We start from the raw sequence: 57,671 nt of genomic DNA, 5'->3' as shown, positions 1-57,671 counted from the left end.
AAGCCATGCTGCGCAACGTCATCCATGCCGTCGGGCGAAGGGCCGCCCGGGTGATCGGACGGAACGGTTTCTTCCGCCAGCAACTCGTCATCGAGCGGCTCTGCCGGCGCTTCGCGCCGCGGCAGGCGGCCCTTTTCGATCAGGCGCTGGATGCGGCTGAAGACTTCCGTGCGGCCAAACGGCTTCTTCATGAAGTCGTCGGCACCGATGCGCTGGCCGTAGAACTCCTCGGTGGCCTTGAGATTGCCGCTGATCATGATGACCGGCACCTGTGCGGTGCGCGGATCGCGGCGCAGCGCGCGCAGCGCGGCGAAGCCGCTCATGCCCGGCAGCACGATGTCCAGGAAGATGAGTTCGGGGACGCAGGTATTGAGCGATTCAAGCGCCGCCTCGCCGCTGTCCGTCGAATAGGTTTCGTAGCGGGCCTGGGTCAGCATGCGGCCGAGCACGGCCACGACCGTCGCCGAGTCGTCGACGATCAGGATGCGCAGACCTTCGCGGGCGTCGACACGGGCTTCCTGTCGCCGTTCCGTCGGCTCCTTGGTCTCGCTCTTGAACAGGTTCCGGAATAGCCCAAAGCCGCGCACACGACCTCCTCTTTCGCGATTTGCGATCTGGCTGCGGCAAGTGTGCGCCCTATGCCCTTTTCGATCAACCTGTTGCCGTCGGTCGTGGCGGCCCGCGATCCGGTCGGATACCCGTTGTTCGCGGCTGGCCGAGGGCTTTCAAGCCGTCGCGATCGGAGTTCCGCGCTAAGGTGGAAACCGGTTTCCAGTACAGGGAGAAGGTGTGGTGAACCTGCAAGCAGTTGTCCGGACAGTGAAAAGCAGCGGGGCGCGAACGTCTCCGGCACCGTCCGCATGGCGGACCGGCGCCGGGCGCTTCGGTCTGGCCGTGTGCCTGGCCCTCGGCGCCGGCGTAGCCCTCGCCGCCGAACAGGCGCGCGCGCCGATCACGGCTGAATCGATGTGGGAGCTCAAGCGTCTCGCCTCGCCGGCGGTTTCGCCTGATGGCCAACACGCTGTCGTGGCCGTCACCAGCAACGACCGCAGGAAGGACACCACGCAGACGCAGCTGTGGCTTTTCGACACCCGGAGCGGGGAATCCCGGCCGCTGACCGGTTCGGACACCAGCAGCAGCAACCCGGTGTGGTCGCCGGACGGCAGCCGCATCCTGTTCCAGTCCAGGCGCGGAGACGACAGCGTGGCACAGCTGTACGTGATCGCCCTGGCCGGCGGCGAGGCGCAGCGCATCACCTCGGTGCCGACGGGCGTCGGCAACGCTGCATGGTTCCCGGATGGCCGCCAGATCGCCTTCGTGTCCCGTGTCTGGACCGACCTGGACAGCTGGGACGACCAGGACAAGCGCATGAAGGAACGCCGTGAGTCCAAGGTCAGCGCCCGCGCCTGGGACAGGGCGCCGATCCGTTACTGGTCCACCTGGCTGGACGACCGTGAAGCGCACATCTTCCGTGTGGCCGCCGAGGGCGGCGACCCGGTCGCCATCACCCGCGGTCGCGGTGTGAAGCTGATGGGCGAGGGCAGCTTCGACATTTCTCCCGATGGCCGCGAGATCGCGCTGACTGTCGACACCGATGACACCGGTGTCGCCGGCAACGCCGATATTTTCGTCCTGGACGTGGACGGCACCGGACCGGCGCGCAACATCACCGCAGCCAATCCGGCCAGCGACATGTCGCCCAGCTACAGTCCCGACGGACGCTGGCTGGCGTATTCTCGGCAGCAGGAAAGGGGCTTCTACGGCGACCGCCAGCGGCTGGTGCTGCGCGACCGCAGGGACGGTTCCGAAAAGGTCATCACCGAGACCTTCGACCGCTCGGTCAGCTCACCGCGATGGGTCGGTGATGGCCGCAGCGCCGTCGTCGCCGTCGATGACGCCGGCACCGTCCGCCTGCACCGCATCGAGATCCCCTCTGGCCGGATCACTGCGATCACCGGCAGCACCAGCTTCGGTTCGCCCTCGGTGTCGCGCGATGGCCGCACGCTGGTCGCCCTCAACGAGAGCTTCGTGCAGCCGCCGACGCTGGTCCGCGTCGATCCACGTTCCGGCGCCGCCACGCCGCTGTCGCGGTTCAATGACGCGCTGCTGGCGCGCATGGATCTCGGCAGCTACGAGAGCGTGACCTACACTGGCGCGAACGGTGATCCGATCCAGATGTGGGTGAACTATCCGCCTGGGTTCGATCGCAGCCGCAAGTACCCGCTGTTCCTGCTGATCCACGGCGGCCCGCACAACGGCATCACCGACGGCTTCCACTGGCGCTGGAACGCACAGGTTTTTTCCGGCTGGGGCTATGTCACCGCGTGGCACAACTTCCACGGGTCGAGCGGCTTCGGCAATGCCTTCACCGATTCGATCAACCCGGACCAGGCGGATCTTCCCTACCAGGACACCATCGCCGCCGCCGAGTGGTTCAAGGCGCAGCCGTGGATCGATGGCGACCGCCTGGCCGCCGGCGGCGGCAGCTACGGCGGCTACCTGACCTCGATCGTGCTCGGCCGCGAACATCCGTTCAAGGCGCTGATCGCGCATGCGGCGGTGTTCAACTGGTTCACGCAGGTGGCTGCCGACTACGGCGCCAGCCGTGGCCGCTTCGGCGAGTTCTGGGAACATCCGGAACGCTTCCAGGCCAACTCGCCACACTTCGGCGCCGGCAACTTCAATACGCCGACGCTGGTGATCCATGGCGAGCAGGACTTCCGGGTGCCGGTCAACCACGGCATCGAGCTGTTCAACATCCTGCAGAACCGGGGCGTGCGCAGCCGCCTGGTGTACTACCCGGACGAGAACCACTGGGTGCTGAAGCAGAACAACTCGATACGCTGGTACGAGGAAGTCCAGAAGTGGCTGGCCGAGTTCATCGGCAAGCCTTCCTGAGGCGTAACGGCACCGCGGGCCAGGTGCCGCCAATGGCACCCGGCCTGCTGTCGACATGGCGAGGCGGCGCCGGCCTCGGACCACCTGCGGCAAGGGGCTCTGCCTCCGTGACAGTAGGCGGCATTCGTAACCGGTCCGGGGCCGGCGGGTCTGCCCTCAATCCACGTGGCGATGACGGCGTTGAGGGGCTGGCACGCCGAGGGTGGACGCCACCGTCGCGCCCACCACCCGGCCGCCGATCCACGCCGTCGCCTGGCAGAGCCACGTCGGGGGCCGCGTGGCGCGGCTTCCGTTCTTGTCAGGCGGCCGGTGCTGCCGGGTGGTTACCGTCCCTGTCCCGGATCGCTTCCGTGCCCGGGACGGCTGCGTCCGTTTCCTCGTTCACACCAGAAACAGCGAGTTCGCGTGACAGCGGTCCGTCAACGGCGCCGGGCAGTTCCGCCAGCTCGCGCGCCAGGCGACCGGCCATGACTTCATCGCCCAAGGCGCGGGCCAGACGCAGGCGTTGCAACCGCGCCGGCACGAAGTCCGCATTCCATTTCTCCACCTGTGCCAGAAGCGCCTCGGCGCCGTCGTAATCGCGCTGGTCGATCAGCGCCGCGGCCAGGCGTGTCTGCATCCAGGCCCGGCGGTGCGGCTCATCGGTGGGGGCCAGTGCACGTATCGCTTCGCGCCAGTGTCCGATGGCGCCGGCATCATCGCCCGCCTGCCGCAACAGCCGGGCGATGGCGTCGCCGGTGTAGGCGGCGCTGACCGGATCGGAGAGCCCAGCCAGGACATCGGCCAGACGCGCCGCCTGTTCCTGCGCGGCGGCAGCACTGGTCGCCTCGCCCAGTGCCAGCAGCAGCCCGCGCTGCATGCGCAACTGCTCGCGGCCGCCGTCGGCGGGCAGATCTTGCAGCAGCGCGAGGGCGGCATCGGCCTGGCCAAGCTCCAGCAGCGCCAACGCCTGCAGCTGGCCGGCGCGGGCCTCGTAGGGGCCGTGGCCGAGCTCGCGGTAGCGGTCACGCGCTGCCGCCGCCCACTGCGCGGCCCGGGTCGCGTCCAGGTCATCCAGCGCGCGCCGGGCTTCCGCCAGCTGGACTCCGGCCAGTCCGGCCGTGTCTTCCTGGGCTTCGGCGCGCTGCCGGGCTTCTGCCAGCGTCTGTGCCGCCTGGGTGACCATGCCCAGTTCCAGTTCCAGTTCGGCCTGCTGGGTCAGGCTCAGCACCAGCATGGAGCCGATTCCCAGACGACGCTGCAGGCCGACGGCGCGCATCTGGTCGCGCCAGGCATCGGTGGTACGGCCGCGCTGCTTGGCCAGCACGGCGGTGTTGGTGTACACGGCCGATTCGCCGACCAGATCATGCGCACGACGGAAGCGGACCAGTGCCTGGCCATAGAGCTCCTCGGCCCGGTCGAAGTCGCCACGGTTCTCGGCCAGGATGCCCAGGTTGCCCAGCACCGAGGCCATGCCATGGTCATGGCCGATGCGCTGGTAGACGGCGGCCGCCTGCTGGAACAGCGTGTCGGCCTCCTGCAGGTCGCCCGCCCGCCAGGCCATGATGCCCAGGCTGGTCAAGGCGTGTGCGCCGAGCCGGGGGTCGCCATTGACGCCCAGGTCACGCACCTCTTCCAGCAGCGGCCGGGCACGCTCGGCCTGCCCCATGCCCAGGTAGGCCTGGGCCAGCTCGTAGCGCGCCCACAGCAGGCCGGGATCCTGGCTGAGGGCGGACTGGAACAGCGCCGCCGCGGCTGCGGAGTCGCCGCCGAGCAGTGCCTGCAGGCCACGCGCCATGGCCTGGTTGGCGAATTCGTCCACGGACAGGACAGATGGCGGGAGCACCTCCGGCCAGGTCCGTCCCAGCGTGCGCCCCAGCTCGCGTCCCAGGCCGGTCACCATGGCCACCATGCTGCCGGGGCCCGGATCCAGCTCGGTGCGATGCAGGTCGCGGTCGATGAGCACTGCATGGGTGCTCCAGTGGTCGCCGCGTCGCCGGATGTCGGTGCGCAGCAGGTAGTCCACGCCCATCGTCTGGTGCAGGACCTCGAGGATGCGTGCGTCGTCGTCGGGTTGCACACCGTTCGCGTCCAGCAGCCGCTTCACGTTCTCGGCGGGAACAAGGTTCACGGACCCGGGCAGGTCAAGGGCGCGGGTAACCAGCCGCAGCGTGCCCTCCTGCCCCTCTTCCACCGCCTGCGCACTGGGCAGCACGGCAATGATGGCGGTGGGACCGGCGCCCGTGCCGCGAGTGAAGAGCCAGATCGCGGCCAGCGCCAGCAGGGCCAGCAGCGCATGGGCGGCGGCGGGCCTCGGCATGCGCCTTGATCCGGCGTGCCCGCTTGCCGGTGCACCCGAACGGTGCCGGGACAGGGCCTCCGTTGCAGCGTCGGGCGACGGGGCGGCAGTCCGCACCGGTGCGACGAAACGGTAGCCGTAACCATGAACGGTGGCGATCACCGACTGCTGCTGGCCGTCGTCACCGACGGCGCGCCGCGCCTTCATGATCGCTTGCGAGAACACCGAGTCACTCACCACCAGGCCAGGCCACACGGCGGCCTGCAACGCGTCCTTCGACAGTGCCTCCTCCGGGCGCGAGGCCAGGAATACCAGCAGCTCGAAGACCTTGGGCTCCAGGGCGACCACCTGGCCACTCCGGCGCAGCTCGCGGCGCCGCCGGTCCAGCTCGCAGTCGCCGAACGCCAGGGTCGAGGCCTCGTCGAATGCGCGTTCGGGTGCTGTCGTGTCGCTGCTCATGTCGGTAGGGCTGCACGTCTCCCGGATGACAAGGCGGGTCCGCGCCGCGTTGCCGGCGGGCGCCATCGGGCGGCGCGGAGGGTGGCGGGGAGCCAGCAGGCGACCGCGCGCCCTGGCCGGATGGTATCGGCATGCGCCGGGGCAGGCCAGCCGCGAACCGGCTCCGGCGTCCGCCGCGGACGACCGGATCTTCCGTCAATCCGCTGTCCCGAAAGGAAAAATCATCCAACCGTCAGCACATGGTGAGGCTTTGGTGAGGACAGCGATGGTGACCAGGCGCACGCTTCGGGCGGCCTGGTCGCGGCTGCAGCGTCCCCAACCCGTCAACGCCATCCGCGGCCAGCAGGACCCACCGCACACCTGCCTGGAGTGACCCTGAACATGAAAACCCAGACTGCCGCCCGTCCATCCCATGAGACGTCAGCCACCCGCACGCGCCGGTGGCTCACGGCACTGTCTTCCCTCCTGTTGCTGCCGGCGCTGGCCGTGGCGGCACCGGCTGGCGGCTGCCCGAGGCAGGCACAGGCGCCGGAAGGCACGCCGATCCGGATGGAAATCTGCGCTGGAAATGCCCAGCAGGCCGTGGTGGGCCAGCCGTTCGAACAGGCGCTGGTCGTGCGCCTGACCGATGCCGTGCTGCCCACACACGGCCCGGCGGGCACCTCGCTGGTGGGTGTGCCGATCCAGTTCCAGGTTATCCCTGGCCGCAATGGCGCCGGAGCCACGCCGGCGCTGGTGGAGGTGGCAACCGATGGCGATGGCATCGCCGCTGTCTCCTTGCAGGCCAACAGCGTGCCCGGCCCCTTCACCGTCCGCGCGCAGGCCCGGGGGAAGGGGTTTGCAAATGCCAACGCGGCGTTCTCGCTGCAGAACCTGCCGGGGGGCTCCTCGCCGCAACCGGCGAAGCCCGTGCCGGCGCTCTCATTGTCCAGCCTGGTGCTTCTGGTTCTGGGGCTGCTCCTGCTGCTGCCGTACGTGGCCCCGCGGCCCTGACCGTTGCCTTATCCGCCGTCACCGGATTGCGGTGGCCATCCATCTGGAGGAAAAACATGTCCATACATCCTGTCATCGGCCTGGTCCTGCGTCTGGCCTGCGTCTGCCTGCTGCTGGGCGGCACGCAGGTCCGCGCGCAGGCACCGGCACCGTTTCCGCTGCCCGACCTGGACCTGCGCACCAATGGCCAGGTGCACGCCATGCTCCTGCAGCCCGACCTGCGCCTGATCATCGCTGGCAGTTTTACCCAGGTGAATGGCGTGGAGCGCCACAACATCGCGCGCCTGTTGCCGTCCGGCCTGCTCGACCCGGGCTGGAATCCCGACCTGCCGGGCGAGGGTATCTACGCCCTGGCGCGCGACAGCGAGGGTCGCATTTACGCCGGTGGCAGCTTCAGCGGCACGGGTAACCCTGTACGCATGAACCTGGTACGCATCGTCGGCAGTGGCGTCGTTGACAGCAGTTGGGCGCCGCAGCCGGACGGTCCGGTTCACGCCCTGGCCGTGGAGTCCGGCGAAAACCCGCGCGTGTATGCCGGCGGCACCTTCCAGGAAATCGGTGGCCTGGCCCAGCGCTACCTGGCCCGGCTGGACGGCACGACCGCCCAGACCGACCTGTTCTGGCCGGCCGCAGGTACAGACGGCCCGGTCTACGCCCTGCTCTTCGCCCAGGACGACACATCCATCTTCATCGGCGGCCGCTTCAGCACCATGGCCGCCCATCAACGGCGTTTCCTGGCCAGGGTGGATCTCAACACCGGGATCACCCGCGGCTGGAACGCCCACATCGACATTGCCGGTATTGATCCAATGGCAGTGCCTGGCGTCTATGCGCTGGCGCAGTCAGGCAGCTCCCTGCTGGTAGGCGGCGCTTTCCGCCAGATGGACGGTCTGTCCCGCCGGGGCCTGGGAAGCGTGGGCACGGGCGACACTGCGGTGGTCAGTTCCTGGGCGCCACAACTGGTGGGCGAGTTCGATACCGAGCCGGAAGTGAGGGCCCTGGGCGTCGACAGTAATGGTGGCGTCATCGTGGCCGGCCAGTTCGCCAGCGTCGCATCGACAACCCGAAACAACATCGCGCGGGTTTTCCTGGGCAGTTCCGCCGTGGATCTGCAATGGGATGCCGGACTGGATGGGGCAGTCCATGCCGTGGAGCCGGTGGCCGGTACGTCCGTCGTCTTCATCGGCGGCCGCTTCGAGAACGCGAACGGCCAACTGCGCATGGGCCATGCGGCCCTCAACCATGTCGGCCAACCGCTGGACCGGGTGGCGAACCTGGGCGGTGACGCCGGCCAGGTGTACGCCCTGGCACGGCACGCCGATGGCGGCGTGGTCGCCGGTGGCGAATTCAATCTGGTCAACGGGCAACACGGGCGCCGCAACATTCTCAAGCTTCTGCCCAACGGCAATCTCGATCTGGCCTGGTCGCCGCGCTTCAACCGGCCGGTGCTGGCGCTGGCAGCCGCTGCCGATGGCGCCGTGTTCGCGGGCGGCGCGTTCAATCGGGCCAACGACCTCATGCGCATGCGCCTGGCGCGCATCACGGCTTCCGGTGGCATCGATCCGACGTGGAACCAGGGCGCCTGGGGCGGCAGCATCAGTCCCAGCCAGGTCAACGCCCTGGCCCTGGCACACAATGGCGCGCTCTATGTGGGTGGACACTTCACCGGAATCGGGCCGTCCATGATCATCGGCAATGTGCCGCGCAACAGCCTGGCCCGACTCTCCACGACAGGGGTGGGCACCGCGGACAGCTGGGCGCCTGCGGTCAACGAGGGTAGCGCTGCCGCCGGAACCGTTCGCAGCATTGCGGTGTCCGCGGACGGGGAGTGGGTCTTCGTGGGCGGTCTGTTCACCAGTGTGGCCGGCCAGAACCGCAGCAACATCGCCAAGATCAGCAGTACGGGCGTGCTGGACGGATGGCATCCCGCGGCCAACGGCGAGGTCCGGGCGCTGCAGCTTACCGGCACCAGCTCCATCCATGTCGGTGGCTTCTTCCAGTCGATCGGTGGCCAGAACCGCTCCTACCTGGCGCGGCTGAGTACGAACGTGGAGGTCGTCAGCAACTGGAATCCCGCCCCCAACAATCCTGTGCTCGCCCTTGCACGGACCAGCGACGGTGCGGTGTTTGCCGCCGGACTGTTCACCCAGATGGGCGGGCAGCCGCGTGCAGGGCTGGCCCGGCTGCTGGCCAGCATCATCGACCCGGTCGACATGAACTGGAATGCCGGCGTGACCGGGATCCCGTACGCCCTCCTGGCCGGCACCGGCGATCTCCATGTCGGCGGTTACTACTTCGAGGTGGGCGGACAGCCCCGCCTCGGCCTGGCACGCCTGCCTGCGCCCCTCGCTGACCGCATCTTCTCGGACGGCTTCGATCCGTACATCTGATCGACCAGGGGGTCCGGTGGGTGCCACCGCACCGACCGGACCACGCCTGCCGCGGCAGCCTGGGGATCAGTTGGCCAGAATCAGCTTCACGCCGAAGTAGCCGACCAGCAGCAGGACCATGCCGGCCAGCGTCAGCCAGGCGGCGCGGCGGCCTCGCAGGCCGAAGCGCCAGCGGGCGACAAGCAGTACGCCAAACACCACCCAGGCGGCGACAGTGAGCACGGTCTTGTGCACCAGATGCTGGGCCAGCATGTCCTCGACGAACAGCACGCCGGTCACCAGGCTCAGTCCGAGCAGGATGAAGCCGACCCCGATGAGCTGGAACAGCAGTGCCTCGGTCAGGGTCAGTGGCAAGGCGTGCAGGAAAGGCAGCGGACGATGGTTGCGGAGGGCGTGTTCCTGCACCGCCATCAGGATGGCGACCAGGCTGGCGACGCTGAGCGTCGAATAGGCGAGCAGCGAGATGATGCCGTGCAGGCCGATCTGCCAGCTTTCCGGCGCCGTCGCGGTGGCCGCCGGCGCGAGCAGCAGGGCGGCCAGGCAGCAGGCGGCCGCGATCGGATACACCAGTACGCCGACCGGATCCAGCGAACTGCGGCGTCCGGCCAGGCTGAAGACCAGCGCCATGCCGAGGCCGACCAGCGACAGCGCATTGCCGAAATTCAACACCAGGCCGTGGTGTACACGGATGCCAATGGCGACACCGGCGGCATGGGCAAGGACTGCCAGCATGGCGAAGGCGATGACGGGCGCGCGGCCGATGCGGGCGCCACCCTGGCGAAGACGCAGCGCCGTGACTGAGGCGGCCGCGAGGTAAAGGAACGCGGCCACGGCAAGGATGATCGACATGCGCGCAGTCTCGCAGATCGTGTCCAGCGCGAAAACCTCTGCAGGCAAGGGACGGGCGTTTGACGCGAGCCGCGACCGGGGCGATACGGGCGGGCGGCATGGTCGGCACGGGACTCAGCGGGCACGAGACCAGGCCGGCGATATTCTGCAGACGATCTGGACTGGACAGGCCCATGGTGTTCGAGCCTCGGTGCAAGGCACGTTGCCGGCGTCCGGTCCGTTCTCCCCCGGGCGGGCAGCTGGACGGGTAGGGCGCCAAGGTCCGCAACCGGGCCGCGCCTTGTCGGTGCGCGCCGGACGGACCGGGGCCACTGCAGGCAACCCCATCCGGAACGGTGTCTCTTCGCCCGGCTCGACCGCGTGACGCCTCCTCCGCGACAGCGACGACGACGGTCGCAGTCAACCCGTTGGCGCTGGAACCTGCGCAACCGTAGTCAGCGGCGAAAACCGGACGCGCGGACATGGCGCCCGGCAGCCCGACAGGTGCTGGCGGTGACGGTTCGGGTCAACACACCCGTTCCTCCCGGCAGCGTGCGCGCGGCCATGCAGAGGGAAGGCGTACCCGCGCAAGCTGCGTCGGGAGCTGTGCGGATTCCGCCGAGCTGGCGGCTGACTCCCGGAGCGCCCGGGTTCGGGGCCGCGATGCACCGCGGCCGGTGAGCAGGGGTCGTGCTGGACGTCAGCGCGTTTCGCTGACGTCGTCGTGGCCCCACGGCGTCGGCGGCGTCGCTACCGGCGCCGTCAGGTCGAACTCGACCTGGAACAGGCGGCCGCCCGGCCGGGACAGCTCGTAGAGGAAACGCCGGCCGGTGTCGATCTCCATCGCCCAGGTGTTGGTGACCGACGCATTCAGGCCTTCGCGTTCGAAGGTCGCGACCGATTCGGCATCGACCGGGAATTCCTGGCGCAGCGGCGAGCCTTCGCCGGTGGTGTCGCCGCCATACATGGTGACGGCGTCCACGCTGCCATCCTCGTGGCGGTGGTCGTGCTTGAGGCGCAGCCCCGATACGGTGCGCGTGAGCACCCAGGTACGGCTGTGGTCATCGCCGACGTGGAAGGGAATCCTCACTTCGCGTTCGTCGCATTCGCGCACGTGCATCACCAGTGGCTTGCCGTCGAACGGGTCGTCGCCCTGCGCCGGCTCGTTGGCGACGATGCGACCGGCGAAGGCCTGGCCGCAGTGGCTGGCGATCCGCGCCAGGAAGGCATCGGCCGGTGCGGTCGCGGCAGCCGGCGCGGCGGACGGCGGCGGCACCGGTGCCGGCGCCTGGGCGGCGGTTTCGGAAGCGGTGGCAGCCGGTTCCGGCGCGTCGCCGGGTCGGTCGCACCCGGCCAGGGCGGCCGAGAAGGCGAGGAAAAACAGGGTAGGGGTGCGTGCGTTCATGGCCCAACCCTAACCGCCGGTTCCCGTCCAGACAAGGCGCGCCCCGATGCCGCTGGCGGCGCTCGCCTATAATCGGGGTTTCGCCACGGCGCCTTTGTCCGGCGCGCGGCCCCTGTCTTTCCGGAGCCATCCATGTTTCAGTCCCTGACCGAACGTCTCGGCCACACGCTCGACCGCCTGCGCGGCAAGGCCCGCCTGTCCGAGGAAAACATCCGCGAGGCGCTGCGTGAAGTGCGCATCGCGCTGCTCGAGGGTGACGTCGCCCTGCCGGTGGTGCAGGCCTTCATCCAGCGCGTGAAGGTACGCGCCGTCGGCCAGGACGTGCTCAAGAGCCTGACGCCGGGCCAGGCGCTGGTGCGCGTGGTGCGCGACGAACTGGTTGCCGTGATGGGCGGTGCCGGCGCGCAGCCGCTGAACCTCAATGCGCCGTCGCCGGTGGTGATCCTGATGGCCGGCCTGCAGGGCGCGGGCAAGACGACCACGGTCGCCAAGCTGGCACGCACGCTGAAGGAACGCCACAAGAAGAAGGTCATGGTGGTATCGGCCGACGTCTATCGTCCGGCGGCCATCGCCCAGCTGGAAACGCTGGCCGGCCAGGTCGGCGCGCTGTTCCATCCATCCAGTGGCGAGCAGAAGCCGGTGGACATCGTCAACGGCGCCATCGACGCCGCGCGCAAGAGCTTCGCCGACGTCCTCATCGTCGATACCGCCGGTCGCCTTGCGGTGGACGAGGCGATGATGGCCGAGATCAAGGCCCTGCACGCCGCCGTCAAGCCGACCGAGACGCTGTTCGTGGTCGATGCCATGACCGGCCAGGACGCCGCGACCACTGCGAAGGCCTTCGCCGAGGCCCTGCCGCTGACCGGCGTCGTGCTGACCAAGGCGGACGGTGACGCCCGCGGTGGTGCCGCGCTGAGCGTCCGCTATGTCACCGGCCGGCCGATCAAGTTCATCGGACTTGGCGAGAAGACCGACGCGCTCGAACCGTTCCACCCGGACCGCATCGCCGGGCGCATCCTCGGCATGGGCGACGTGCTCAGCCTGGTCGAGGAGGTCGAGCGCAAGGTCGACAAGGACAAGGCGACGAAGCTGGCCGAGAAGATGGCCACGGGCAAGCGCTTCACGCTGAAGGACTTCCGCGACCAGCTCGAGCAGATGACCAACATGGGCGGTCTGGGCGGCCTGATCGACAAGCTGCCAGGCATGGGCGGCATGTCGGAGCAGATCAAGAGCAAGGTCAACGACAAGGAGATCAAGCGCATGATCGCCATCATCGACTCGATGACCAAAAAGGAGCGCCGTCATCCCGACCTGCTCAACGGCAGCCGCCGCGCGCGCGTCGCGCGCGGTTCCGGCACGCAGCCGGCCGACGTCAACCGCCTGCTGAAGCAGTACCAGCAGATGGAAAAGATGATGGGCAAGCTCAAGGGCGGCGGCATGAAGGGCATGCTGCGCGGCCTGAAGGGCGCCATGGGTGGACTCGGCGGCATGGGCGGCTTCCCTCCGCGCTGAACGGACGCTTTCCGGGGCCGACCCCGTTTTCCAGCGGACGCCGTTCCATCGATGCAGCCGGATGGTTGCATCGACTGGAGACACCGACATGCGTCGCACCTCACTGATCCGCTGGATGCTCCCCGTCCTCCTCACCGGCGCTGCCGCGCCTCAGGTGCAGGCCAGCGTCGGCCGCCTCGCCGACATCGAGATCTACGACCGCAGCAGCGGCCGGGTCCTGCCGGTGTACCGGCACGAGGGCCGGCACTATGTCGCCGGCCAGCCGGGCAACGAATACGAAATCCGCGTGCGCAGCCGCACCGGCTCCCGCGTGTTGGCGGTGACCAGCGTTGACGGGGTCAATGTCGTCACCGGCCAGACCGCATCGCCTGGGCAAGGCGGCTACGTGCTCGAGCCCTTTGCGAGCCAGAGCATCGCCGGCTGGCGCAAGAGCATGGAGCGCACGGCCGCGTTCTACTTCACTTCGCTGCCGGACAGCTACGCGGCACGCACCGGGCGCCCGCATGATGTCGGCGTGATCGGCGTTGCGCTGTTCACGGAGGCGCAGCCGTACCGTCCGCCTCAGATCGCCATGGAGCCGCAGTTCCGGCGTGGCGAAGACGCACCGGCGGCACCTGCCGCGCGCGCGCCGGCGGACAGCGCAGCCGGTTCGGCAGCGCGGGCCCAGGAGAAACTCGGCACCGGCCACGGCCGCAGCGAATACTCCAGCGCCCGTTACACCAGCTTCCAGCGTCGTTCCTCGCAGCCTGACGAAGTGATCGAGATCTGGTACGACAGCGAAGCCAACCTCGTCGCGATGGGCGTGATCGATGCGCCACCCTGGCGCCCGGGACGTCCGCGCGCCTTCCCGGCCGGCTTCGTTCCCGATCCGCCGCGCTGGTAAGTGTCACAAGGGATGGCCGGGCAGGCAGCCCGGTCATCCTGTTCCCGGATCCCCGGGCCGCCTCAGCGCGGGCGCAGCTGCAGCACGATGGCGCCGGCAACCAGTCCCCAGAACGCGCCACCGATGCCCCACAGCTGCAGCCCGGAGGCGGTGACCAGGAACGCGACCAGCGCCGCCTCCCGGGCCGGCTCCTCGCGCATCGCCGTCGCCAGCGCATTGCCGAGAGTCCCGAACAGGGCGATGCCGGCGATCGCCATGACCAGCTCGGTCGGGAAGGCGGCGAACACGCTGGCGACCGTCGCCCCGAACACGCCGACCAGCAGGTAGAAGGCACCGGCGGCCACCGCCGCCATGTAACGGCGCGATGGGTCCTCGTGGGCTTCGCGGCCCATGCAGATCGCGGCGGTGATGGCGGCGAGGTTCAGTGCGTAGGCGCCGAACGGTGCCAGCACGATGTTCACGGTGCCGATCCAGCCAATGCTCGGCGACAGCGGCGGATCGAAGCCGGACGCGCGCTGCACGGCCACGCCCGGTACGTTCTGCGAGGTCATTGTCACCACGAACAGCGGAATGGCGATGCCGACGACCGCTGCCAGCGACAGGGACGGCATCACGAATTCCGGTACCGCCCAGCTCAGGGCCAGCTGTTCGCCGCGGATCTGGCCGCCGAAGCCGGCTGCGAGCAGCCCGGCCAGCAGCGTCAGCGGCACCGCGTAACGCGGCGACCCCCGTCGCGCCACCAGGTAGGTGGCCAACATCACCAGGACCAGCGCCGGCTGTACCTGCGCGGAAACGAAGACATCCAGGCCGAAACGCAGCAAGACGCCGGCCAGCATGGCGGCGGCCAGCGCCACCGGGATGCGGTCGATCATGCGCTCGAACAGGCCCGAGAAGCCGGCGACCATTGTCAGCGCCGCGCAGAGCACGAAGGCACCGACGACCTCCGCCATCGGCAGGCCGCCACCGACCGCGATCAGCATGGCGGCGCCCGGCGTGGACCAGGCCGTCACCACCGGCTGCCGGTAACGCAGCGACAGGCCGATGCAGGTGACGCCCATGCCGATGCCCAGCGCCCACAGCCAGGAACCGGTCTGTGCGCGGGTGGCGCCCAGCGACTGCGCCGCCTGGAACACCAGGGCCACGGAGCTGGTGAATCCGACCAGCACGGCGACGGCGCCGGCGACGATGGCGGACAGGGAAAGGTCGCGTCCCAGGCGCCGGGCAGTGTCGCTCATGGCGCCATTGTCGATGCCGCGGCGGCTGTCGGACAGGGGTCACGGGCCACGCGCGCTGTCGGACCCCCTCCGCTTGCGGCAGAATGGCGGCGACCCAACGAATGGACCCGCCATGAAACGTTCCAGCCACATCGCCCTGGTGCTGATGGGCACCAGCCCGCTCCTGCTCACTGCCTGCAGCCGCGAGAGCGCCGACGAAGGGCTGTACACCTCGGCGCAGGCCTGCATCGAGCAGACCAACGATTCCTACAGCTGCAACCAGGCGTTCGAGCAGGCGCAGCGCGAGTATGCGCAGGCGGCGCCGCAGTACGCGACGCGCGAGGAATGCGTCGCCGCACATGGCGCCGACCAGTGCCAGGTGGTCCGCCAGCAGCAGGGCAGCTCGATCTTCATGCCGATGATGGCCGGCTACATCATGGGCCGCATGCTCAGCGGCAACCGGGTCTCCGGCCTGGCCGGCACACCGGCATTCCGGGACCGCGCCGGCGGCTTCCAGCGCCCGGTCGCAGGTGCCAACGGCGTCTATCGCGCCGGCAGCCTGGGCCGCCCGGCCATGGCGCCGGTGCAGATGGCCGCCAACCAGAAGCCGACCGCCAGCCGCGGCGGCTTCGGCGGACAGGGCAGCCAGCGCAGCAGCGGCGGCTGATGCGCCGACTGCCGCTGGCCGAAAGGCCGAACTGGCGCCAACGCGCCGACGAGTGCGGTTTCGCCTTCCACACCATCGGCGGCGAGCCGTACTGGGACGAAACGCACTGCTACGCGTTCACGCTGGCGCAGATCGAGGAAGACATCGAAGCGCCGACCGAGAAGCTGCACGACATGGCGCTGGACCTGGTCGACGATGTCCTGCGCGACGAGTCGCTGCTTCGCCAGCTCGACATCCCGGCCGCGTACTGGGACTGGATCGCTGAAAGCTGGCGTCGTCGTGATCCGCACCTGTACGGTCGCATGGACCTGGCCTACGCCGGCCGCGGTCCGGCGAAGCTGCTTGAGCTGAACTACGACACGCCGACCTCGCTGTTCGAGGCGGCGTTCTTCCAGTGGCAATGGCTGGACGACCACATGGCCGCGGGCACGTTTCCCCTGGCCACGGACCAGTTCAACTCGATCTACGAATCGCTGGTCGAAGCCTTCGGAACCATCGCCAAGGACCTGCAGCGGCCGTTGTATTTCGCCGCCGTGCGCGACAGCGCAGAGGACCAGGGCACCATCGACTACCTGCGTGACTGCGCCGTACAGGCCGGCATCGAATGCGCCGCCATCGCCATCGAGGACATCGGCGTGACCGACGATGGCCGCTACACGGACCTCGATGACCGCGCCATCGGCACGCTGTGCAAGCTCTATCCGCTGGAAGACCTCTTCCGCGAGCCGTTTGGCCAGTACCTGCCGAGCGCGGGCATGCAGCTGCTGGAGCCGCCCTGGAAAGCCGTGCTCAGCAACAAGGGCATCCTGCCGCTGCTGTGGCAGCGCCACCACGGCCATCCGAATCTGCTCGAAGCGCATTTCGACGACGGCAACGGGCCGTTGCCGCCCGGCTGGGTACGCAAGCCGCTGCACTCGCGCGAAGGGGCCAACGTCCGCATCCACCTGCCCGATGGCCGCAGCGAAGAAGCCGCCGGACCGTACGCCGGCCCGCAGATCCGCCAGGCCTTCCATCCGCTGCCGCGATTCGGCGACGACAACGTCGTCCTCGGCAGCTGGGTGGTGGGCGACCGCGCCTGTGGCATCGGCCTGCGCGCCGACCGCTCTGTCATCACCCGTGACAGCGCCCGGTTCATCCCGCACGTGATCCTGGCCGACGACGGCGGCGTGTTCGAGGCCTAGCAGGGCGTCGGCGGCGGACAGGGGAAGGCAGGCGCGGCCATGGGGTAGACTGGCACGCTTCACGACCGACTCCAGCGACCGCCGCGGCGGCGCACTACGACGCGAGAACAGCGCCATGAACCTGATGCAGGACCCGACCCGCAACGACCTCGATCCGACCGAAACCCAGGAGTGGCTGGAAGCCATCCAGGCGGTGCTCGGCAACGACGGCCACGAGCGTGCGCACTACCTGCTCGAAAGCATGATCGAGGCCGCCCGGCGCTCCGGCGGCAACCTGCCATTCCGCCTGACCACCGGTTACTACAACACCATTCCGCCCGGCCAGGAGGCCCGCAGCCCCGGCGACCAGGCGATGGAATGGCGCATCCGCTCGATCATCCGCTGGAACGCCCTGGCCATGGTGGTGCGTGCCAACCGCCGCCCTGGCGACCTCGGCGGCCACATCGCCAGCTTCGCCTCGGCGGCGACGCTGTACGACGTCGGCTTCAACCATTTCTGGCGCGCGCCCAGCGCCAACCATCCGGGCGACCTGCTCTACATCCAGGGCCATTCCAGCCCCGGCGTCTATGCGCGCGCCTTCCTCGAAGGCCGCATCGGCGAAGCCGAGCTCGACCGCCTGCGCATGGAGGTCGATGGCGGCGGCCTCAGTTCCTATCCGCATCCCTGGCTGATGCCGGAGTTCTGGCAGACACCGACGGTGTCCATGGGCCTGGGCCCGATCATGGCGATCTACCAGGCGCGCTTCTGGAAGTACCTCGAACACCGCGGCCTGATGCCGAAGACCGATCGCAAGATCTGGTGCTTCATGGGCGACGGCGAGACCGACGAGCCCGAATCGCTGGGCGCCATCACGCTGGCCGGCCGCGAGAAGCTCGACAACCTGGTCTTCGTCATCAACTGCAACCTGCAGCGCCTCGACGGCCCGGTCCGTGGCAACGGCAAGATCATCCAGGAACTGGAAGGCGCCTTCCGCGGCGCCGGCTGGAACGTGCTCAAGGTGATCTGGGGCAGCTACTGGGATCCGCTTCTCGCGCGCGACCACAAGGGCGTGCTGCGCAAGCTGATGATGGAAACCGTCGACGGCGAGTACCAGAACTGCAAGGCCTTCGGCGGCGCGTACACGCGCGAGCATTTCTTCGGCAAGTATCCGGAGACCCGCGAGATGGTCGCCTCGATGTCGGACGAGGACATCTGGCGCCTCAACCGCGGTGGCCACGACCCGCACAAGGTCTATGCCGCCTACCACGCGGCGGTCAACACCGAAGGCATGCCGACCGTGATCCTGGCCAAGACGGTCAAGGGCTACGGCATGGGCAAGGCCGGCGAGTCGCTGAACCCGACCCACCAGACCAAGAAGCTCGACAACGAGGCGGTGCGCGCGTTCCGCGACCGTTTCGCGGTGCCGATCCCGGACGAGAAGGTGGACGAGGTCCCGTACTTCCACCCCGGCCCGGATTCGCCCGAAGTGCAGTACATGAAGGCGCGTCGCGAAGCGCTCGGCGGCTCACTGCCGCAGCGTCGCCCCAAGGCCGACGAAGTGTTCGAGGTGCCGGCGCTGTCGGCCTTCGAGCGCCTGCTGAAGTCGTCCGGCGAACGCGAGATCTCGACCACCATGTCGTTCGTCCAGGCGCTGAACATCATCCTGCGCGACAAGCAGATCGGCCCGCGCTGCGTGCCCATCGTCGCCGACGAGGCGCGCACCTTCGGCATGGAAGGCCTGTTCCGCCAGATCGGCATCTACGCGCCGGAAGGCCAGAAGTACAAGCCGGTCGATGCCGACCAGCTCATGTACTACCGCGAGGACCAGGCCGGCCAGGTGCTGCAGGAAGGCATCACCGAGGCGGGCGCGTTCTCCAGCTGGATCGCCGCGGCGACCAGCTACAGCACCAACAACCTGCCCATGCTGCCGTTCTTCATCTTCTATTCGATGTTCGGCATGCAGCGCATCGGCGACCTGGCCTGGGCCGCCGGAGACATGCGCGCGCGCGGTTTCCTGCTCGGCGCGACCGCCGGCCGGACCACGCTCAACGGCGAAGGCCTGCAGCACGAGGACGGCCATTCGCACCTGCTGGCCGGCAACATCCCGAACTGCCACGCCTATGACCCGACCTTCTCGTTCGAAGTCGCGGTGATCCTGCAGGACGGCATGCGCCGCATGATGGCCGAGCAGGAGGACGCCTACTGGTACATCACGCTGATGAACGAGAACTACGCGCACCCGGACATGCCGGAGGGCGCGGAAGAGGGCATCGTCAAGGGCATGTACCTGCTGCGCGACAGCGGCGCCGGCAGCCAGGAAGGCAAGAGCAAGGGCCGCAGCAAGGGCGCGCACGTGCAGCTGATGGGCAGCGGCACGATCCTGCGCGAGGTGATTGCCGCCGCCGAGCTGCTGGAAAAGGAATTCGGGGTGACGTCCGACATCTGGTCCTGCACCAGCTTCCCCGAACTGCGCCGCGACGGCGTCGATGCCGACCGCTGGAACCGCCTGCATCCGGAAGCGAAGTCGAAGCGCGTCCCTTACGTGCGCCAGCTGCTGGAAGGCTGCAGCGGCCCGGCGATCGCCGCCACCGACTACGTACGCCAGGTCGCCGACCAGATCCGCGAGTGGGTGCCGATGCCGTACACGGTGCTGGGTACGGATGGCTATGGCCGTTCCGACACGCGCAGCAACCTGCGCCGCTTCTTCGAAGTCGACCGCTACTGGATCGCGCACGCGGCCATCGCCGCGCTCGCAGCCGAAGGCAAGAAGACGCCTGCGGATGTGGCCCGTGCGATCCGCGAATTCGGCATCGATCCCGACAAGCCCAATCCGGCCACCGTCTGAAGCACGACCGCCGCCAGCGCAGCGCATCCGGGCCCGCCTCCAACGCCGGAGGCGGGCCTGCGGTGACGCGGATCCCGCACGTGGACCAGGGTGCCGAGTGGGCCCGGCTCGATGACGGCGGACGCCGCATCCTGCTCACCGAAATCCTTGCCCAGGTGTCGCGTGACGCGCTGCGCAGCCAGGGGCTGGACGCGGTCCTCCGGTGCATCGTCGATTGCCTGGTCGCACGCCTCCCGGTCGCGGTCGCCAGCATCATCCTGCTCGATGCCGAGGCGCGGCACTTCGTTCACGAAGTCGCAGCGGGTGCATTCGATCTGGCGCTGCCAGCCGAGTTGCCCTGGCCGGTCACCGTCGGCGCCGCCGGCCGCTGCGTGCGCAGCGGCGAACCGGTGCTGATCGATGACGTCGCGCACGACATCGACTACGTGCCCGGCCATCCATCGGTGCGATCGGAATACCTGGTCCCGATCCGCCACGGCGGCCGCATGCAGGGCGTACTCAACCTCGAAAGTCCCCGCGCCGACCTGTTCACTCCGGCGTTCTGCGCGGTCTTCGACGCCATTGCCGAGCAGATCGGTGGCGCCATCCACCTGGCACGTGTCGAACGCGAACTTGAGGCCTCGCGCCGGCGCATCGAAGAGCTGTCCATGCTCGACGGCCTTACCGGCGTCGGCAACCGCGCACGCTTCGAGCGGGCGCTGGCGAAAAGCTGGGCCGACGCCGCTGACAGTGGCGCCGCCCTGGCGATCCTGCGCGTGGATATCGACGGGTTCTGCGCGCTCAACGAGGCCTGCGGTCGTCCCTATGGCGACGACTGCCTGCGCGAGCTGGCCCGGCAATGCCAGTCGCTTCTGCGTCGCGACGACGACGTGGCGGCACGCCTGGGCGACGGCCAGCTGGTGATCCTGCTTCCTGGCCGCGACGAGGCCAGCGTGCAGGAGGAAGCGGAACGGCTGCGTGCGGCAGTCGAATCGGTGCGCATGAATCATCCCGCATCGCCGGTGTCTTCCCACCTGACCATCAGCGTCGGCGCCTCCAGCTGCGCCTCCGTCTGCAACAAGCCGGTCGAATACCTCCTGCGGGTCGCCGACCGCGCACTGCGCCAGGCGAAGGCGGAAGGCGGCAATCGCGTGGTGGTCCTGGCAGCGTGAGCGAGGCGAGGACATCGGCGAGGCCGCACGCGTCCGTCGCGGCTGCTGGGCAGACGCCAAGCGGATCAAGCGGCAAGGGTTCCGCCGCGATGTCGCCGCCGGGAGAGGTCGGCCGCACGTTGCGCGGCATTCTGGTCATGCTGTTCGCGGTCGGCACGCTGTCGGTGATGGATGCCGGCCTGAAACTGCTGGCGCCGCACTATCCGCCGATGCAGGTCGCCGCGCTGCGCGGCCTGGCATCTTGGCCGTTGATCGCTGTCTGGGCCCTCCTCAGTGTGCCGCCGCGGTCCCTGCTGCGCGTGCGCTGGTCGCTGCACCTGATGCGTGGTGCCCTGGCGATCGGGATGCTCTCCTGCTTCGCCTACGGCCTGCGTGCCTTGCCGCTGTCGACGGCGTACGCACTGTTCTTCGTGGCGCCGCTGATGATCACGGCGCTGTCGGTGCCCTTCCTCGGCGAGCGCGTCGGCCCGCGGCGCTGGGCCGCGATCATCCTCGGCCTGCTGGGCGTGGTGGTGATCCTGCGTCCCAGCGGCGAGGGCATGCTGTCGTTGTCCGGCCTGGCGGTGCTCGCGGCCGCATTCGGCTACGCGCTGTCCGCGGTGACCGTGCGCCTGCTCGGCCGCACCGACAGCACGCAGGCGATGGTGTTCTGGCTGGTGTCCTTCCTGGCCATCGGTGCCACCACGCTTGCGGCGCCGGAATGGCAGGCCATCGCGCCATCGCATGCCTGGATCATTGCCGGCATCGGCGTCACCGGCGCACTGGGCCAGTGGGCGGTGACCGAGGCCTTCCGCGAAGGTGAAGCGTCGGCGATCGCGCCCTTCGAATACACCGCGCTGGCATGGGGTGCAGCCCTCGACCTGGCGCTTTGGGGTGTGCTGCCAGGCGTGATGACGTGGTTGGGTGCCGCTGTCATCGTCGTCAGTGGCCTCTACCTGGCGTGGCGCGAGAAAGTGGCCGCGCGTACGGCAGCCGCCGAAAGCTGAACAAGCCGGGCGCCGAGGGCCCGGATGGCTGAACAGGCCGGCCTCCGGGCGGGGCGGATTCAACGCAAATTCAGTGCCGCGAACGCAATCATTCGCCCTGCGTGGCCGACGTCACGCGTGGTCGGTGCTGATGGCGCCGTGTCCTGTTCCAACGTTGAGGTATGACATGAACAAGTTGCTGAGCCTTGCCCTGGTCACGCTGCTGGCCGGTACATCGACTCTGGTCGAGGCGGCGCCGCGCGATGGCGGTGGGCGTGACGGACACGCCCGCCACAGTCAGTACGACCGTGGCCACCACAATTCCGCACGCCATGACAACCGCCGCGGTGGCGATCGTCGCCACGACAGCCGTCGCTACAGCCGCGACGACCGCCACCACCACGGCCATCGTCCGCCGGTGCATGTCCCGCCGCCGCACGCCCATCGCTACCGCGCGCCGCACTACGTGCGTCCGCATGGGTACCGCCCGTACCGCTGGGCGTCAGGCCACTACCTGCCGGCCGCCTACTATGGTCCGACCTACTACGTGGACTACCGCCCGTACCGACTGGCGCCGCCGCCGTATGGCCATCGCTGGGTGCGCGTGGATGGTGACGTGTTCCTGGTCGCCGTTGCGACCGGCCTGATCGCCGACGCCGTCTACGGCCTGTTCTACTGATCCGCTTCGGTTGCGTTGGATGGACGGCCGGCTTGATGCCGGCCGTCTTCATTTGGGGGCTGGGCCGGGGCGGTGCTTTGCACACCGCCGCGTCGCTGTGCCCGAACGGGCGGGTTTGTCAGTCGAGCAGGTTGCGCTCGAACAGTTTGAGGATGCGCCGGTACTGGTCGAGCCAGCTTTCCGGATGGACGTAGCCGTGGCGTTCAAGCGGATAGCTGGCCAGTTCCCAGTTCTCCTTCTTCAGCTCGATCAGCCGCTGCGCCAGCATGACCGCGTCCTGGTAGAACACGTTGTCGTCGAGCATGCCGTGGGCGATGAGCAGGTGGCCCTTGAGGTTCTCGGCATATTCGATCGGCGAGCTGATGCGGTGGGCGTCCGGATCCAGCTGCGGCGTGTTGAGGATGTTGGCCGTGTAGCCGTGGTTGTAGTGCCGCCAGTCGGTCACCGGCCGCAGCGCCGCGCCGGCATGGAACCGGCCGGGTTCGCGGAACAGGGCCATGAGCGTCATGAAGCCACCGTACGATCCGCCATAGACGCCGATACGTTCGCCATCGACCTGGTGGTGGGCGACCAGCCAGTCGACGCCGTCGACCAGGTCTTCCAGTTCCGGGTGCCCCATGTTGCGGTAGATCGCCGTTCGCCAGTCGCGGCCGTAGCCGGCGGAGGCGCGGTAGTCCATGTCCAGCACCACGAAGCCGCGATCGGCCAGCAGCTGGTGGAACATCTGTTCCCGGAAGTAGTACGGAAAGCGGCGATGGGTATTCTGCGTGTAGCCGGCGCCATGGACGAACAGCACGGCCGGATAGCGCTTGCCCTGTTCCATGCTGGCGGGCCGGTAGAGCTTCGACCAGACCGGCCGCGCCTGCGTGCTTGACGGCACCGCGACGATCTCCAGCTCAGGCCATTCCAGCGCCCGGTAGTCGGCGCTACGGGTGTCGGTCAGCCGGCGCGTTTCGCCGCCGTTCGCCGCGACGATGGCGGCCTGCGCGGGCACATACGACGACGAGTGCACAAGCACCAGCTGGCGCTCGTCGGCGGTCGGCTGGAAGCTTTCGACACCGAGCAGCGAAGTCAGCCGCTTCGGCGGGCCACCCGCGACGTCAACGCTGTAGACATCGAACTCGGCACTGTGGCTGGCATTGGCGATGAACCAGAAACCACTGCCGTCGGCGCGCAGCACCGGGTCATGGACCTCCCATTCGCCGCGCGTGAGCTGGCGCGCCGTGCGGCCATCGACGGCTTTGGTATAGAGATGCGACCAGCCGCTTTCCTCGGACAGGAACCACAGCGTGCGGTCGTCCGGGAGCCAGCCGAAATCGTTGAACGACCAGTTGATCCATGCCGCGTCGGTGAGCTGGTGCTGCACGCGCAGCGCGCCCGGGTCGCGGCCCGGTTCGACGCTGACCAGCCAGCGGTCCTTGTTGTCGACGGCGCGGAACTGCAGCGCCAGGCGGGTGCCGGCCGCGTTCCACTGCGCGCCCATCAGGGTGACCGGCCGTTGTTCCGGTGCTTTCGGCGCGGCGTCGCCGCGGGCGCTGCGCAGGTCCGCCAACGGGTCGCTGTCGATGCCTGGCAACGCCTTCAGGTCCAGCGGATGGCGGCTGCGCGCCTGCAGGTCGAGCAGTTCGAACCGGTGTCCGGCCGGCTCCTTGCGACCGACGCGCGTACGCACGTCCTCGATTTCCGTGTAACCGGATTCGGTGACATACATCGGCATCTTGCCGCTGTCGCCGCGTTCTTCCGAGGCGGCGCGCGTGACCAGCAGCAGCCAGCGACCGTCGGCTGAGGGAATGCTGGCCACCGGCCGTCGGTCCTTGCCGAGGAACCACGGTGCCGGCGCCCGCTGCGGGTCGGCGGCGCGCAGCCGGCTGTCCTCCTCGCGCGCGGCGATGCGGTCGTCGCGCTGGCGGCGCAGGGTCTCGAACAGGCGCAGCTGCACGGCGGCCAGTTCGTCCTTCGTCTCGGCGTCCGGCTCGCTGTCGAAACGCAGGTCGGCCAGCGGTGCGACGGCGCCGCTGACGGGATCCACCCTCAGCCAGCGGTCGCCGGCGCGGACATGGACGCCGCCATTGGCTGCGAAGCGCGGGTCGGCAAGGTCGCCGAAGCCGCCGGCAAGGCGCTTCAGCGCGCCGGTGCCCAGGTCGCGCAGGAACAGCTCGCCATTGCGAAGGAACAGCGCCTGGCGCCGCTGGCGATCGAAGACGGGCTGTTCGCCATCGACCCCGGCGCGTTCCGTGTCACTGACGATCTCGTCGCGCAGGCTGGCCAGGTCGATCCGGTGCAGGTCGCGCAGCGACGATCCGGCCTTCTTGACGCGGTAATAGACGTGGCGGCCATCGAGGCTCGGCCAGGCCGCCTCCACGGGCGGGCCGATCCAGTCGGGGTCGGACATGATGCGTTCGAGCGGCGGCGCGGCGAAGGCGAGCGTTGCCAGCAGCAACAGGGACAGCGCGGAGAGCAGGCGGAAACGGGGCATGGGGAAATTCGGACAGGTGGGCGGAACAGGCGAGGATACGGCAGCCACGCGGGTGCGGGGCCGGGGTGACGTAAACTTGCCCCATGAGCTTGGATGAAGGGACTCGCGCCCCGGTCGCCCTGCCGCTGCTCGCGGGCGCCCTGGCGATCATGGCGGCGGTGGCCTGGTTTTCCGCGGGATTGCCGGCGTGGGCGCGCGTCGCCGCGCCGCTTTCCACCTGGCTGCTGGTGCTGCCCGTCCTTGCCGTCATCTCGCTGCCTTCGCACTGTCCGCCGGCTTCGACCGCGCGTCGATTCCACGCCGCGCTGCAGCTGGTGGGGATGCACGCCCTCGGCGTGGTGCTGCTCGTCGGCTGGCCCCTGTTGCGCCTGATGCAGGCGCCGGCACTGCCGGCGGCATTGCTGCTCGGACTGGCCTGCGCGGTGTCGGTGCTGTGGCCGTGGCGCTACTGGCCGGCGCTGACGCTGGCCCTCCGCGAGGCCGATGGCGAGCCCCCTTCGTCGCAGCGGCGGATCCAGCGCGGCCTGCGCGCGGCAAGCGCGCTGACCGGCAGTCGCGATGTCTTTCCGACCCACGGGCTGCCGGTGCTGGTCCTGCACACGCTGCTGGTCATCGCGCCGGCCATCTTCGCCTGGCGGCTTCCGCAGCCGGCAACCAGCGTGCTGGTGTGGCTGCTTGCGGTGACAGCCGGTGCCGCGATCTACCGGATCATCCACCTGCGCGCTCTGGACGCACTGGCTCCGACGCCGGCAGCGTTGGTCGAAGAGGACTCGCCGGCCCCTGCACGGACGCTGGATATCCCGGCGAATCCGGTGCTGCGCGCCGCGGCCCTGCGCTCGGCGCTGCGCTCGGGCCAGGTCGATGACGCCCTGGCGATCCTCGAGGCCGGCGTCGATCCCTGTTCGCTGGCGCTGCCGGACGAGGCCGACCAGCGTGATGCGCTGCATATCGCAGCGACCCTGAACGACTCACGCCCGTTGCGCGCCATGATCGCCGCCGGCGTTGACGTCAACCATCGCTGCGTCGGCTTGACGCCGCTGCTGCTGGCGACGCGCGACAGCTACTACGGGCGTCCGGAAATCGTACTGGCGCTGATCGCCAACGGTGCCGACATCCATGTCCGCGACGAGGCCGGGCGCACGGCGCTGCATCACGCCGCCCTGAGCAGCGAGCCCGCGGTGCTCGCGATGTTGCTGGATGCCGGCGCCCAGGTCGACGCCGTCGATGACGAAGGCTACACGCCGCTGGCCTGGGCCTGCGCGCATGGCAATATCGGTGCCGCCCGCCTGTTGCTGTCCCATCGCGCGTCCGTCGCCGGCGCCGGCACGGTGCCGCCACTATGCGCGGCGGCGTCGGCCAGCGACGACCTGCCGGTGCTGGTCGAAGTGCTGCTGCGTGCGAGGGCACAGCCGGACGCGGTCGACGCACAAGGTCGCAGCGCGCTCCATCATGCCGCCGGCAACGGCCATGAAGCCGTGGTCAAGGCACTGGTCGCCGCCGGCGCGGATCCCGGCCTGCGCGACCACGACGGCCAGTCGCCGCTGCAGCATGCCTGCCGCAAGCTGCCGGCGGACGCGTCGATGTTCGCCGTGCTGCTCGCGGCGGGGGCCGATGCGGCCGAGCTGGCGCAGTCGCGGCCTGCTGCCGGCGTCGAGACGGACGGCGGGACGGGGGCGCCATCGACCGCGACGCTGCTGTCGGCGGTCCGGCCCGCGGTGCTTCTGGCGTGGCGAAGCAATGCCGGCGAAGCCGAGCGTGCCGCGCTGGCAATGGAAGCCGCATCGCAAGGCGCCTGGCCGGCTTTGCGCGCCGCGACAGCGCTGCCTTTGCCCATCGACCAGAAGCTGCCCGACGGGCGCCACCTGGTCGATGCCGCGATCCGGCTCGGCCCGACCGGACTGTCGCTGCTTGCCGCCCTGCCGCCGACGGCGGGCTGCGGGACGGGTCGGCTGTCCGCCCTGCTGTCGACGGCGCTTGGCGATATCGCCAGCTACGAACGGCTGGCACTGGCCTGGCTGGACGCCGGTGCCGACCCGTTCTTCGACGCCGCCGGTTCCAGCCCGCTTCACCACGCGGTCGGCCATGGCATGGAGACGCTGGTCGAACGGCTGCTCGAGCGCGGTGCCGATCCGTCGCGTGCCGACCGGGCCGGCATGACGCCTTTGCATCTGGCGCTACGGCACAACAACGAACGCGCGCTGAGATTGTGCAGGCAGCTGTTGCGGCATGGCGGCAAGCCGCATGCGGCGGCCGGCAGTGGTGAAACGCCGCTGGCGCTGGCGCTGGATGCCGACCGCCCGGCGCTGGTGGAATGGCTGCGCTGGCGCGGCTGGCACCTGCCGGGACGCCGCCTGATTGGCGCCGACCTGGTCGCCGCCGCGCGCCTGGGGGACCTGGCCGCCGTGCGCCGCCTGCTGACGCTGGGCCTCGACACCGCCGCCCGTGATCGCCAGGGCTGCACCGCGCTGATCCGCGCCGCCGGCGGCGGGCATCGGCCCGTCCTCGGCGAACTGCTGGTTCATGGCGCCGCCGTCGATGCCTGTACTCCATCCGGCGTGACCGCACTGAGCGCGGCCCTGGTCGCCGGTCACATGGCCATCGTCGAGACCCTGCTCGAACACGGCGCCGCCGTCGAGCAGCGGCTGGCGAACGACACTACGGCACTGATGGTGGCTGCCGCCTGTGGCAACCGGGAAGGCGTCACCCGGCTGCTTGCCGCAGGCGCCGATGTCACCGCCCGCGATGCCGCCGGCAACCGCGCGCTGCACGCCGCCGCCGGGCATGCCTTCGGCGCTGCCGATGGCGATGCCGCGCGGGCGATGCTGCTTGCGCTGGTCAGCGCCGGCAGCGAGGTCGATGCCGTCAACGATGCCGGCCTGACCGCACTGCACGTGGCCTGCGGCGCCGCTGCCGTCAGCGCAGCGCACGCGGACGGCATCGATGCGGGGCTTGATGTCCTGCTGTCGCGCTCACGCGCGGTGAACCTGCCGGACCGCCATGGCTGCACGCCGCTGCATTACGCGGCGGCGCATGGCCAGGCCGGCGCCGTGCGCCGTCTGCTCGGCAACGGTGCCCAGCGCGATCTGCGCGACAGCGGAGGCTGGCGCGCCGAGGACTACGCGGTGCAGTCCGGTTACACCGATGTCGCGCAGGCGTTGCGGATGCCGGTCGCGCCGGCCGCCAGTCCTTCGCTGCCGCTGCGCCCGGCCTGATCGCAGGCATCGTCCAGCCAGGGGCCGGCCAGGGCCAGGAAAGCGAGCAGGCCCGCCAGCAGCCAGCCGGCTGCGCGCGGTCGGCGTTCGCGACGCGGCATCGCCAGCCAGTGTCCGGCGAACAGGCACAGGAGTGGCAGCATGGGCACGAGGAAGCGCGACTTGACGTGCAGGCCGAAGAACAGTGCCATCTGGTAAGCCACGAACGCGGCCGCCAGCCACAGCCAGGGTTGTCGCCATTGCCGCCAGGCCGCCAGCCCGAACGCCGCCATGGCAAGCAGCGCGACATGCCAGGCCTGCATCAACCAGGCGCCGCCGCGGTTCACGACGAAACTTTCGCTGCCGTATCGGCTGGTGTAACCGTCGCAGATGCGGCCATGCAGTTGCGACACGACGAAGTGCCGGGCACTGAAGAGGCGGAAATACTGCTTGCCCAGCTGCGCCGTGAAGGTGCCGACCAGCCCTTGTCCGGCGACGATCGCTTCCGCCTGCTCGCGGGCGAAGGCGTTGCGCGCGCGCGGATCCGGGCTGTGCGTCAGGTATTCGTGCATGCGCTGGCCGGTCTCGTCGAACACGAAGTCGTTGCGCCAGCGATCACCCAGGCCGACCCACAGGTTGAACCACGAAGAGTCGGCGATCTGCGGCTTGCCGGTCACCTGCATGCCGCGATACAACGCCGGCGCCGTCACCAGTAGGGTGGCGGCGAGGAACGCGACGATCCGCAGCAGGTTTCCGTTGCGGCGCCCGCGCTGCCACAGCGGCAGCAGGAGCAGCGGCCAGAAGCCGGTGAGCAGGCTCTTTGCGAGCAGACACAGCCCAAGCGCGGCGCCGGCGCCGGCCGCCCAGCACACGCCGGGCGTACCGGCCTCGCGGCTGCGCAGCAGGCACCAGGCCAGCAGCAGGCACAGCACCAGGTGCGGGATCTCCGGCCACAGGTAGGTCGCGAAGCCGACCGTCAGCGGATTGATGCACAGCAGGGCCGCCGCCCAGGCGGCGGCTTCCCGGCTGCCGCCCAGGCGGCGCCAGATGTCGGCCAGCAACAGGCCGCCTCCGGCCAGCATGAGCAGCTGCAGCAGTTGCACGGCCAGCACGGAGGGTCCCGCCAGGCCGTAGATCCCGGCCAGGATCAGCGCCTGCAGGGGCGGCCAGATCAGGTTGCCGTCGAACCAGTCGCCGCCGGCCAGCAGCGCCAGCGCCGTATGATGGTAGTAGTGCTCGTCGCCAGCCAGCTGCTTGGCCTCGGGAAACCAGTACAGCGCCAGCAGCAGCCCGGACAACAGCAGGTAGGCCGCTGCGAAATTCAGGACGTACGGCTTCGGCCGGGTCGGATGGTCGGGCATGTTTGCATCGGTGGGTGCGCTGGGCAGCGAGTGTAGGTCATCCGGAAATGTCGCCGGCGGCCCTGGCGCCCTGTGTCCCGCCGATGTCCCGATGACATGATTTGGGGACGGGTATTGGAGCAGATCCTTGCTTTTTGTGACATGGATCACAAAAAATTGGATTGCAGGACGGATTCGCGTATAAGGCATCCAAGGTTGCGTAGCCGTCGGGGATGGATACCCGGAGAATGTCGGCGCGGGGCGTCCCGCTGTTCGGGGGGACAGCGGGACGCCCGGCTCCGATCCTGGTCGCGATCCTTTCGGACAGGCGGGACAACCGCGCTTCCAGCGCATCCTGTGGCAACAGTGGCCCGGTGAGCGGGCGATAGGGGACAACGATGTTGAAGGGAATGCTGCGTAGCGTGCTGCTGGGCGCCGTGACGCTGTGTGCCGCGCCAGTGATGGCACAGGATTATACGCCTACAGCGTGCTGATCGACGTCGATCGCCAGTCAGGGTCCGGTTGCACCGTCGATCTGGGTGGCGGAAACGTCGTCACCGGCGTCGAGCGCCGTCTCAGCGCCCTGTCTGGCAGCGGCGTCTTCCAGGTTTCCAGCCTCACGGTGGAAACCTGCGCCGGCGGCAGTTTCGGCCCACCGACCGGTGTCGGCGGCCCGTACCCCATCGGCCTCGACAACGGTCTGGGAGGTGCGGACGTCGTCGAACTCGGCGCCACCATCGAGCAGCTCACCGGCTCGGCCTACCCGGCGCCGTTCCGCGTCTATTTCGCCGCGGAAAGCGCGGCGGGCAGCGACCTGATCGGCAGCGGAGCCGGTGGTGGTCCGATCGTGGTCGGCGCCCCGGCCGCGCCCGTACCCGGCCTCGGCTGGGCGGGGCTTGCGGTCCTCATCCTCGCCTCCATCCTGATCCTGCGCAGCCGCCGCCTGCGGCCGATGCTGCGCAACGGCAGCCTGGCGCTGCTGGTCCTCGGCAGCGGACTGGTGATCGCGGCCAATTTCGCGCTCGACGGCAACGTCGGCGACTGGGGCAGCCAGTCGCCGCAGGCAACGGATCCTGCGGGCGACAGCACCTCGGGGCAGAGCGCCATCGACCTGACCGCCGCGTTCGTCGCCATCGAGAATGGCCGGCTGTTCTTCCGCGTCGATGTGCGCGATGTGCAGAACAATGCGCCGGTCGCCAATCCTGTTGCCGCCAGCGGCCTGGAAGACACGCCGCTGGTGGTGACGCTCAGCGGCAGCGACAACGAGTCGCCGGCCATCTCCTTCGCCATCGCTTCGCCGCCGGCTTCCGGCACGCTGGGAGCGATCATCCAGACGTCGCCGACGACCGCGGAAGTGACCTACACGCCGGCGGCCGACAGCAATGGCACGGACGCCTTCACCTTCACCGTCAGCGATGGCGATCTGACCTCGCCCGCCGCGCTGGTCAGCCTCGACATCCAGCCGGTCAACGACGCGCCGTCGTTCTCGCCGCAGAACGCGACCCTCTACGAGGATGCTGGCCCGCAAACTGCGGTGGTCGCCACGGCGCTGTCAGCAGGGCCCGCCGACGAGTCCGGCCAGTCGTTTTCGTTTGAAATCACCGGCAACGACAATTCCACCCTGTTTTCGGGTACGCCGACGATTTCCCCGGCAGGCGTGCTGACCGCGACGCCGGCCCCGGGCATGCTCGGTTCGGCGACGTTGACCGTCGTGATGCGCGACAGCGGCGGCACCGCCAACGGTGGCGTCGACGAATCGGCGCCGCAGTCGATCATGGTCACGGTCGATGACGTGAACGACGCACCCGGCTTCACGCCTGGCGCCGATCCGGTCGTGCTCGAAGACGCCGGTGCGCAGTCCATCGCCAACTGGGCGACCGCGATCGACGACGGCGACGGCGGCGGGCAGACGCTGACCTTCACCGTGCAGGCGAACAGCAACCCGGCCCTGTTCAGCGCCGCGCCTGCGCTCGACGCCAGCGGCACGCTGACGTTCACGACCGCCGACGATGCCAATGGCAGCGCCGACATCACCATCACCCTCAGCGATGATGGCGGCACCGCGAATGGCGGCGTCGATACTTCCGCGCCCCATACATTCACGATCCTCGTGACGCCGGTGAACGATGCGCCTTCGTTCACCGCCGCCAATCCACCGCCGGTCTTCCAGGACAGCGGGCCGGCCGAAGTCACTGGCTGGGCGACGTTCACCGCCGGTCCGGCCAACGAATCCAGCCAGGCCGTCGCCGAATACCAGGTGTCGGCCATCAGCAATCCCGCGCTGTTCAGTGCCGCGCCGACGGTCGACGACAGCGGCACGTTGCGGTACACGCCGGCTGCCGGCGCGCGCGGCACGTCCCAGTTCACCGTGCGCGTGCGCGATGACGGTGGTACCAGCGATGGAGGCGTCGACCTGTCGACGCCGCAGACTTTCACCATCGACGTGGAAGCGGTCAACAACGCACCGGTCTTCACGCCGGGTCCGGATGTCAACGTGCTGGAAGACGCCGGCGCGCAGTCGGTTGCCAACTGGGCAACCGGCATGGACGACAACGATGGCGGCACGCAGGTGCTGGGCTTCCTCGTGCAGGCCAACAGCAATCCGGCGCTGTTCGCCACCGCCCCCGCCATCGATGCCGGTACCGGCACGCTGACCTTCACCCCGGCGGTCGACGCCAACGGCAGCGCGCAGGTCACCGTGGTGTTGCAGGATGACGGTGGTACCGCCAATGGCGGCACCGACACGTCGGCGCCGCACGTGCTCACGATCACCGTCGTTCACCCTGCAGGATCCGGCGCCGGGCCTCGAGGATGCCGGTGCGCAGTCGGTGAGCGTCGCAACGGCGATCAGCGCCGGTCCGGCCGACGAGTCATCGCAGGCCGTGACTTTCATCCTGACGCCGGTGTCCAGTGATCCGACCCTGAGCTTTGCGGCGGTACCGGCGATTTCGAGCAGCGGCGTGCTGAGCTATTCCGCGGACACCAACGCCTGGGGCACCGCGACTTTCAGCGTCGTGGCGCAGGACGATGGCGGGACGGCCGACGGCGGCGTCGACACCTCGCCGGCTCAGGTGCTGACCATCACCGTCACGGCAGTCAACGACATGCCGTCCTTCACGGCCGCCAACCCGCCTGCCTCCGCCGAGGATGCCGGTGCGCAGACGGTGGCTGGATGGGTGACCACGTTCGATCCGGGTCCGAACGAAGCCGCCCAGGCCGTGGCCGAATACCAGGTCGCCAACGTGACCAACCCGTCGCTGTTCGCGGTGGCGCCCGCGGTGGCGGCCGATGGCACGCTGACCTACACGGCGGCGGCGGACCAGCACGGTACCTCGCAGTTCACCGTGCGCGTCCGCGACAACGGCGGTACGGCCAACGGCGGCGTCGACCTGTCGGCGCCGGAGACCTTCACCCTTACCGTGACGCCGGTGAATGATCCGCCGGCGGTGGATCTCAACGGGCCGGCAGCCGGCACCGGCTACGACGCCAGCTTCATCGAGGGCGGCGTGCCCGTCCCGATCGTCGATGCCGCGGCCATGACCGTGACCGACATCGATTCGAACGTGCTGGTTGAAGCCACGTTGACACTGGCGAGTGCGCCTGACGGCAGCGACGAGGTGCTGGCGGTCAACGTCGGTGGAAGTGGCCTCAGCGCCGCCTACGCCGGTGGCGTGCTCACCCTCACCGGCAATGCCAGCGTCGCCGACTACCAGGCCGTGTTGCGCACCGCGACCTATTCCAATGTGTCCAACAACCCGGACGAGACGCCGCGCCAGATCGCCTTCCTCGTCGAGGACGACGGCGGTGGCGTGTCGGCCCCGGCCGTGGCGACGGTGGCGGTGGCCGGTGTCAACTCACCCCCGCAGTTCGTGCCAGGAAGCGACCAGGCGGTGCTGGAAGATGCCGGTGCGCAGACCGTCACCGCCTGGGCCACCGGCATCGGCGATGGCGACGATGGCACGCAGGCGCTGACCTTCGTCATCCAGGACAACACCAATCCGTCGCTGTTCTCCGCCGGGCCGTCCGTGGCTGCGGACGGCACGTTGAGCTTCACGCCGGCAGCGGACGCCTTCGGCAACGCCACCATCACGATTGCGTTGCAGGATGATGGCGGCAACGCCAATGGCGGAAACGACACCTCGCCATCGGCAACGCTGCAGATCTCCGTCACCCCGGTCAACGACGCGCCCAGCTTCACCGTGCCGTCCCAGGCGCCTGTGGCACTGGAAAACAGCGGTGCGCAGACGGTGGCTGGTTTTGCCCAGGACATCGTCGCCGGCCCGGCGAACGAGTCAGGCCAGGCATTGACTTTCTCGGTGTCGCTCGCCGGCACCACCGGCACGCTGGCTTTTTCCTCGGCGCCGGCCATCGATGCCACGACCGGCACGCTGACCTACACGCCGCAGGCCGACACGTCGGGTACCGCGACGGTCAACGTGCAGCTTGGCGACGATGGCGGTACCGCAAACGGTGGCGTCGACACCTCCGCGGTGCAGAGTTTCACGATCACCGTCGAAGGCGTGAACTCCGCACCGGTGTTCACGCCGGGCAGCGACGTGACGGTCTACGAGGACGCCGCGCCCTACAGCCAGGCCTGGGCCACCGGCATTGACGACGGAGACGCCGACGAGGTCCAGGGTCTTGAGTTCATCGTCCAGTCGAACACCAATGCCGCGCTGTTCGCAACGCCGCCGGCGGTGGACGCCGCCACCGGCAACCTCAGCTTCACGCTGACCGCCGACGCCTTCGGCAGCGCCGACATCACGCTGGTGTTGCGCGATGATGCGGGCACGGCGAATGGGGGCGTCGACACGTCCGCGCCGGTGACCTTCACCATCACCGCCGAAGCGGTCAACGACGCGCCCGGCTTCGACATGCCTGCCAGCGCGCCGGCCGTGCTGGAGGACGCCGGTGCCCAGACGATTGTGGCTTTTGCCAGCAACCTGTCCGCCGGTCCGGCCAACGAGTCCTCGCAGGCCTTGCTCGGCTTCGACGTCAGCATCGACGCCATCGACTCGACGCTGGGCTTCACGACGGCGCCGGCGATCGACGCGTCCACCGGCACCTTGACCTATGCCGCCGCCGCCAATGCCTTCGGCACGGCGACGCTGAAGGCGACCTTGCGTGATGACGGCGGTACCGCCAATGGTGGCGTCGACAGTTTCAGCCGCACCTTCACGATCACCGTGAACGGCGTCAACGATCCGCCCAGCTTCACCCCGGGTGGCAACGTCACCGTGCAGGAGGACGCCGGCGCGCAGAACCAGGCCTGGGCCACGGGCATGGACGACGGCGATGGCGGTACGCAGGTGCTGGACTTCAATGTCGGCAATGACAATCCGACGCTGTTCTCCGCGCCGCCGGCGATCAGTCCAGCGACCGGCAACCTCAGCTTCATTCCGGCGCCGAACGCGTTCGGCGTGGCCAACGTCACGGTGACCCTGGTGGACAACGGGGGCACCGCCAATGGCGGCGTCGATACCTCGGCACCGGCGTCGTTCACCATCACCGTGGAAGCCGTCAACGATCCGCCCGTGGTCGTGGTGCCGGCCAACGTACCGGTGCATCGCAATATCGGCATCGTCGTGCCGGCAGCGCATGCGTACAACCTGCTGGCCGACGTGACGGATGTCGACGGGCCGGGCGCGCAGCCGTTCTCGCTGACGGCGGTCACCGGCGCCGCGAGTACGGCAGGGGGTCGCTACACGGTCGACAGCGACGGCGCCTGGACCTACGATCCGCCGGCCAGCAATACCGCCACCACCGACAGTTTCGATGTCCAGGTGTGTGACTCCGGCGTGCCGTTGCCGTCGGCCTGCACCACCGCCACCGTCACTGTCGCGCTGTCGGGTACGGCCATCTGGTTCGTCGATCCGAGTGCACCGGCCGGTGGTACCGGCACGCTGTCCCGTCCCTTCCAGACGCTGGCCCAGGCGGCGTCGGCCGCCGGCATCAACAGCCGCATCTTCCTGTACAGCGGCAGCCATACCGGGGGCGTCACCCTGCTCAACGGGCAGCAGGTCATCGGCCAGGCGGCCACCGCCAGCAGTTTCGACACGCTGTTCGGGATCAGCCCGCCGGCGTTGAGCGTGGCGCGTCCGGCCCTGGGTGGCAGCAGGCCGCTCATCACGACGACCGCGGCCGCTACCCACGCCTTCACCCTGGCCAGCAACAACACCATCCGCGCCATCGAGATCGGCGCCACCACCGGCGCTGCATTGAACGGAAGCGGGTTCGGAACACTGACGCTGGGTGAGAACCGGATCAGCGGCGCTGGCCAGGCATTGAACCTTTCCAACGGCACCCTGGCACAGCTCGCCGGATTCGATGCCTTCGACCAGGTCACCTCGACCAGCGGAGCCTCCAATATCGCCCTCTCGGCGGTGGGTGGTGCTGCCAGCCTGGGCGGCGGCACCCTCAGTGGCGCCAGCGGGACCGCGTTCTCGTTCAGTACCGGCTCGGCGACGCTTACCTACTCGGGAGATATCGTCAAGACCGCTGCCGGCACGCTCGTCGACATCAGCGGTGCGGGGGCGGCGACCCTCAGCCTGTCGGGCAACCTGTCCTGCACGGGCAACTGCGGCACCGGGTCAGGCAATGCCGGCATCCGGGTGAGCGGCCGCACGGGCGGCACCTACACGTTCAGTGGCGCGAACAAGACGGTTTCCAGCAGTGGTTCCAATCCAGGCGTCAGCCTGACCGGAAACAGCGCCGCCACCGCCGTGCACTTCGTCAATGGCGGCCTTGCCGTCACCACCCTGACGGGCGCGGCTTTCCACGCCGACAGTGGCACGGTGTCGGTGACCACCGGAACGAACGCCAACATGCTGTCCGCGGCAGCGGGCGTCGCCCTCAACCTCACCGATGCGACCATTGCGGCAGCCGACGTGACGTTCCGAAGCATCAGCTCCACCAACTCGCCGTCCGCCGGCATCATTCTGGACAATACCGGCAACCTCGGTTCGCTGATGGTGACCGGCAATGGCGGAACCTGCTCGAGCGCGGCGAGCTGTACGGGTGGCGCCATCCAGAATGCCGGCACCCATGGCATCTGGCTGCGGTCCACGACCGAACCGTCGATCGACCGGATGTTCATCGACAATACCCGCGGCCATGGTGTGGGTGGCACGGAAGTCAACGGCTTCAGTCTCACCAACAGCCATATCGCCCGTTCCGGCACCGACATGCTGCCGCGGCGGGCCAACATCGGCTTCAACGAGGCCAGTTCCGGTACCGAGCGCAACCTGTATGGGGTGGTGACGATCACTGGCAACACGCTGCAGACATCCAGCGGATTCGGCGTCGAGCTGTACAACTTCAACGGCACGGTCAGCCACGCCAACATCAGCAACAACCAGTTGACCAGTTCGACGTCGGCGGCCCAGTCGAGCGGCTGGGGCATCAGCCTGATCGCCTACGGCTCCGCGACGACGGCGGCCAGCGTCACCCGCGCCGACATCAACGCCAATGTCATCACTAACTTCCCGGGTGGTGGCGGGATCCAGGCGCAGGGCGGCAATCCGTCGGCCGCCGGCCCGGTCGGTGTCTTCGGCACGGCTGGGCATCCCACCGACGTGATCCGCATCTCGGGCAACCGGATCGCCGGCGCCAGTCCGGTCAACCGGATGGGTGCCGAAGCGATCATCGCCCTGGTCAACGGGCGCGGCCAGGGTAACTTCAACATTTCCAACAACGGCACGCTTGCCGATCCGATCGCCCGCATCACCGGCACCGGCATCAGCAATTCGGCGTTCGGACAGGTCACCGTGACGTCGGTCATCGAGAACAACGTCATTGTTGCCAACAACAGTTTTGGATCGCAGGGTATCGGTGGTGGCCTTGGCTTCAGTTACGCCAAGACAGACCAGCCGCTGATGACCGTGACGGTGCGGAACAACAACATCAGCCAGGTCGACGGCAACGGCATCCTTCTGGTTGCACGGGATACCAATGGCCGGCTCAATGCGCGTGTTCAGAACAACACGGTTGCCGCGCCGTTGACTGGCATGCGGCCGGGCATCCGTATTGATTCCGGCAATACGCAGGACGGCGGCAACGATACCGTCTGCCTCGACATCAGCGGCAACACCTCCGCCGGCAGCGGTGGAACCAACGGCATCGGCCTGCGCAAGCAGGGCGCGGTGCCAAACCAGTTCGCCTTCGGCATTGTCAACATGGCCGCCAGCGCCACGCCAGGCGTGGAGACCTACGTCAACGGTCTGAACCCGGGCGGAAACGGAACCCTGTTGATCTCGGCCACCAGCGGATTCAGCAACTGCCTGTTTCCGTGAGCCCAAGTCCCTGCCGGCGCCGAGCGCCGGCAGGGTAGGCCCGCACAGGTGATGCCTTGGGGAGGCGAATCGGGACAACAAGCTTGCAGTAACAGACGTACACACCAGGCTGCCGCGCCGGCGCGTTGACACGTCCAGGCCCGGCGGCTTCCGTCGACGCGATCCAAAAGGAGTACGCCATGGCCGAACCATTCCTTTCCGAAGTCCGTTTGTTCAGCTTCAACTTCGCGCCCCGGGGATGGGCGCTGTGCAACGGACAGTTGCTGCCGATCAACCAGAACCAGGCGCTGTTCTCACTGCTCGGCACGACGTTCGGTGGTGATGGGCGGGTGAACTTCGCGCTGCCGGATCTGCGAGGCCGCACGCCCATCCACGTCGGTGCCGCCCACACACTGGGCGAGCGGGGTGGCGAGCAGGCGCATACGTTGTCGATCAATGAAATTCCCCAGCACGCACACGTCGTGCAGGCGAGCAAGGACACCGCGACGGAGAACACGCCCACCACGTCGCTGGGCCTCGCGGCTTCGTCCGGTTCAAACGCCTATGGTCCGCCGACCAATCTCCAGCCCATGTCGCCGGCCGCCATCGGCACCACGGGCGGCTCGCAGGCGCACCTGAACATGCAACCGTTCCTGACCCTCAATTTCTCCATCGCCCTGCAGGGCATCTTCCCTTCGCCGACCTGACCGAGGAGCACCGACATGGCACAACCCTACGTTGGCGAAATCCGGATGTTCGGGGGCAACTTCGCACCCGCGGGCTGGATGTTCTGCGAAGGCCAGCTGCTGGCGATTTCCGAGAACGAGACCCTGTTCCAGCTCATCGGCACGACTTACGGCGGCGATGGCCAGAGTACTTTCGCATTGCCCGACCTGCGCGGCCGCATTCCCATCCACCAGGGCAACAGTTTCATCCTGGCCGAGACCGGCGGTGCCGAGAGCATCACCCTGACGACGAACCAGATTCCGGCGCATACGCACACGCTGCTGGCCCAGGCCGCAGCCGCGACAGCCACGTCGCCAGCAGGAGCGGTCGCGGCACAGGCCACCGGTGCGACGATATCGCCGTATGGCCAGGACAATCCCCGGACCAGCCTCGTTCCTTCCACGATCGGCCCGATTGGAGGCAGTCAGCCGCACACGAACATGCAGCCCTACCTGTGCGTGAGCTTCATCATCTCGCTGTTCGGCATCTTCCCGTCGCCGACATGAATGATGGGCGGACCCTCGATCCACGCCGCAGCGCCAGGCGCGCGGCATTCCACTGACGGTTTCCAGGAGCTTTCCCATGGCTGATCCATTTGTCGCCGAAATCCGGATATTCCCCTTCAACTTCGCCCCACGCGGCTGGGCATGGTGTGACGGTCAGCTGATGCCGCTGGCGCAGAACACCGCACTGTTCTCCCTGCTCGGCACGACCTACGGCGGCAACGGCCAATCGAACTTCGCCCTGCCGGACCTGCAGGGACGGGCTCCGATGCACTGGGGACAGGGTCCGGGGCTGACCTATCGCAACCTGGGCGAACAGGGCGGCCAGGAAACGGTCACGCTGATCGAGTCGGAGATCCCTGCCCACAGTCACGCGGTCGTGGTGTCCGCGGGCGATGGCAACTCGACCTCGCCGGTCGACGAGATGTTCGCGACGGGAATCGGCCTGGGCATGTACGGCGCGCCCACGGCGGTGGCACCCATGGCGACTCAGGCGCTCGTGCCCACTGGCGGCAGCCTGCCGCACAACAACATGCAGCCGTATCTGACCCTCTACTTCTGCATCGCCCTGCAGGGCGTGTTCCCGCCGCGCTCTTGAACACGGAACGGACCGGCAAAGCTGTGATGGATGGCATGGATCCGACAGCGGCAGGTGGTGCGGGCCAGGGTGCGGGCGAAGACCTGCCGTTGCTGGCCGGGTACTGGCCTCCGGCTCCGGAAGGCATCACTTACCGCACCGAGACCGATGCGGACGTGCCCTGGTTGTGCGACCTGTACAGGACCACGCGCGAGGCCGAGCTGCAGCAGGTGGACTGGCCGGAGGAGTTGAAGCAGGCCTTCATCCAGCAGCAGTTTTCCGCACAGCGCGAGCAGTACCGCCAGCATTATCCGGGGGCAGCCTTCCTGGTGATCGAGCGAGAGGGCGACGCGGTTGGCCGCCTCTACCTGCACCACACGCGACACGAGGTCCGGCTGATGGAGGTGACCCTGCTGCCGGCGTTGCGGGGACAGGGGTTGGGAACACGGCTGATGGCGGCCCTGCTGGCGTGGAGCCGGCAGCTGAAGCTGCCCATGACGTTGCATGTGGAACCGTTCAATCCGGCCCAGCGCCTTTACCAGCGGCTGGGATTCGTCACGCGCGAGGTGCGCGGGATCTACCACTTCATGTGTTGCGACGCGCCCCCGGGGATCGCGTCCGACCCGACCGGTTCCGGCTGAAACCGGGAACCCGTGGTGACGTGCCGGCTGGACGGCGCGTCGCACCGGACATCGCCTCCCTGGTCCGCGCCCGTGCGCGGTGTTGCAATGGCAACTTTCAAGGACAATCCCATGAGCAACAACTCCGTACCGCTTTCAGTCATCGCCAATCCCAACAACCAGTACTACTGGGGCCAGGTGGGGATCGGCAACAACGTCACCACCCAGTCCCAGAAGGGCGGGTACTGGATCCTGGTGGTCGACCGCAGCAGCTTGCAGGTGGTGTACAACCAGGTGCAGGGCTCGCCGTCACAGGCACCCGACATCGGCAACTTCAACACCCCGGACTACCTCCTGATCGTGGCCACCCTGGGCGTCGGCCTTAACAATCCGCCGCAAGGCGACCTGTTCCAGTTCCTCGATGTCAACGGCGGCGGACGCGAGCTGCGTCGCATCGAGCAGATCGCCTTCCAGTTCAACTGCGGCTCGCTGGGCACGTTCGGTTATGCCCTGGTCGGCATCCTGGGCAATACCAACCAGCCCGGGTTCGAAGCCAGCCAGGTCGGCCTGTCCGGGGTCGGCCCCATCCTCACCGTGCAGCTGATGCCGATGAACATCGGCGGCAAAACGGTGTACACGCCGGTCCAGATCGACAACGCCTGAGGGAGACCGGACGGGCCGGTGCCTTGCATGGAGCACAACCGACCCGTCCGCGATCGGCCGCACCTGCTGCTGTTCGGCTGGTACCGGCCGGGCACCGGTTTCACCCGCGTGCTGCAGGCACTGCTGCCATGGCTGGCACAGCGATACCGCGTCACCTGGATGGGCGTTGGCTACCGGGGTGATCCGCAGCGGCTGGCCGAGGGCGTGCGCCTGTTGCCGACCAATCCCAATGGCGGCGACATGATGGGTGCCTATGCCGCGCGCCAGTCATGGCGGTCGCTGGCCCCGGACATTGTGCTGGCGCTGAACGATCCCTGGTATCTGGAGCACTACCCGCGCGAACTGCTGGCGGTGGATCCGTCCGCGCCGCTGTACGGCTACATGCCGCTGGACGGCGACGTCATCGATCCGTCGATCCTTGCCGGGCTGCGCGGTTTCGCGGGCCTGTTCACCTACACCCGACATGCGGTTGGCGAATTGCGGCGTGCACTGGCCGCGGTCGATCTGGACATCCCGGTCGAAGTGGCGGGGCACGGCATCGACCTGGCGGCGTTCAAGCCGGCAGCGTGCGGGCATGGTCTCGATGTCCGCATGCGGCGCGCGCAGCAGCTGTTCGACCTGCCGGAACCGGCATTCGTCGTCCTCAACGCCAGCCGTCCGGATCCGCGCAAGCGCATCGACCTCAGCCTTGAACTGTTCGCGCGTGCCGCGGCCGGGCTGCCCGCCAACGTTTTCCTGTGCCTGCACCAGGCGTGGTCGTTCCCGCAATTCGTGCTGCCACTGCGCGAGCAGGCCCGGAACCTTGGAATCGCCGACCGCGTGCTGTGGTGGCCGCCGCAGTCGGGACCGATCGCCGACGAAGATCTCGACCGCCTGTACAACGCCTGCGCGGTCGGGCTCAACACCAGCCTGGGCGAAGGATTCGGGCTGGTCAGTTTCGAGCATGCCGCGACCGGTGCGCCGCAGTTGCTGCCCGCCCATCCAGCGCTGCGCGAATTGTGGGGCGATGCCGCGCTGCTTCTGCCGGTTCGGCCGGCAGTAAGCGACTACTCGCCGCTGCGCCTGGGACAGGTGGACGTGGACGCGGCCGGCTTGCTGCTGCGGCACCTGCACGACGATCCGCAGCTGTACCGGCAGAAGGCGGAGGCCGCCCTGGGGCGATGCCTGAGCGCGGACCTGCGATGGGAGACGAGCGCCCGGGCGTTGCTGCGCGGCATGGCGCCGCGACCGTCGCTCAGTTGAAGACGATCTCGTAGCGCATGCCCTCGGCGTCGAGGGCGATCGGCGTGAGGAACAGGTCCAGCTCGCCCAGGCTGGCGTGGCTCAGGGTGTAGACGCCCTGGCGCAGTTGCCGGTCGCCGGGACCCCGCAGGAAGACGGAAAACCCCGGCAGCGCACGGCCGGTGGGATAGGGGCTGCGCCAGACGCTTTCGACGCGACAGTCGAGGCTGCCACTGTCCCAGGAAAGGACCACGGTCTGGTCGACCAGGGCTTCGAAATCCTCGGCAGGCAGTTCATGCAGGGCAGGCATGGCGCATCACGGGTCCGTATGGAAACGGAAGTGTAGCGGCAAGCGCTGCATCATGGCGCCGGCCTGGCAGGCGCGGCGCCGGAGGCTGATCCGGCGGATCAGCGACGCATCGAGGCGAAGAATTCCTCGTTGGTCTTGGTGGTCTTCATCTTGTCGAGGATGAATTCGCTGGCGGCGATTTCGTCCATCGGATGCACCAGCTTGCGCAGGATCCAGATCTTCTGCAGCAGGTCGGCGTCGATCAGCAGGTCCTCGCGACGGGTGCCGGAGCGGTTGATGTCGATGGCCGGATAGACGCGCTTCTCGGCGATGCGGCGGTTCAGGTGCACTTCCATGTTGCCGGTGCCCTTGAACTCCTCGTAGATCACCTCGTCCATCTTCGAGCCGGTGTCGACCAGCGTCGTCGCGATGATCGTCAGCGAACCGCCTTCCTCGACGTTGCGCGCGGCGCCGAAGAAACGCTTCGGGCGCTGCAGGGCGTTGGCGTCGACACCACCGGTGAGCACCTTGCCGGAGCTGGGCACGACGGTGTTGTAGGCGCGCGCCAGGCGGGTGATGGAGTCGAGCAGGATGACGACGTCCTTCTTGTGCTCGACCAGGCGCTTGGCACGCTCGATCACCATTTCGGCGACCTGGACGTGGCGGGTGGCGGGTTCATCGAAGGTGGAGGAAATCACCTCGGCGCGGACGGTGCGCTGCATTTCGGTGACTTCTTCCGGGCGCTCGTCGATGAGCAGCACCATCATGTGGACATCGGGATGGTTGGTCGTGATCGCGGTGGCGATCTGCTGCATCATCATCGTCTTGCCGGCCTTCGGCGGCGAGACGATCAGGCCACGCTGGCCCTTTCCGATGGGTGCGAACAGGTCGAGGATGCGGCCGGTGATGTCCTCGGTCGAGCCGTTGCCGCGCTCCAGCACGAAACGCTGACGCGGGAACAGCGGCGTCAGGTTCTCGAACAGGACCTTGTTCTTGGTCGCTTCCGGCTTCTCGTCGTTGATGTCGTCGACTTTCAGCAGCGCGAAGTAGCGCTCGCCTTCCTTCGGGCTGCGCACCTTGCCGCGGATGTAGTCGCCGGTGCGCAGGTTGAAGCGGCGGATCTGGCTCGGCGACACGTAGACGTCGTCCGGCCCGGCCAGGTAGCTGGCGTCGGCGCCGCGCAGGAATCCGAAACCGTCGGGCAGGATCTCGAGCACGCCTTCGGCGTCGATGCCTTCGTCGGTCTTCGCCAGATGCTTCAGCAGCGCGAAGATGACGTCGTTCTTGCGTGCGCGGGCGACGCCTTCGATGCCCAGCTCTTCAGCCCAGGCGACCAGCTCGGCTGGCGATTTTCTCTTGATTTCGGTCAGATTCATGCAAGCACTCGTCGCCCGCAGCGGGGCACGATGATCGAGTTCGGGAAAGGCCACGGCCGGAACGGCGCGGCAGGAGACTCAGAGGTCGAATGGCCGGGATGACGGCCATCGGACGGATAACTTACCCGTCCGGGCCGCCCGTGTCCAGTATTGGCCGGGCGGCGGATTCACGGTCGCGGCGCGCGTGACGGCGCCCCGAGGTCGCTGACTCAGGCGATGGCCTTGTCGACGAACTGGCGCAGCGCGGCACGGGCGTTGCCGGCAGCCAGGCCGATCTGGGTCGCGTGCGGCTTGCCGCCACGGAACACGATCAGCGTCGGAATGCTGCGCACGCCATAGCTCAGCGGTGTGCGCTGCGCCTGCTCGATGTTCACCTTGGCGACCTTCAGGCGGCCGGCGTATTCGCTCGCCAGCTCGTCCAGCAATGGCGCGATGGCCTTGCAGGGGCCGCACCACTCGGCCCAGAAGTCCACCAGGACCGGCTCGGCGGCGTTCAGGACCTTGTCCTGGAAATCGTCGTCGCCGACGTGGACGATGTGTTCACTCATGAGGGGTGCTCCTGCTGGCGGCGCGCGCTGTGGCGCCATTTGCGTTAACATTTCGCGCGATTGGACGCGCATTCCGGCGCGCCACGGGTCCCGAAGATTGTGGGGCCGCCCTCCCGGCAATTCAAGAATGCCGCCCACCATCGGTGCCGCACATGGCACCGGAGACCTTCATGCAACAACCACTCACCGACGTATTCTTCGCGAGTTTCGACCTGCATCCGGACTTGCTGTCCGGTCTTGAAGCCACCGGCTTCACCCGCTGCACGCCGATCCAGGCGCTCACCCTTCCCGAGGCCCTCAAGGGCGTCGATGTCGCCGGACAGGCGCAGACCGGCACCGGCAAGACCGGCGCCTTCCTGGTCGCGACCTTCCAGCGACTGCTCACCCGCGAAGCCCTGACCGAGCGCCGCACCGGTGACCCGCGCGCGCTCGTGCTGGCGCCGACCCGCGAACTGGCGATCCAGATCCACAAGGACGCCATGAACATCGGTCGCAACACCGGCCTGCGCATGGCGCTGGCCTACGGCGGCACCGATTACGACAAGCAGCGCGCCGTGCTGGAGAAGGGCATCGACGTGCTCATCGCCACGCCCGGCCGCCTGATCGACTATTACAAGCAGGGCGCCGTCGATTTCCGCGGCATCGAGGTGCTGGTGATCGACGAGGCGGACCGCATGTTCGACCTCGGGTTCATCAAGGACATCCGCTACATCATGCGCCGCCTGCCGGAGCGCGAGCGCCGCCAGGGCCTGCTGTATTCGGCGACGCTCAGCCACCGTGTCCGCGAGCTGGCCTACGAGCACATGAACAGCCCGGTGGAACTGAAGGTGGAAACGGACAACGTCACCGCCGACCGCGTGCGCCAGATCGTCTATTTCCCGGCCAGCGACGAAAAGAAGGCGCTGCTGCTGAACCTGCTCAAGGCCAACAACGTCGAGCGCGGCATCATCTTCATCAACACCCGGCACTGGGTCGAACGCGTCACCGAATGGCTGAAGCGCTATGGCTACCGCGTCGGCGCGCTGTCCGGCGACGTGCCGCAGAAGAAGCGCGAGAGCCTGCTGCGCCGCTTCCAGGCCGGCGAGATCGACCTGGTCGTCGCCACCGACGTGGCCGCGCGCGGCCTGCACATCCCTGCGGTCAGCCACGTCATCAACTTCGACCTGCCGCAGGACGCCGAGGATTACGTCCACCGCATCGGCCGTACCGCGCGCCTGGGCGCCGAGGGCGACGCGATCAGCTTCGCCTGTGAAACCTACGCCATCTCGCTGCCGGACATCGAGGCCTATATCGGCCAGTCGATCCCGCGTGGTGACATCGATCCGGCCTGGCTGGTCATGCCGACGCCGCCGCCGCGGGAATCGTTGCCGGGCCAGCCGACCGAGGAAGACGACGCCGACGCCGACAGCGCCGCCCACGACCGACCGCCGCGCCCGCAGCGCGAAGGAGGTGGTCGCGATGGTCGTGGCCGCAGCGGCGCAGGTGGCCGTAGCAGTGCAGGTGGCCGCAGCGGTGGTCGTGGCGGGCGCAGCGGTGAAAGCGGCGCAGGTCGCGGCGAACGCCGCGACGGCGAGGGCGGACGCCGCCCGCGTCGCGACGCCGACAAGCCGGCCGGCGAGCAGGCCGATGTCGCGGTGGCCGGCGCCGGGCCGGTTGCCGAAGGCGCGCCGCCAGCCGGTGGCGACGCGAAGAAGAAGCGCCGCCGTCGTGGGGGTCGCAACCGCCGCCGCGATGGCGATGCGGCAGCCACGCCGGAACCGGGTACGCGCGAGGGCAGGGCGGGCGCCGTCGATGTCTCGCCGCGCGGTCGCCACGACTCGCGTCCGAAACCGGCGCAGCGCGATCACGAGCAGGTGCATCGCAAGGAATCCGGCCTGAAGAGCCTGGTCCGTCGCATCCGCAATCTGTTCCGGCGCTGAGCCGGAACAGCCACGGAGCGCAGGCCGCTTTCTGCTAGGCTTGCGCGGTTTCCGGAGGGCAGGCGATGCGCGCAGGCGCACACAGCATTGAGTACCCGCGTTGGCTGCCGTCGCTGGCGGTGGCCGTAGCGGGTGCGTTGTGCCTGTGGCTTGGCCTGCGCCTGCTGATGACGGTGCTCGCCGCCGGTGATGCGCCGGCGTCAACCGGCCCCGCGCCAGCGCTGTTCGATCCGCTCGCCGCGCAGTCGGCGCCGACGCTGGCGCAGTGGCATCTGTTCGGCAGCGCGATGTCCAGCCCGGACCTGCGCAATGCGGCAACGGCGCCTGAGACGACGCTGGACCTGCGGCTCACCGGCATCCTGGCCGACAACGATCCTGCGGCCGGCATCGCCCTGATCGCCGATGGCAGCGGCACGCAGGCCGCCTACAAGGCGGGCGACGTGCTGCCCGGCGGCGCCCGCCTGAAAGGCGTCTACATCGACCACGTCCTGCTGGTTAGCAATGGCCGCGACGAAACCCTGCGGCTCCCGCGCGAGCTGGCCAACGATGGTGGCGCGCGCCTGCAGTCGTCGCCGGTGCAGCCCGGACAGCCGGTCGCGCCGGTCAACATCGCCGGCCTTGAAAGCGTGGACTGGCAGGCCGTGCAGCGCCAGGCGCAGGCCGACCCGGCGGAGCTTGCGCGGCATATCAACGTGCTGCCCGTCATCGAGAACGGCGCCGTCGTCGGCATGCGCCTGGGTGGTGCGCAGTCGCAGCTGCTGGCCCGCGTCGGCCTGCGCCCGGACGACGTCGTGACCGCCGTCAACGGCATTTCCGTGAAGGACGTCGGCCGCGCGCGGCAGGTGATCGATGCGGTGCGCGATGCCGACCGTGTATCCGTCACCGTGCGCCGCAACGGACGTGAAGAAACCCTGGATGTGAGCCTGAAATGATGCGTCTGCCTGCAACGATACTGAGTGGAGCCGCCGCGGCAGTGCTGCTGTCGCTGGCTCTGGGAATCGCCCCGGCCAGCGCGCAGGAGCCCGTGCCCGACGGCACCGCGACGGCGACGGCGACCGCCGATGGCCGCCAGGTGCTCAACCTCAAGAATGCCGACATCAACGTGCTCATCGCGACGGTGGCGGAGATCACCGGCAAGAACTTCATCGTCGATCCGCGCGTCGAAGGCAAGGTCACCGTCATCACCAGTGAGCCGATGACGCCCGAGGATGTCTACCACACCTTCCTGTCGGTGCTGCGCATCAACGGCTATGCCGCGGTGCCGAACGGCAAGCTGATCCGCATCGTCCCCGATGCCATCGCGCGGCAGTTCGACTCGCCGCCGGAAGTGGCGGGCAGCACCGACAGCAATACCATCGTCACCCGCGTGCTGGTGGTCAACAACGTCTCGGCGCGCGAACTGGCGGAGCTCCTTAAGCCGTTGCTGCCGCAGGCGGCCCAGGTCTCGGTTCATGAAGGCAGCAACGCCATCGTCGTCGCCGACCGTGCCGGCAACATCGACCGCATCGAACGGCTGCTGCGCCGCATCGACACCGCCACCGACGAACAGGTCGAGGTGATCGCGCTGCGCCACGCCAATGCCACCGAGCTCGCGCGCACGCTGGGCACGGTGTCCGGTGATCGCGGTCCGCGACTGGTCGCCGACGGCCGCACCAATTCGCTGCTGCTCAGCGGCGACCGTCGCGGCCGCCTGCACCTGCGTACGCTGATCGCGCACCTGGATACGCCGCTGGAATCCGGCGACACCACGCAGGTCGTGTACCTGCACTACGCCGCGGCCGCCGACCTGGTGCCGGTGCTCAGCTCGCTGGCGAAGTCGCTGGAAGGCACCGAGGGCGGTGAGAACGCCGTGTCCGCGACGTCGATCCAGGCGCACGAATCCACCAACTCCCTGGTCATCTCGGCGCCCTCGGCGGTGATGGATTCGCTGCGTTCGGTGATCCGCCAGCTCGACATCCGCCGTGCCCAGGTGCTGATCGAAGCCGTGATCGCCGAGGTCGCCGAGGAAAAGGCCAAGGAATTCGGCATCCAGTGGCAGGCCGTGCCCGGCGACGACCAGATCGGTCGCGGCGTGTTCGGCGGCACCAACTTCACCGGACCCAACGGCGGCAACATCATCGGCGCGCTGGCCGATCCCTTCAGCCTGCCCGGCGGACTCAACCTGGGCTGGCTGGACGGCACCATCACCGTGCCCGGTCCGAACGGACGCGACATCACCATCCTCAACATGGGCGCACTGGTCCGCGCGCTCAACGCCGACACCGGCACCAACATCCTCTCGACGCCCTCCATCGTCACGCTGGACAACCAGGAAGCGGTGCTGGAAGTCGGCCAGGAAGTCCCTTTCATCCAGGGTGAGTTCACCACGCCGGTCGCCAGCGGCAGCACGACGGGCAGCAGCAACACGCTGGTCAATCCGTTCCGCACGCTGGAGCGCAAGAGCATCGGACTGAAGTTGAAGGTGACGCCGCAGATCAACGAGGGCGATGCCGTGGTGCTGACGCTGGAGCAGGAAGTCTCCAGCCTGGCGCCGCAGGTGCAGGGCGCCGCCGACCTGATCACCAACCAGCGCATCCTCAAGACCACCGTTCTGGTCGGCGACGGCCAGATGCTGGTGCTGGGTGGCCTGGTCACCGAGGACCAGAACGAGCGCGTCAACATGGTGCCCGGCCTGGGTCGCATCCCGGTGCTCGGCAACCTGTTCAAGTACCGCAGCTCCAATCGCATCCGGCGCAACCTGATGGTGTTCCTGCGCCCGGTGATCCTGCGCGACGGCCATGCCGAGACGGCGATCTCCGGCAACCGCTACAACTACATCCGCGGTGAACAGCTGCGCATGCGTGACCAGGCCGATGGCCTGCTGCAACCGGAAGAGAAGCCGGTGCTGCCGGAACTGGAAGCGGTGCCGGGTCCGGGCGTCGCCGCACCGATGCCGCTGCCGGCGCCGGAACCGGCTGCCGAGGGCAAACGTCGTCGCCGTGGCCGCTGATCCGCACAGCGCGCCTGGCTTCAACCGCCCGCCGTACGCCTTCGCGCGGCGGCACGGCGTCGTGCCGCTGGGACTGGTCGACGGTCGCGTGCAGATCGCGCACAAGCCCGGCGTGACGCTGGCGACACTGGCGGAACTGCAGCGCGCCTATGCCGCGCCGCTGCAACTGGAGCCGTGTTCCGAAGCCGACTTCGAGCGCCACCTGAGGCAGGTCTACGCCGCCGGTGACGCCAACCAGGAAGCCGCATCCATGGCCGGCGAGGACGCCTCGCTGAGTACGCTGGCCGAAGCGCTGCCGGAACCCGAAGACCTGCTGGAAAGCGCCGACGAGGCGCCGGTCATCCGCCTGCTCAACGCGCTGCTCACGCAGGCGGTGAAGGAAAACGCCTCCGACATCCATGTCGAACCCTTCGAACAGCGTGTCGCCGTGCGCCTGCGCGTCGATGGCGTGCTGCGCGAAGTGCTGAGCCTGGCGCGCGGCTGGGCGCCGGCACTGGCCTCGCGCGTCAAGGTCATGGCGCGCCTGGACATCGCCGAGAAGCGCCTGCCACAGGATGGTCGCATCGCCCTGCGCATCGCCGGCCGCCCGGTCGACGTGCGCGTCTCGACGCTGCCGTCCGGCCACGGCGAACGCGTCGTGCTTCGACTGCTCGACAAGCAGGCCGGACGCCTCGACCTCGAACAGCTCGGCATGGTGCAGGCCGTGCGCGAAGGCATCGACGCGCTGATCCATCGCCCGCACGGCATCCTGCTGGTCACCGGTCCTACCGGCTCCGGCAAGACCACCACGCTGTACGCCGCGCTGGAACGTCTCAACGACGCCAGCCGCAACATCCTCACCGTCGAGGATCCGATCGAGTACGACATCGAGGGCATCGGCCAGACCCAGGTCAACCCGAAGATCGACATGAGCTTCGCGCGCGGACTGCGCGCCATCCTGCGCCAGGACCCGGACGTGGTCATGGTCGGCGAAATCCGCGACCTGGAAACGGCGCAGATCGCCGTGCAGGCCTCGCTCACCGGTCATCTCGTGCTGTCGACGCTGCACACCAACACGGCGGTCGGTGCAGTGACCCGTCTGCGTGACATGGGCGTCGAACCCTTCCTGCTCGCCTCCAGCCTGCTCGGCGTCCTCGCGCAGCGCCTGGTGCGCCTGCTCGATCCCGCGCAGCGTGACGCCTATACCGCCAGCGCCGCCGACTTCGCCGCTTTCGGCATCGCGCCCGTCGATCCGAGGCCGACGCTCTACCGTCCGCGCGAAGGCCTGCCCGGCTATCGCGGCCGCAGCGGTATCCACGAGCTTGTCGTCATCGACGAGGCCATGCGCGGCCTCATCCACGACAACGCCGCCGAGGCCGACCTCGACCGCCAGGCCCGCACCCGCACGCCGAGCATCCTCGCCGACGGCTGGGCCAAGTGCATCACCGGCCAGACCAGCGTCGAGGAAGTCCTCCGCGTCACCCGCGAAGGGTGAGTTCTATAAGAGACTTATAATGTGGGTCCGTAACATCCACACCAATCGATTGACGGTCGACATGGGCGCGCGGCTTGGGCTAGGTGCGTCGACATTGAGAAGTTGATTCCGAAGCGCCACCTCGTCCGTTCTCGCCGGAAGAAGGACATTGCGAATGGTCGTGCAGTACTTCTCGAAACCCGCATTCATAACCAAATTTATCTATGATGGCGTCATCGCACACACTCGCGTCAACAACTGGCGGGTACAGCTGCGGCCAATCAGAGTTGCCTTAGGAGAGCGGTATGGGCAGATGCATTTTAGGTGGAGTTATGGCGTTATTTTCACTCATGGTGGGCGGGGCGATGGCGCAGGACCGTGACCGGTGGCAGCTGGCCGCTTCAGGTGTTGTGGAAGATGTTTTGTCTGGGCTGCAGTGGACACAGAACGGGACGTATAGGATTGGCGCGTTCGATCATAAGAACTGGAACCTGGCCCGTAATTATTGTGCTCGATTGACGCTGGAAGGTGGTGGTTGGGAGTTGCCGTCCGTTGATCAGCTTTCCGAGTTATACGTGGGTGCGGGTGATAGTAGGGTTCCATGTAGGGGGAGAAGGACGTGCGTAGTTCCGGGTCATTTTAATATTGGATGGGACGAGATTTGGGCGGATGAGACCAGGGTGTCATACGGAACACGTCGATGGAATCATGCGGCAAAATATAATCTTTCATCCGGAAGATACGGTGGGAAAAGTGGGTGGGGAGTAATTGGGCACTCATGGGCCGAAGTGTTATGCGTTAGACCCACTCCGGGGGGTGTCGTCGCGATGAAAAGGGAGCGTGAGCGCGCTCAACGACAGGCATTTATCGAGCAAGTAGAACAGGAAAGGCTTGAGAGGGAACGTGTCAGGCTCGACGTGGAGCTCCCGCTTTTGACATCTCGCGGTACGCGGATATGCAAAGTCGTTGCTCCATACACGTTCACCGGCTATGTCGATGACGTTAGTGAGGATCGCGCACGTATTCGAATCCTTGTGAATTCTGTAGCAGATGCTCACGGCATTGTCCCCGGTAGTCCGAGCCCAGAGGTAATTTGGGATAGACCAAGCAATTGGCGGGTTTGTGAATAGATTATTAATAGCAAAAGAATTTTATAAATGTCGTCGTAGCGGCCATGTTAAAGCCAGAAGGTTTTCCGGCAGGCATGATGTTCATGCGGACCGCAAGTTCTGCAGCTAACCGCGTATCCCCTTGATATCTTTGATGCGCACGGTTCAAGAATGTCACTACAAGACGGAGGCTTTGCCGTTGCGCCGCCAGCTTTCGAAAACCGTTGTCTCCGGCACGGCCGGTGCTTCTTTGCGAGATGGCCGCGCCAAAGGCGGATCGCGGGCAACCCCGGCCCACTCGCCGGCGATACCGCAAGCTGGTTGAACACGGATCATCCGGGGATTACGGGATCGCCCGTCGCGCCGCTTCGGCGAGGAAGCCGCTGCGGGTGGCGCCGCGTGCCTTGGCGGCTTCGTCGATCCGCGTCAGCAAGTCTTCCGGCAGGCTGATGTTCAAACGAACGGCCCGTGGCCGGATGCGACGCAGATCGATGTCGACCAGCATCCAGAATCCATCCGAATAGTCGTCGTTGTGCGTCCAGCGGTCCGGCGAACTGGGTGCCGGAACCGGATCGCTGTCGGCGCCGAAATGGGCTTCAACCGCTTCCTGGGCGGCAAGCGGCAGAGCTTGCAGTTCGTCGGCGGCTGCAAAACATCCGGGAAAGTCGGGGAAGCTGGCGCCGTAGGCGCTGTGTTCGTCCTTGTGAACATGGATCGGGTACAACATGGGTTCTGTCTCCTTGCGTTGATTCAACGCAGTCCGGCTTGCCTGAGGATGCTGCGCACGGTGGCCAGTGGCAGGTCCTTTTTCGGGTGAGGTACGGTGACCTTGCCCGGTTTCACGGGATGTTTGAATTGACGATGGGAGCCGACAGTGTGGACAGGAAACCATCCATCGGCCTGAATGCGCCTGATCAATTCGCCGCTGTTCACGCCGGCAATTCTATACACACAAATACACACAATCAAGTCCGCCCGGTCTCCGGCTGGCTGATCAAGATCCGGATGGGCTGAGCCGGACCTTGTCCGCTCCCTGCTTGCTGCGCACGCTGATTTGTCGGGCTTGCTGGTTGCATTCGGGTGGCGGTGGAAAGCGGCCTGGCGGCCGCAGCGGGCAGCAAGCTACCCGCCTACAAGAGCACGCACACCAGGGAGGAATCGCGTCGCTCCGAATTGCGTTGACGCATGTGCCGAACGGGATCGGCAGAATGCACATGGCCCGGACGTGCCGGGCCATGTGGTGTTGCGTTGAACAGGGCGGATCAGGCTTCGAACAGCGACCGCATCTTCTTCATGGCGGCGGCTTCGATCTGTCGCACGCGTTCGGCGGAGACGCCGTACTCGTCGGCCAGTTCCTGCAGCGTGGCCTTGGGCTCGGCGAGCCAGCGGCGCACGACGATGTCCTTGCTGCGCGCGTCGAGCCGCTCCAGGCCTTCGTGCAGCGCGCTGAGGGCGCGGTCATCCTGGTCGCTGCTGATGGCGGCGGATTCCGGATCCTGCGACTCGTCGACGAGGTAGGCGACCGGTGCCGGCGGTGCGTCGTCATCACCATCGTCCGGTGCGTCGAAACCGATGTCACGACCATTGAGGCGCGACTCCATTTCCATCACATCGGCCGGCGTCACGTTCAGTTCGCGGGCGACCGTGTTCACTTCCTCGTGCGTCAGCCAGCCCAGGCGCTTCTTCGCCTTGCGCAGGTTGAAGAAAAGCTTGCGCTGCGCCTTGGTCGTGGCGACCTTGACGATGCGCCAGTTCTTGAGGATGAACTCGTGGATCTCGGCCTTGATCCAGTGCACGGCGAACGACACCAGGCGCACGCCGACATCCGGGTCGAAGCGCTTCACGGCCTTCATCAGGCCGATGTTGCCTTCCTGCACGAGGTCGGCCATCGGCAGGCCGTAGCCAAGGTAGCCACGCGCGACATGGACCACGAAGCGCAGGTGCGAGAGCACCAGCTCACGGGCCGCGTCGAGATCCTGTTCCTCGGTGAAACGGCGCGCCAGCGCCTGTTCCTGCTCCGGCGTCAGCATCGGAACCTGGTTGACCGCGTGGATATAGCCGTCCAGGCTGCCGACCGCACTGGGGATGGGCAGGTTGTTGGTTATCAGGGCTTGGGTCACGGAGGTCTCCTTCATGCGGACCAATTTAGCAGTCGCGGGCTTAGAGTGCTAATCAGCCCCTGAGTTCCCCCTGAATGCCTGGCACTTTTCCATTTAATATCAACGCTTTAAATCGATATCGGCCTGCCGGGTCAGGTCCTGTTCGCCTTTTTCAGCCGGGTATGGGCTGCCCCGACGCCCGCGTCCAGCTGGTCCACCAGCGCTGGCAGGGCGGTCGCGGCCGTGGCCCGCCAGACCAGATCGACGCCGCCCGGCAGTCCACCGCCATCAGGATTGATCTCGGCGACGAAGGCGCCGTGTTCGCGGGCCAGGCTGGCAAGGCCCGCCGCCGGATAGACCTGGCCAGACGTGCCGATGACGAGGACCACCCCGGCGCCAGCGAGCAGGTCCTGCGCGGTCTGCCAGTCCGCCGTCGGCAGCGATTCGCCGAACCACACCACGCCCGGGCGGATGCGGCCCTCGCAACGACGGCAGCGTGGCGGTGCGAGCCGCAACGATGGCCGGGTCGCCAGCGTCGCATCGAAGCAATCGTGTTCGCAGGGGGCCGCGCATCCGCTGCAGCGTGGCCGGAACAGGCTGCCGTGCAGGTGCACGACGTCGGCGCTGCCGGCGCGCTCATGCAGGTCGTCCACGTTCTGGGTGACGACGCGGACTTCCGGATGCCTGTCTGCAAGGGCCGCCAGGGCCAGATGCCCTGCGTTGGGGCGGGCCTGGGCAACCAGCGCCATGCGCCATGCGTACCAGCCCCAGACCAGGTCGGGATCGGCGGCGAAGGCGTCCGACGTGGCCAGCCGCATGGGATCGAACTGCGACCACAGGCTGTCCTGGCCGCCGCGAAACGTCGGCACGCCGCTGTCGGCGGACATGCCGGCGCCTGTCAGCGCGACCACCCGAGGCGCGCCGGCAATGCGGCGTGCGAGCGGAATGGCGATGTCCTGGTCGGTCCGTGCTGACATGGCGAATCCTTGTCGTTCCGCTGCGCATGATCGTCACGCGCGCCGGCCCGCTAGCGTGGCCCCTGGAATGCAAGCCGTCTAGACTGGCGCTGACGCCCGGCCGGCTCGCCGGACGGGGATTCGCAGACCGACGGTCAGGGAGGATCGCCATGCCAGTCGCCAGCTCGCGCCAGGCCATCAGCCGGCAGTGGGAATTGCTTAAGTCCATTCCACGGCGGCCGCCAGGGTTGACGCCGGCCGAGTTGGCCAGTCGCCTTGAAGGCCTCGGCTACGCGGTCGACGTGCGCACGGTCCAGCGCGACCTCAACAACCTGTCGGCGCTGTTTCCGTTGCTGGCCGATGAGTCGGCCAAGCCTTATCGCTGGAGCTGGGCCGACGGCAGCGAACTGGATGTGCCTGGCATCGAGCTCGGCGATGCGGTCTCTCTGAAGCTGATGGAAGCATTCCTGCGTCCCCTGTTGCCGGCCTCCATCGTCAGCGCGCTGGCGCCGCGGTTTGAACTGGCCGGACGCAAGCTGGCGGAACTCGCCGGCAGCAATGCCGCGGCAAGGTGGCTGGACAAGGTCCATGTCGCGCTGCCGGCCCTGGGGCTGCAACCGCCGATCATCGGCGAAGGCGTGCTGGAACAGGTGCAGGCGGCGCTGTTCGCCGACCGGCAATTGCTGATGGACTATCGCAGCGCCGCCTCCGGTGGTGAAACGCGCCCGCTGCGCGTCCATCCGCTCGCGCTGGTGCAGCGGGGTGCGGTGTCCTACCTGGTGGCGACGATTGGCGACTACCAGGATCCGCGCCTGCTCGCGCTGCATCGAATGGATAGCGTGCGCCGCACCGAAGAATCTTCCCGGGTGCCGCAGGATTTCTCGCTGGAGGCCTTTGTCGCCAGTGGCGCGCTTGAGTTCGGCGATGGCGCCACGCCGGTGATCCGGTTGCAGGCCTGGGTGCATCCGGATCTGGCGCGGCACCTGCAGGAAACGCCGATGTCGGCGGACATGAAGCTGACGCCGACGCCCGAAGAGGACGGTTTCACCTTGCGTGCAACCGTCCGCGACACCTGGCAGCTGCGCTGGTGGCTGCTTTCGCAGGGCGCGCAGATCGTCGTGCGTTCGCCCGCCGCACTGCGACGAGGTCTGCGCGAATGCCTGCGCGAGGCCCTCGCCGGCTACGAAGAATGAGCGCAACGTTTCCCGGGGCTGCGACCTGTTCTGACGCGTCGCAAAGGCATGATGGCGACGTTCCGGCAAGGACGTCGCCATGGACTCTCCAGAAAAGCGCAGTGATGGCATCCATTCCGCCCAGATCGATCGCGCCAGCCTGAAATGCCTCATCGATGCGGCCGGTGATCGCAACACCCTGGCGCGCCGCTGCGGCTGGATGAACCTGGACAAGGGGCGGCGGCGCCTGCAGGCACTGGTCGATGGCGACCTTCGGCACTACGAGGATTTCCGCGAGGCGCTGGCGCGCGGACTTGGCATTTCCGCAGCGCAGCTGGATGCCGTTGTCGATGCCCAGCGCCATCGGGAGGCACGGCGCGCTGCCCGCGACTTCGTGCCGCATGTCGTCTGGCGCACCGCGCAGAGCCGGCCTTCCGGCATCACCCTCGCTGTCGCCTTCGGGTTCGTGTCCCGGCTGCGGTTCGATCCGGTTGACCGCACGCCGCTGGCGATGTTGCGCGACGCAGTGGCCCGATGCCCCGGCGAGCTTCCTTTCTTCGGGCGCGTCACCGGCTTCGTCATCAACTACCGGCCGGACCTGGCCATCCACTTCGACCGTCGGGGTCATCCCTTGCGCGAACTGCACCGCCCCGCCGGCATCGGCCTGGTCGGGGGGGGGATCGCCGCCCGAATGCGTGGTGTCCTGGCATCGGAATGAGCAGCAAGCGCCGGGCCGGCAGAGGCGATCGCGTTTCATGTCGAAGGGCCGCTCGCCACCGCTGCGCGCCGACGTCATCGGCATCCACCTGCACGACCTCGCTGTCCGCGCGCGGCTGCTGGACGAAGAAGTGAAACCGAGGACCTCGAGTGGGGCGGAGGGGTGGGCAGTGAAGGCCTGAACGCATCGGCTGCTGTCCTGGAGGTCTTCTGCAACGTGGCGGGTCTTTCCGTGGCCTGGGTGGCGGATACCAGGCCCGGCTTTTTCCGCCCAGCATCCCGACCGGGCATGCGCAGCGCGTTTCGCGAGCCGTTCCAGCGCTGCCTGGCGCGCTCCGGCGGTTGCGACGGCGGGCGCCGAAATACGGCCGGCTGCCGGTGCCACCGCCACAGAGGGCGACAACGGGCGCGGGCCGGATTCCGTCGCGGAACGCCGGCCGGCGTCACGGGGCGCGGGCTTCGCGCTTTGCCCGCGGCCGGGCACCGCGACAGCGCGTATGCGCGCAAGCGCCATGCATTCATCAACGCAAGGAGATCGCCATGTCATCAACCACCAGCGTCCCCGAAGCAACCGATTGCAGTGACAGCCTGGTGAAGGCTGCGCAACAGGTGGCGGCACGCCTGCTCGTGGCGGAAACCGATCACCGTCGCCTGGCGCGAGGGCTGCTCGACATGCCTGCCGTCGACCGGCTCGTGGAGCTGGGGCTGATCGCGGACGGGCCACCCGACAGCATGGATGGCAAGGCGCGTGGCTTCCGTGACTATGTCCGTCGGCTGATCCGTCGCGTGCAGCCTGTTGCGCGGGCCGCGGACATCCGTGTCGAACCCCTCGACCGCAACCTTGACCACGTCGCGCGCATCATTGGCCTGGATGACGTCGAACGCCGCGTGCTGCGTGTCGGCGCACTGATGTGCCTGTGCGGCCTGCTGCGCGAGGTCTTCGACAACGGCCGCTGCGCCCACAACGACTGGGAGCGCCAGCGGCAGTTGCGCGGACTGTTCGGCATCGATGCGGCGGAACTGGGCCGCCTGTTCTCCCGGCGCGCCCGTCTCTACCAGCTGGGCCTGTTCGATTACGGCGACCTGGACATGCAGGTCAGTGACCAGTTCGCACGCGGCCTGTGCGCCGA

General features: G+C 68.1%; 41 protein-coding genes and 1 pseudogene (2 of these 42 cut by a window edge). 28 read left to right on the top strand and 14 right to left on the bottom strand.

Going from position 1 to position 57,671, the window contains the following annotated elements:
• Positions 1-587, bottom strand: the start of a protein-coding gene (locus tag EDC25_RS14910) for a response regulator (RefSeq protein WP_243695109.1). The gene continues 916 nt to the left of window position 1, outside the view; only the first 587 of its 1,503 coding nucleotides appear in the window; it begins with the start codon at positions 585-587; its stop codon lies off the left edge, out of view.
• 307 nt (positions 588-894) lie between these two features.
• Between EDC25_RS14910 and EDC25_RS07465 the strand changes: the two genes are divergently transcribed.
• Positions 895-2,898 carry a S9 family peptidase gene (locus EDC25_RS07465; protein WP_205985013.1) on the top strand — a complete coding sequence of 668 codons (2,004 nt, stop codon included), beginning with the start codon at positions 895-897 and terminating at the stop codon, positions 2,896-2,898.
• Positions 2,899-3,196: 298 nt separating this feature from the next.
• Here EDC25_RS07465 and EDC25_RS07460 read toward each other — a convergent pair whose 3' ends face one another.
• Positions 3,197-5,635, bottom strand: a complete 2,439-nt coding sequence (locus tag EDC25_RS07460) for a tetratricopeptide repeat protein (protein ID WP_164484100.1) — start codon at positions 5,633-5,635, stop codon at positions 3,197-3,199.
• Between the two features lie 381 nt (positions 5,636-6,016).
• On the opposite strand from EDC25_RS07460, the gene EDC25_RS07455 reads away from it, so the two are divergent.
• Positions 6,017-6,628, top strand: a complete 612-nt coding sequence (locus EDC25_RS07455) for a hypothetical protein (protein ID WP_132577382.1) — start codon at positions 6,017-6,019, stop codon at positions 6,626-6,628.
• Between the two features lie 56 nt (positions 6,629-6,684).
• A complete protein-coding gene (locus EDC25_RS07450; RefSeq protein ID WP_123522604.1) occupies positions 6,685-9,018 on the top strand; it encodes a delta-60 repeat domain-containing protein in 2,334 nt (777 codons plus the stop codon).
• A 66-nt stretch (positions 9,019-9,084) separates the two neighbouring features.
• On the opposite strand, the gene EDC25_RS07445 is transcribed toward EDC25_RS07450, so the two are convergent.
• Positions 9,085-9,867, bottom strand: a complete 783-nt coding sequence (locus EDC25_RS07445; protein WP_132577381.1) for a cytochrome C assembly family protein — start codon at positions 9,865-9,867, stop codon at positions 9,085-9,087.
• Positions 9,868-10,546: 679 nt separating this feature from the next.
• Positions 10,547-11,251: a hypothetical protein gene (locus EDC25_RS07440; RefSeq protein WP_205985015.1), complete on the bottom strand. Its 705-nt coding sequence runs from the start codon at positions 11,249-11,251 to the stop codon at positions 10,547-10,549.
• 132 nt (positions 11,252-11,383) lie between these two features.
• Between EDC25_RS07440 and ffh the strand changes: the two genes are divergently transcribed.
• Both ffh and EDC25_RS07430 read left to right on the top strand, forming a co-directional pair.
• Entirely contained in the window at positions 11,384-12,763 is a 1,380-nt protein-coding gene (gene ffh / locus EDC25_RS07435) for a signal recognition particle protein (protein WP_123522606.1), read from the top strand.
• Between the two features lie 88 nt (positions 12,764-12,851).
• Positions 12,852-13,646, top strand: a complete 795-nt coding sequence (locus tag EDC25_RS07430) for a hypothetical protein (RefSeq protein ID WP_123522607.1) — start codon at positions 12,852-12,854, stop codon at positions 13,644-13,646.
• Positions 13,647-13,708: 62 nt separating this feature from the next.
• Here EDC25_RS07430 and EDC25_RS07425 read toward each other — a convergent pair whose 3' ends face one another.
• Positions 13,709-14,881, bottom strand: coding sequence for a benzoate/H(+) symporter BenE family transporter (locus EDC25_RS07425; RefSeq protein ID WP_123522608.1), 1,173 nt, complete (start codon positions 14,879-14,881; stop codon positions 13,709-13,711).
• A gap of 112 nt (positions 14,882-14,993) precedes the next feature.
• Between EDC25_RS07425 and EDC25_RS07420 the strand changes: the two genes are divergently transcribed.
• The 6 genes from EDC25_RS07420 (at position 14,994) to EDC25_RS07395 (ending at position 22,327) form a co-directional block, all read left to right on the top strand.
• Complete coding sequence (locus EDC25_RS07420; protein ID WP_123522609.1) at positions 14,994-15,527, top strand: DUF1190 domain-containing protein; 534 nt, start codon at positions 14,994-14,996, stop codon at positions 15,525-15,527.
• A complete protein-coding gene (locus EDC25_RS07415) occupies positions 15,527-16,708 on the top strand; it encodes a glutathionylspermidine synthase family protein (RefSeq protein ID WP_123522610.1) in 1,182 nt (393 codons plus the stop codon). Before EDC25_RS07420 ends, EDC25_RS07415 begins: the two co-directional genes overlap by 1 nt.
• Before the next feature lie 115 nt (positions 16,709-16,823).
• Entirely contained in the window at positions 16,824-19,532 is a 2,709-nt protein-coding gene (gene aceE / locus EDC25_RS07410) for a pyruvate dehydrogenase (acetyl-transferring), homodimeric type (RefSeq protein ID WP_123522611.1), read from the top strand.
• Between the two features lie 80 nt (positions 19,533-19,612).
• The gene (locus EDC25_RS07405) at positions 19,613-20,683 is read left to right on the top strand and encodes a GGDEF domain-containing protein (RefSeq protein ID WP_164484101.1); all 1,071 of its coding nucleotides are present in this window, start codon (positions 19,613-19,615) and stop codon (positions 20,681-20,683) included.
• Between the two features lie 89 nt (positions 20,684-20,772).
• Positions 20,773-21,669 (top strand): DMT family transporter, encoded by an 897-nt coding sequence (locus EDC25_RS07400; RefSeq protein ID WP_276312306.1) that lies wholly within the window; start codon positions 20,773-20,775, stop codon positions 21,667-21,669.
• A 166-nt stretch (positions 21,670-21,835) separates the two neighbouring features.
• Entirely contained in the window at positions 21,836-22,327 is a 492-nt protein-coding gene (locus EDC25_RS07395) for an RcnB family protein (RefSeq protein WP_123522613.1), read from the top strand.
• Between the two features lie 118 nt (positions 22,328-22,445).
• Here the strand turns inward: EDC25_RS07395 and EDC25_RS07390 are convergent, their stop codons facing one another.
• The gene (locus EDC25_RS07390; RefSeq protein WP_132577380.1) at positions 22,446-24,803 is read right to left on the bottom strand and encodes an alpha/beta hydrolase family protein; all 2,358 of its coding nucleotides are present in this window, start codon (positions 24,801-24,803) and stop codon (positions 22,446-22,448) included.
• An 83-nt stretch (positions 24,804-24,886) separates the two neighbouring features.
• Between EDC25_RS07390 and EDC25_RS07385 the strand changes: the two genes are divergently transcribed.
• Positions 24,887-28,015, top strand: coding sequence for an ankyrin repeat domain-containing protein (locus EDC25_RS07385; RefSeq protein WP_123522614.1), 3,129 nt, complete (start codon positions 24,887-24,889; stop codon positions 28,013-28,015).
• Here the strand turns inward: EDC25_RS07385 and EDC25_RS07380 are convergent.
• Positions 27,937-29,355: a glycosyltransferase family 39 protein gene (locus EDC25_RS07380; RefSeq protein ID WP_164484102.1), complete on the bottom strand. Its 1,419-nt coding sequence runs from the start codon at positions 29,353-29,355 to the stop codon at positions 27,937-27,939. The two genes, EDC25_RS07385 and EDC25_RS07380, sit on opposite strands and share 79 nt — an antisense overlap.
• Before the next feature lie 466 nt (positions 29,356-29,821).
• Here EDC25_RS07380 and EDC25_RS07375 point away from each other — a divergent pair, with 466 nt between their 5' ends.
• The 8 genes from EDC25_RS07375 (at position 29,822) to EDC25_RS07340 (ending at position 41,935) form a co-directional block, all read left to right on the top strand.
• Positions 29,822-32,248: an Ig-like domain-containing protein gene (locus EDC25_RS07375; protein ID WP_123522616.1), complete on the top strand. Its 2,427-nt coding sequence runs from the start codon at positions 29,822-29,824 to the stop codon at positions 32,246-32,248.
• Entirely contained in the window at positions 32,217-37,625 is a 5,409-nt protein-coding gene (locus EDC25_RS07370) for an Ig-like domain-containing protein (protein ID WP_132577379.1), read from the top strand. Before EDC25_RS07375 ends, EDC25_RS07370 begins: the two co-directional genes overlap by 32 nt.
• A gap of 179 nt (positions 37,626-37,804) precedes the next feature.
• Positions 37,805-38,311 (top strand): phage tail protein, encoded by a 507-nt coding sequence (locus EDC25_RS07365; RefSeq protein WP_123522620.1) that lies wholly within the window; start codon positions 37,805-37,807, stop codon positions 38,309-38,311.
• Between the two features lie 15 nt (positions 38,312-38,326).
• On the top strand, positions 38,327-38,836 hold the full coding sequence (locus EDC25_RS07360) for a phage tail protein (protein WP_123522621.1): 510 nt from the start codon (positions 38,327-38,329) through the stop codon (positions 38,834-38,836).
• 76 nt (positions 38,837-38,912) lie between these two features.
• Positions 38,913-39,431 carry a phage tail protein gene (locus tag EDC25_RS07355; protein WP_123522622.1) on the top strand — a complete coding sequence of 173 codons (519 nt, stop codon included), beginning with the start codon at positions 38,913-38,915 and terminating at the stop codon, positions 39,429-39,431.
• A gap of 35 nt (positions 39,432-39,466) precedes the next feature.
• Entirely contained in the window at positions 39,467-40,051 is a 585-nt protein-coding gene (locus EDC25_RS07350; protein WP_164484104.1) for a GNAT family N-acetyltransferase, read from the top strand.
• Between the two features lie 111 nt (positions 40,052-40,162).
• Complete coding sequence (locus EDC25_RS07345) at positions 40,163-40,693, top strand: hypothetical protein (protein ID WP_132577378.1); 531 nt, start codon at positions 40,163-40,165, stop codon at positions 40,691-40,693.
• Positions 40,694-40,720: 27 nt separating this feature from the next.
• Positions 40,721-41,935 carry a glycosyltransferase gene (locus tag EDC25_RS07340; protein ID WP_123522625.1) on the top strand — a complete coding sequence of 405 codons (1,215 nt, stop codon included), beginning with the start codon at positions 40,721-40,723 and terminating at the stop codon, positions 41,933-41,935.
• Here the strand turns inward: EDC25_RS07340 and EDC25_RS07335 are convergent.
• The 3 genes and pseudogenes from EDC25_RS07335 to trxA form a co-directional block, all read right to left on the bottom strand.
• Complete coding sequence (locus EDC25_RS07335; protein ID WP_123522626.1) at positions 41,928-42,224, bottom strand: DUF6916 family protein; 297 nt, start codon at positions 42,222-42,224, stop codon at positions 41,928-41,930. The genes EDC25_RS07340 and EDC25_RS07335 overlap by 8 nt on opposite strands.
• A 98-nt stretch (positions 42,225-42,322) precedes the next feature.
• Positions 42,323-43,579, bottom strand: a pseudogene (gene rho, locus EDC25_RS07330) (transcription termination factor Rho); the annotation flags it as partial.
• 209 nt (positions 43,580-43,788) lie between these two features.
• Positions 43,789-44,127, bottom strand: coding sequence for a thioredoxin (trxA, locus tag EDC25_RS07325; RefSeq protein WP_123522628.1), 339 nt, complete (start codon positions 44,125-44,127; stop codon positions 43,789-43,791).
• A 170-nt stretch (positions 44,128-44,297) separates the two neighbouring features.
• On the opposite strand from trxA, the gene EDC25_RS07320 reads away from it, so the two are divergent.
• The 4 genes from EDC25_RS07320 to gspE all read left to right on the top strand — a co-directional run bounded on the left by EDC25_RS07320 (position 44,298) and on the right by gspE (position 50,509).
• Positions 44,298-46,046 carry a DEAD/DEAH box helicase gene (locus EDC25_RS07320; RefSeq protein ID WP_132577377.1) on the top strand — a complete coding sequence of 583 codons (1,749 nt, stop codon included), beginning with the start codon at positions 44,298-44,300 and terminating at the stop codon, positions 46,044-46,046.
• A gap of 65 nt (positions 46,047-46,111) precedes the next feature.
• A complete protein-coding gene (gspC, locus tag EDC25_RS07315; protein WP_123520599.1) occupies positions 46,112-46,978 on the top strand; it encodes a type II secretion system protein GspC in 867 nt (288 codons plus the stop codon).
• A complete protein-coding gene (gene gspD / locus EDC25_RS15010; RefSeq protein WP_164483836.1) occupies positions 46,978-49,035 on the top strand; it encodes a type II secretion system secretin GspD in 2,058 nt (685 codons plus the stop codon). The genes gspC and gspD overlap by 1 nt, the downstream gene beginning before the upstream one ends.
• On the top strand, positions 49,025-50,509 hold the full coding sequence (gene gspE, locus EDC25_RS07305; RefSeq protein ID WP_240639533.1) for a type II secretion system ATPase GspE: 1,485 nt from the start codon (positions 49,025-49,027) through the stop codon (positions 50,507-50,509). Before gspD ends, gspE begins: the two co-directional genes overlap by 11 nt.
• 1,431 nt (positions 50,510-51,940) lie before the next feature.
• Here the strand turns inward: gspE and EDC25_RS07300 are convergent.
• From EDC25_RS07300 to EDC25_RS07285, 4 genes are all read right to left on the bottom strand, one after another.
• Positions 51,941-52,324, bottom strand: coding sequence for a type II toxin-antitoxin system HicB family antitoxin (locus EDC25_RS07300; protein ID WP_123520596.1), 384 nt, complete (start codon positions 52,322-52,324; stop codon positions 51,941-51,943).
• 23 nt (positions 52,325-52,347) lie between these two features.
• Positions 52,348-52,530, bottom strand: coding sequence for a type II toxin-antitoxin system HicA family toxin (locus EDC25_RS07295; RefSeq protein ID WP_123520595.1), 183 nt, complete (start codon positions 52,528-52,530; stop codon positions 52,348-52,350).
• A gap of 329 nt (positions 52,531-52,859) precedes the next feature.
• On the bottom strand, positions 52,860-53,732 hold the full coding sequence (gene rpoH, locus EDC25_RS07290; protein WP_123520594.1) for an RNA polymerase sigma factor RpoH: 873 nt from the start codon (positions 53,730-53,732) through the stop codon (positions 52,860-52,862).
• 116 nt (positions 53,733-53,848) lie between these two features.
• Positions 53,849-54,673 (bottom strand): SIR2 family NAD-dependent protein deacylase, encoded by an 825-nt coding sequence (locus tag EDC25_RS07285; protein ID WP_123520593.1) that lies wholly within the window; start codon positions 54,671-54,673, stop codon positions 53,849-53,851.
• A gap of 149 nt (positions 54,674-54,822) precedes the next feature.
• On the opposite strand from EDC25_RS07285, the gene EDC25_RS07280 reads away from it, so the two are divergent.
• The 4 genes from EDC25_RS07280 to EDC25_RS07270 form a co-directional block, all read left to right on the top strand.
• Positions 54,823-55,845: a helix-turn-helix transcriptional regulator gene (locus EDC25_RS07280; RefSeq protein ID WP_164483835.1), complete on the top strand. Its 1,023-nt coding sequence runs from the start codon at positions 54,823-54,825 to the stop codon at positions 55,843-55,845.
• 79 nt (positions 55,846-55,924) lie between these two features.
• Complete coding sequence (locus EDC25_RS07275; protein ID WP_123520591.1) at positions 55,925-56,542, top strand: hypothetical protein; 618 nt, start codon at positions 55,925-55,927, stop codon at positions 56,540-56,542.
• Positions 56,543-56,579: 37 nt separating this feature from the next.
• A complete protein-coding gene (locus EDC25_RS14695; protein WP_165910884.1) occupies positions 56,580-56,723 on the top strand; it encodes a hypothetical protein in 144 nt (47 codons plus the stop codon).
• A 358-nt stretch (positions 56,724-57,081) separates the two neighbouring features.
• Positions 57,082-57,671 carry the beginning of an AAA family ATPase gene (locus EDC25_RS07270; protein ID WP_132577376.1) on the top strand. 1,522 nt of this gene lie beyond the right edge of the window, so the window shows 590 of its 2,112 coding nt (coding positions 1-590); the start codon lies at positions 57,082-57,084; its stop codon lies off the right edge, out of view.

This window comes from Pseudofulvimonas gallinarii (genome assembly GCF_004343305.1).
Taxonomy (GTDB): Bacteria; Pseudomonadota; Gammaproteobacteria; order Xanthomonadales; family UBA2363; genus Pseudofulvimonas; species Pseudofulvimonas gallinarii.
The sequence above is the reverse complement of the archived record's forward strand: the minus strand, read 5'-3'. Positions and strand labels throughout refer to the sequence as shown.

Bases quoted from the DNA above. Each gene is read 5' to 3' on its own strand.
- EDC25_RS07460 (WP_164484100.1), bottom strand. From the start codon at position 5,635: ATGAGCAGCGACACGACAGCACCCGAACGCGCATTCGACGAGGCCTCG.
- EDC25_RS07455 (WP_132577382.1), top strand. From the start codon at position 6,017: ATGAAAACCCAGACTGCCGCCCGTCCATCCCATGAGACGTCAGCCACC.
- EDC25_RS07450 (WP_123522604.1), top strand. From the start codon at position 6,685: ATGTCCATACATCCTGTCATCGGCCTGGTCCTGCGTCTGGCCTGCGTC.
- EDC25_RS07445 (WP_132577381.1), bottom strand. From the start codon at position 9,867: ATGTCGATCATCCTTGCCGTGGCCGCGTTCCTTTACCTCGCGGCCGCC.
- EDC25_RS07440 (WP_205985015.1), bottom strand. From the start codon at position 11,251: ATGAACGCACGCACCCCTACCCTGTTTTTCCTCGCCTTCTCGGCCGCC.
- ffh (WP_123522606.1), top strand. From the start codon at position 11,384: ATGTTTCAGTCCCTGACCGAACGTCTCGGCCACACGCTCGACCGCCTG.
- EDC25_RS07430 (WP_123522607.1), top strand. From the start codon at position 12,852: ATGCGTCGCACCTCACTGATCCGCTGGATGCTCCCCGTCCTCCTCACC.
- EDC25_RS07425 (WP_123522608.1), bottom strand. From the start codon at position 14,881: ATGAGCGACACTGCCCGGCGCCTGGGACGCGACCTTTCCCTGTCCGCC.
- EDC25_RS07420 (WP_123522609.1), top strand. From the start codon at position 14,994: ATGAAACGTTCCAGCCACATCGCCCTGGTGCTGATGGGCACCAGCCCG.
- EDC25_RS07415 (WP_123522610.1), top strand. From the start codon at position 15,527: ATGCGCCGACTGCCGCTGGCCGAAAGGCCGAACTGGCGCCAACGCGCC.
- aceE (WP_123522611.1), top strand. From the start codon at position 16,824: ATGAACCTGATGCAGGACCCGACCCGCAACGACCTCGATCCGACCGAA.
- EDC25_RS07400 (WP_276312306.1), top strand. From the start codon at position 20,773: ATGTCGCCGCCGGGAGAGGTCGGCCGCACGTTGCGCGGCATTCTGGTC.
- EDC25_RS07395 (WP_123522613.1), top strand. From the start codon at position 21,836: ATGAACAAGTTGCTGAGCCTTGCCCTGGTCACGCTGCTGGCCGGTACA.
- EDC25_RS07390 (WP_132577380.1), bottom strand. From the start codon at position 24,803: ATGCCCCGTTTCCGCCTGCTCTCCGCGCTGTCCCTGTTGCTGCTGGCA.
- EDC25_RS07385 (WP_123522614.1), top strand. From the start codon at position 24,887: ATGAGCTTGGATGAAGGGACTCGCGCCCCGGTCGCCCTGCCGCTGCTC.
- EDC25_RS07380 (WP_164484102.1), bottom strand. From the start codon at position 29,355: ATGCCCGACCATCCGACCCGGCCGAAGCCGTACGTCCTGAATTTCGCA.
- EDC25_RS07365 (WP_123522620.1), top strand. From the start codon at position 37,805: ATGGCCGAACCATTCCTTTCCGAAGTCCGTTTGTTCAGCTTCAACTTC.
- EDC25_RS07360 (WP_123522621.1), top strand. From the start codon at position 38,327: ATGGCACAACCCTACGTTGGCGAAATCCGGATGTTCGGGGGCAACTTC.
- EDC25_RS07355 (WP_123522622.1), top strand. From the start codon at position 38,913: ATGGCTGATCCATTTGTCGCCGAAATCCGGATATTCCCCTTCAACTTC.
- EDC25_RS07350 (WP_164484104.1), top strand. From the start codon at position 39,467: ATGGATCCGACAGCGGCAGGTGGTGCGGGCCAGGGTGCGGGCGAAGAC.
- EDC25_RS07345 (WP_132577378.1), top strand. From the start codon at position 40,163: ATGAGCAACAACTCCGTACCGCTTTCAGTCATCGCCAATCCCAACAAC.
- EDC25_RS07340 (WP_123522625.1), top strand. From the start codon at position 40,721: ATGGAGCACAACCGACCCGTCCGCGATCGGCCGCACCTGCTGCTGTTC.
- EDC25_RS07335 (WP_123522626.1), bottom strand. From the start codon at position 42,224: ATGCCTGCCCTGCATGAACTGCCTGCCGAGGATTTCGAAGCCCTGGTC.
- trxA (WP_123522628.1), bottom strand. From the start codon at position 44,127: ATGAGTGAACACATCGTCCACGTCGGCGACGACGATTTCCAGGACAAG.
- EDC25_RS07320 (WP_132577377.1), top strand. From the start codon at position 44,298: ATGCAACAACCACTCACCGACGTATTCTTCGCGAGTTTCGACCTGCAT.
- gspC (WP_123520599.1), top strand. From the start codon at position 46,112: ATGCGCGCAGGCGCACACAGCATTGAGTACCCGCGTTGGCTGCCGTCG.
- gspD (WP_164483836.1), top strand. From the start codon at position 46,978: ATGCGTCTGCCTGCAACGATACTGAGTGGAGCCGCCGCGGCAGTGCTG.
- EDC25_RS07300 (WP_123520596.1), bottom strand. From the start codon at position 52,324: ATGTTGTACCCGATCCATGTTCACAAGGACGAACACAGCGCCTACGGC.
- rpoH (WP_123520594.1), bottom strand. From the start codon at position 53,732: ATGAAGGAGACCTCCGTGACCCAAGCCCTGATAACCAACAACCTGCCC.
- EDC25_RS07285 (WP_123520593.1), bottom strand. From the start codon at position 54,673: ATGTCAGCACGGACCGACCAGGACATCGCCATTCCGCTCGCACGCCGC.
- EDC25_RS07280 (WP_164483835.1), top strand. From the start codon at position 54,823: ATGCCAGTCGCCAGCTCGCGCCAGGCCATCAGCCGGCAGTGGGAATTG.
- EDC25_RS07275 (WP_123520591.1), top strand. From the start codon at position 55,925: ATGGACTCTCCAGAAAAGCGCAGTGATGGCATCCATTCCGCCCAGATC.
- EDC25_RS14695 (WP_165910884.1), top strand. From the start codon at position 56,580: ATGTCGAAGGGCCGCTCGCCACCGCTGCGCGCCGACGTCATCGGCATC.